This window comes from Herpetosiphon llansteffanensis (assembly GCF_003205875.1).
In the GTDB taxonomy this organism is placed as follows: domain Bacteria; phylum Chloroflexota; class Chloroflexia; order Chloroflexales; family Herpetosiphonaceae; genus Herpetosiphon; species Herpetosiphon llansteffanensis.
In genome coordinates this window covers 1-48,609 of sequence record NZ_PUBZ01000104.1, presented here as the reverse complement: position 1 = coordinate 48,609, position 48,609 = coordinate 1, and the positions used below count along the sequence as shown (strand labels likewise).

General features: G+C 49.7%; 36 protein-coding genes and 1 pseudogene. 20 read left to right on the top strand and 17 right to left on the bottom strand.

Annotated features, from left to right (window positions below; all coding sequences use genetic code 11):
• Positions 1-301: 301 nt before the first annotated feature.
• Both C5S61_RS15995 and C5S61_RS15990 read left to right on the top strand, forming a co-directional pair.
• Positions 302-1,276: a GlxA family transcriptional regulator gene (locus tag C5S61_RS15995; protein WP_110516369.1), complete on the top strand. Its 975-nt coding sequence runs from the start codon at positions 302-304 to the stop codon at positions 1,274-1,276.
• Entirely contained in the window at positions 1,270-2,598 is a 1,329-nt protein-coding gene (locus C5S61_RS15990) for a DJ-1/PfpI family protein (RefSeq protein ID WP_110516368.1), read from the top strand. The genes C5S61_RS15995 and C5S61_RS15990 overlap by 7 nt, the downstream gene beginning before the upstream one ends.
• On the opposite strand, the gene C5S61_RS15985 is transcribed toward C5S61_RS15990, so the two are convergent.
• Positions 2,599-3,957: a GH1 family beta-glucosidase gene (locus C5S61_RS15985; RefSeq protein WP_054532658.1), complete on the bottom strand. Its 1,359-nt coding sequence runs from the start codon at positions 3,955-3,957 to the stop codon at positions 2,599-2,601.
• Positions 3,958-4,766: 809 nt separating this feature from the next.
• Positions 4,767-5,447: an endonuclease III domain-containing protein gene (locus C5S61_RS15980; protein ID WP_110516366.1), complete on the bottom strand. Its 681-nt coding sequence runs from the start codon at positions 5,445-5,447 to the stop codon at positions 4,767-4,769.
• Positions 5,448-5,720: 273 nt separating this feature from the next.
• Between C5S61_RS15980 and C5S61_RS15975 the strand changes: the two genes are divergently transcribed.
• Positions 5,721-6,323: an LOG family protein gene (locus C5S61_RS15975; protein ID WP_110516364.1), complete on the top strand. Its 603-nt coding sequence runs from the start codon at positions 5,721-5,723 to the stop codon at positions 6,321-6,323.
• A gap of 136 nt (positions 6,324-6,459) precedes the next feature.
• On the opposite strand, the gene C5S61_RS15970 is transcribed toward C5S61_RS15975, so the two are convergent.
• The gene (locus C5S61_RS15970; RefSeq protein WP_110516362.1) at positions 6,460-13,320 is read right to left on the bottom strand and encodes a PKD domain-containing protein; all 6,861 of its coding nucleotides are present in this window, start codon (positions 13,318-13,320) and stop codon (positions 6,460-6,462) included.
• 174 nt (positions 13,321-13,494) lie between these two features.
• Positions 13,495-14,640, bottom strand: a complete 1,146-nt coding sequence (locus tag C5S61_RS15965) for a DUF11 domain-containing protein (RefSeq protein ID WP_110516360.1) — start codon at positions 14,638-14,640, stop codon at positions 13,495-13,497.
• 298 nt (positions 14,641-14,938) lie between these two features.
• Here C5S61_RS15965 and C5S61_RS15960 point away from each other — a divergent pair, with 298 nt between their 5' ends.
• The 4 genes from C5S61_RS15960 (at position 14,939) to C5S61_RS26625 (ending at position 18,191) form a co-directional block, all read left to right on the top strand.
• The gene (locus tag C5S61_RS15960) at positions 14,939-15,763 is read left to right on the top strand and encodes a MerR family transcriptional regulator (protein ID WP_110516357.1); all 825 of its coding nucleotides are present in this window, start codon (positions 14,939-14,941) and stop codon (positions 15,761-15,763) included.
• A gap of 95 nt (positions 15,764-15,858) precedes the next feature.
• Positions 15,859-16,704 carry an NmrA family NAD(P)-binding protein gene (locus C5S61_RS15955; protein ID WP_110516355.1) on the top strand — a complete coding sequence of 282 codons (846 nt, stop codon included), beginning with the start codon at positions 15,859-15,861 and terminating at the stop codon, positions 16,702-16,704.
• A gap of 180 nt (positions 16,705-16,884) precedes the next feature.
• On the top strand, positions 16,885-17,409 hold the full coding sequence (locus tag C5S61_RS15950) for a flavodoxin domain-containing protein (protein WP_110516349.1): 525 nt from the start codon (positions 16,885-16,887) through the stop codon (positions 17,407-17,409).
• 467 nt (positions 17,410-17,876) lie between these two features.
• Positions 17,877-18,191 carry a hypothetical protein gene (locus tag C5S61_RS26625; protein WP_124033446.1) on the top strand — a complete coding sequence of 105 codons (315 nt, stop codon included), beginning with the start codon at positions 17,877-17,879 and terminating at the stop codon, positions 18,189-18,191.
• 397 nt (positions 18,192-18,588) lie between these two features.
• Here C5S61_RS26625 and C5S61_RS15935 read toward each other — a convergent pair whose 3' ends face one another.
• The gene (locus C5S61_RS15935) at positions 18,589-19,398 is read right to left on the bottom strand and encodes an alpha/beta fold hydrolase (protein WP_110516343.1); all 810 of its coding nucleotides are present in this window, start codon (positions 19,396-19,398) and stop codon (positions 18,589-18,591) included.
• Positions 19,399-19,603: 205 nt separating this feature from the next.
• Here C5S61_RS15935 and C5S61_RS15930 point away from each other — a divergent pair, with 205 nt between their 5' ends.
• From C5S61_RS15930 to C5S61_RS15905, 6 genes are all read left to right on the top strand, one after another.
• Entirely contained in the window at positions 19,604-20,407 is an 804-nt protein-coding gene (locus C5S61_RS15930) for a TlyA family RNA methyltransferase (RefSeq protein WP_110516341.1), read from the top strand.
• The gene (locus C5S61_RS15925; protein WP_110516339.1) at positions 20,404-21,078 is read left to right on the top strand and encodes a protein-L-isoaspartate(D-aspartate) O-methyltransferase; all 675 of its coding nucleotides are present in this window, start codon (positions 20,404-20,406) and stop codon (positions 21,076-21,078) included. The genes C5S61_RS15930 and C5S61_RS15925 overlap by 4 nt, the downstream gene beginning before the upstream one ends.
• Positions 21,079-21,083: 5 nt before the next feature.
• A complete protein-coding gene (locus C5S61_RS15920; protein WP_110516337.1) occupies positions 21,084-21,725 on the top strand; it encodes a zinc metalloprotease in 642 nt (213 codons plus the stop codon).
• Positions 21,726-21,743: 18 nt separating this feature from the next.
• Positions 21,744-22,496, top strand: a complete 753-nt coding sequence (gene tpiA, locus C5S61_RS15915; RefSeq protein ID WP_110516334.1) for a triose-phosphate isomerase — start codon at positions 21,744-21,746, stop codon at positions 22,494-22,496.
• A 345-nt stretch (positions 22,497-22,841) separates the two neighbouring features.
• Positions 22,842-24,680, top strand: a complete 1,839-nt coding sequence (locus tag C5S61_RS15910) for a PPC domain-containing protein (RefSeq protein ID WP_110516332.1) — start codon at positions 22,842-22,844, stop codon at positions 24,678-24,680.
• A gap of 141 nt (positions 24,681-24,821) precedes the next feature.
• A complete protein-coding gene (locus C5S61_RS15905; protein ID WP_124033445.1) occupies positions 24,822-25,502 on the top strand; it encodes a DUF7919 family protein in 681 nt (226 codons plus the stop codon).
• Positions 25,503-25,550: 48 nt separating this feature from the next.
• Here the strand turns inward: C5S61_RS15905 and C5S61_RS15900 are convergent, their stop codons facing one another.
• Genes C5S61_RS15900 through C5S61_RS15890 form a run of 3 tightly spaced genes read right to left on the bottom strand, consistent with a single transcriptional unit; the run spans position 25,551 to position 27,597 of the window.
• A complete protein-coding gene (locus C5S61_RS15900; RefSeq protein ID WP_110516328.1) occupies positions 25,551-25,961 on the bottom strand; it encodes a hypothetical protein in 411 nt (136 codons plus the stop codon).
• Between the two features lie 26 nt (positions 25,962-25,987).
• Entirely contained in the window at positions 25,988-26,599 is a 612-nt protein-coding gene (locus C5S61_RS15895) for a hypothetical protein (protein WP_110516326.1), read from the bottom strand.
• A gap of 14 nt (positions 26,600-26,613) precedes the next feature.
• Complete coding sequence (locus tag C5S61_RS15890) at positions 26,614-27,597, bottom strand: SMI1/KNR4 family protein (RefSeq protein ID WP_110516324.1); 984 nt, start codon at positions 27,595-27,597, stop codon at positions 26,614-26,616.
• Positions 27,598-27,734: 137 nt separating this feature from the next.
• Between C5S61_RS15890 and C5S61_RS15885 the strand changes: the two genes are divergently transcribed.
• Positions 27,735-28,205, top strand: coding sequence for a hypothetical protein (locus C5S61_RS15885; protein ID WP_124033444.1), 471 nt, complete (start codon positions 27,735-27,737; stop codon positions 28,203-28,205).
• A gap of 287 nt (positions 28,206-28,492) precedes the next feature.
• Here the strand turns inward: C5S61_RS15885 and C5S61_RS15880 are convergent, their stop codons facing one another.
• Positions 28,493-29,596 carry a glycoside hydrolase family 19 protein gene (locus C5S61_RS15880; RefSeq protein ID WP_110516321.1) on the bottom strand — a complete coding sequence of 368 codons (1,104 nt, stop codon included), beginning with the start codon at positions 29,594-29,596 and terminating at the stop codon, positions 28,493-28,495.
• On the opposite strand from C5S61_RS15880, the gene C5S61_RS27445 reads away from it, so the two are divergent.
• Positions 29,589-29,720, top strand: coding sequence for a hypothetical protein (locus C5S61_RS27445; protein WP_276309111.1), 132 nt, complete (start codon positions 29,589-29,591; stop codon positions 29,718-29,720). The two genes, C5S61_RS15880 and C5S61_RS27445, sit on opposite strands and share 8 nt — an antisense overlap.
• Positions 29,721-29,919: 199 nt before the next feature.
• Here C5S61_RS27445 and C5S61_RS15875 read toward each other — a convergent pair whose 3' ends face one another.
• The 6 genes from C5S61_RS15875 to C5S61_RS15850 form a co-directional block, all read right to left on the bottom strand.
• The gene (locus C5S61_RS15875; RefSeq protein WP_110516319.1) at positions 29,920-30,429 is read right to left on the bottom strand and encodes a hypothetical protein; all 510 of its coding nucleotides are present in this window, start codon (positions 30,427-30,429) and stop codon (positions 29,920-29,922) included.
• Between the two features lie 200 nt (positions 30,430-30,629).
• Entirely contained in the window at positions 30,630-32,651 is a 2,022-nt protein-coding gene (locus C5S61_RS15870; RefSeq protein ID WP_110516316.1) for a cellulase family glycosylhydrolase, read from the bottom strand.
• Positions 32,652-32,876: 225 nt separating this feature from the next.
• Positions 32,877-33,473 (bottom strand): hypothetical protein, encoded by a 597-nt coding sequence (locus C5S61_RS27110; protein ID WP_205701414.1) that lies wholly within the window; start codon positions 33,471-33,473, stop codon positions 32,877-32,879.
• Complete coding sequence (locus C5S61_RS15860) at positions 33,470-35,782, bottom strand: DUF8740 domain-containing protein (RefSeq protein WP_110516314.1); 2,313 nt, start codon at positions 35,780-35,782, stop codon at positions 33,470-33,472. Before C5S61_RS15860 ends, C5S61_RS27110 begins: the two co-directional genes overlap by 4 nt.
• 201 nt (positions 35,783-35,983) lie before the next feature.
• A complete protein-coding gene (locus tag C5S61_RS15855; RefSeq protein WP_110516312.1) occupies positions 35,984-37,777 on the bottom strand; it encodes a choice-of-anchor Q domain-containing protein in 1,794 nt (597 codons plus the stop codon).
• Positions 37,778-38,175: 398 nt separating this feature from the next.
• Positions 38,176-39,969 carry a CSLREA domain-containing protein gene (locus tag C5S61_RS15850; protein WP_110516310.1) on the bottom strand — a complete coding sequence of 598 codons (1,794 nt, stop codon included), beginning with the start codon at positions 39,967-39,969 and terminating at the stop codon, positions 38,176-38,178.
• A 485-nt stretch (positions 39,970-40,454) separates the two neighbouring features.
• On the opposite strand from C5S61_RS15850, the gene C5S61_RS15845 reads away from it, so the two are divergent.
• Complete coding sequence (locus C5S61_RS15845; RefSeq protein ID WP_110516308.1) at positions 40,455-40,973, top strand: DUF6438 domain-containing protein; 519 nt, start codon at positions 40,455-40,457, stop codon at positions 40,971-40,973.
• Positions 40,974-41,355: 382 nt separating this feature from the next.
• Here C5S61_RS15845 and hisD read toward each other — a convergent pair whose 3' ends face one another.
• Complete coding sequence (gene hisD, locus C5S61_RS15840; RefSeq protein WP_110516306.1) at positions 41,356-42,690, bottom strand: histidinol dehydrogenase; 1,335 nt, start codon at positions 42,688-42,690, stop codon at positions 41,356-41,358.
• Positions 42,691-42,755: 65 nt separating this feature from the next.
• Between hisD and C5S61_RS15835 the strand changes: the two genes are divergently transcribed.
• The 4 genes from C5S61_RS15835 to C5S61_RS15820 all read left to right on the top strand — a co-directional run bounded on the left by C5S61_RS15835 (position 42,756) and on the right by C5S61_RS15820 (position 48,473).
• Complete coding sequence (locus C5S61_RS15835; RefSeq protein WP_110516304.1) at positions 42,756-45,416, top strand: winged helix-turn-helix domain-containing protein; 2,661 nt, start codon at positions 42,756-42,758, stop codon at positions 45,414-45,416.
• 126 nt (positions 45,417-45,542) lie between these two features.
• A complete protein-coding gene (locus C5S61_RS15830) occupies positions 45,543-46,514 on the top strand; it encodes a DUF4386 domain-containing protein (protein WP_205701413.1) in 972 nt (323 codons plus the stop codon).
• 453 nt (positions 46,515-46,967) lie between these two features.
• Entirely contained in the window at positions 46,968-48,002 is a 1,035-nt protein-coding gene (locus C5S61_RS15825) for an STAS domain-containing protein (protein ID WP_164689544.1), read from the top strand.
• 45 nt (positions 48,003-48,047) lie between these two features.
• Entirely contained in the window at positions 48,048-48,473 is a 426-nt protein-coding gene (locus C5S61_RS15820; RefSeq protein WP_110516300.1) for an SET domain-containing protein, read from the top strand.
• A gap of 23 nt (positions 48,474-48,496) precedes the next feature.
• Here the strand turns inward: C5S61_RS15820 and C5S61_RS27700 are convergent.
• Positions 48,497-48,609: pseudogene (locus C5S61_RS27700) on the bottom strand (IS982 family transposase); the annotation flags it as partial.

Here is a 48,609-nt window from a genome sequence, read left to right as displayed (position 1 = left end):
GGATTGGGGATTGGGGATCGGGGATTAGTCTCTAGGCTTTGGGCTATTGGAAAATAAATCTGAGCTAATCTGTGGAATCTGTGGCTAAAAATACGTATTCGTGCCCTTCGTGTCCTTCGCGGTTTCATTCTTCGTGAATTAATTGTTTGGCCAATATGCTCTATGTTCTATGCTCTTTGCTCTATGTTCTCCATTTGGCCAAATCAGTCCGCTGATTGGCGCGATTGAGGCTTGTAGCAGCGATTTTTGCCAGCTATGCTTATGGCCAGATCGTTGCGACAAACCAGTTTGAGGATTCAGTATGACTGAGATTATCAGGCCAATCTATGTGTTGCTATTGCCAGCAGTGCAATTACTCGATTGCGCTGGGCCAAGCCAAGTATTTTACGAAGCAAGTTTGCAAGGCGCAGGCTACCAATTACATTTTTGTGGTATAGATTCAAGCGTCGTTAGTGCTCAAGGTTTAGTGCTGCAAACCCAATCGGGTTTAGTTGAATTACAGCCTGAAGCAACAATTTTAATTCCAGGGGTTCAGCTTGATGCTTATGCCAACCAAGCCCAGCCAATCGACCCTACGATCATTAGTTGGCTGCAAACTGCGGCCACGCTTGGCTGCCGAATCGCGGCAATTTGTAGCGGCGCATTTGTGTTGGGCGAGGCAGGATTGCTCGATCAACGCGCATGCACCACCCATTGGTCAGCAATTGAATTATTACAACAGCGCTACCCCAAAGCCCATGTTCGCGCTAATGTGTTATACATTCAAGCTGAACAAATTATCACCAGTGCAGGCATTAGCACGGGGATTGATCTGGCGCTGGCGCTGGTTGAGCAAGATTATGGCTCATTAATCGTCGCCAAAATTGCCCGTCAATTAGTGCTTTATTTGCGGCGCAGTGGTCAACAAGCCCAACACAGCATCTATTTGCAATATCGCAATCATCTGCATCTCGGGGTGCATCGTGCCCAAGATTATTTGGCTGAGCACATGAGCGAAAGCATTAGCCTCGAACAATTGGCTGACATTGCCAAACTCAGCGTACGTTCCCTGAATCGAGCGTTTCGCGCAACAATTGGCCTAACCCCAATTAGCTATCAGCAACAACTGCGGCTCGAACTTGCTGCGACCTTACTCAATAATCCAGCGTGGAGCATTGAGCAGGTTGCGCAACAAGTAGGTTTTAGCGATGCGCGCCATTTTCGGCGGCTTTGGCAGCGCAACTTTGGCACAACTCCCAAGCAACATCGGCCTAATCAGGAGCTAGTTTCATGTTAAAACGTCTTTTTCGCCGCTTGAGCTACCTGCTGCTCGCATGCCTGCCGTTGGTGCTTGCCGCCAGCATTGGCAGCTATTACTCAATGCAAATTGCTATGAGTATGCGCAATAATAATCCCAACATTCAAATACAACTAAAACACCATAATGCCCAAAAACCCACTGCGGTAATTGTACTGGGCAATACAGTCAGCGAAATTACTGATGTGCTAGCCCCATATGCGTTATTAGCCAAAACTGGACTGTACAATCTCTATATCGTCGCTGAAACGACGAGTGTGCGTAGTTTGAGCGGTGGGCTGGATGTGCTGCCAGATCACTCGTTTGCTAGCTTAGCAGCGCTGCTTACCCAACCACCAGCGCTGATCATCGTGCCAGCAATCACTGAGATTCAGGCTAGTGAAAATCAGCCAGTTTTGGCATGGCTGCGCCAACAACGCCAGCCAGCCAGCCTTTTAATGGCATGGTGCACTGGAGCCGAAGTTCTGGCAGAAAGCGGCTTGCTTAATGGTTTGCCCGCCACAGCACATTGGGCCGATCTTGGTAGTTTGGCGCAGCGTTATCCACAGGTACAATGGCAAAATAATCAACGTTATGTCGATACAAATCAGCAGATCATCACCACTGCTGGGCTAACCTCAGGGATTGATGCAACCCTCTATTTCTTGCAAAAAACTCACGGTTTAGCAGTGAGCCAACAACTTGCTCAAACCATTAATTATTCCGATCAGCGGTATCTTGCAAGCGCTACCATGCAAGCCTATAGCATTGCACCAAGCGATAGCGTGTATCTGCTGAATGCAGCATTCTATTGGCCGAAACAGACCATGGGCATTTGGCTTGAGCAGGGAATTGACGAGTTGGCGTTGGCAGCATTTTTTGATGTCTATACTGGCTCGTGGGTCTATGATTTTCGCACAATTGCTGCTGAGCCAAGCGTTCGTTCAGCGCATGGATTACAACTTGTTCCACGCTTTCAGGCTGAAGCAGCACCGCCAATCGATAGGTTGCTAGGCTTTGGGGATAATAAACAAGCTCAACCATGGGCACAACAGCATAACATTGGCTATGAAAGCATCGATCTGGCTCAACATAGCAATTATTTTGGCTTGGCACTTGAGCGATTTGCACGTGATCAAGATCAAGCGAGTGCGCAATTTGCAGCAAAACGCATGGAGTATCGCCAGCCATTAGCCTTACAAGGTTCAGTTTGGCCGTGGCGAACCCTAAGCTGGCTAGGATTGTGGCTTGGGGTTGGCTTGGGAGCGTGCTACGGACGATGGCGGATCAGCAAGCGCAAATCCGCCACCACGACAACTTAATTAGGCTAAAACTTCCAATGGTTGGACTGCATTGGCCTTGACCACGCGGCTATACCAGTGGGCGCTGGCCTTGGGAATCCGTTCTTGGGTTTCATAATTGACCCAAACCACGCCGAAGCGTTGGCTATAGCCCTTGGCCCATTCAAAGTTATCCATCAACGACCACACGAAATAGCCAGCCAAGGGCACGCCTGCGGCGATTGCATCAGAGCAAACGCTCAGGTGATCGTGCAGATATTGAGTGCGGCGAGTGTCGTTGACTTCGCCATTGGCATCGGGGCCGTCGTTGTAGCTAGCACCATTTTCAGTCACATAGATTTTGCCTGGGTTGTAGGCAAATGCCAAGCGCTTGAGCAAATCGCCCAAGCCTTGCGGATACACTTCCCAGCCAATATCGGTGTATTCCGAATCAAGTTTAGGCGCGGTGCCAGTTTTGGGATCGTGAAGCACAGCGCGGCTGTAGTAGTTTACGCCCAAGAAATCGGTGGTTGCAGCCATCGCCTTGTAATCGCCATCTTGGACGAAATCGAGGCCATTGGGCAAATAGCCAAGCTCAGTGTAATCGCGCACCATATCGGCAGGATACTCGCGGCCATACACTGGGTCGAGGAACCAACGATTGAAGAAGCCATCGAAGTGCCGTGTGGCATTCAGATCTTCGGTGCTGCGCGAAGCAGGCATGGCTGGCGTAAAGTTGAGGGTAATCCCAACGCTTGCTTGGGGAACGTTGCGCCGAATCACATCGACAGCCCAGCCGTGCGAGAGCAACAAGTGGTGGCTGGCCTTGAGGCCGTCATTCCAATTTTTGCGGCCTGGAGCGTGCTCGCCGTTTTGGTAGCCAAGCAAGCCAGCACACCATGGCTCGTTGTGGGTAATCCAATCTTTGACCGTATCGCCCAAAGCGCGGCTAACCGCATCGGCATATTCGACAAAAGCTTCGGCTGTGGCACGCACCGGCCAGCCGCCTTGATCTTCGAGAATTTGGGGCAAATCCCAGTGATAGAGCGTTACAAATGGCCGAATATTGTGTTGCAAAAGTTCATCAACCAAACGCCGATAGAAATCCAAGCCTGCCTGATTGACCGCACCGCGGCCATTTGGCAAAACGCGTGGCCAAGCCACCGAAAAACGATAGGCTTGCAAGCCCAAACGCGCCATCAAAGCCACGTCATCACGATAGCGATTGTAATGATCGCAGGCAATATCACCGTTTGATTGATCAATAATAGCGCCAGGTTGTTTGCAAAAACGATCCCAGATTGATTCGCTACGGCCATCGGCAAACGCAGCGCCCTCAATTTGATACGACGATGTAGCGGAACCCCAGAGGAAATCGGAAGGAAAAGCACGCTGAGTCATGCCGGAGTACTCCTTGCAGACATGCAGTGTCTGCATACTCTAGCCGCATTGCCCCACGCCCGCTATTGTACGGTAGGTTGCGACGCTTGGCAATGGGCTTTTTGCTTGATTTCGCTTAAAACCACGTTTGGAACCGGTTTCAGAGCGTATCTTAGCAGATTCAGCCTATTTTCACAACAATCGCATGAGTAAGATGATTAAATCATGCTAGCACGTAGCCGAATATGTTTTATTGGCGAACAAACTGTTTGGAGCACAGCGTTTGTGTTGAGCGCAATCGTTTTTGTTGCTCAGGTTTAGGGATCAGGCTATTGGCTTTGGGCTATTGGCTATTGGACTAGCACGAACGACCAACCTCCAGACTCCGACAACATTTAACGCAGAGGCTATTGGCTTTGGGCTATTGGCTTTGAGAATTGCACGAGCGACTAATCCCCAGCCTCTGACCCCTAGCCCCCAACCCTCGATAACCAATCCCTCGGCGAATCGTGCTTCGAGAGAAAATAAGGCGCTCGGCTTTTGGCTATTGGGTAATTATTGACATACCTATAAATCATTCCCATACCTTCTGATCTCCAGCCCCAACAACCAACAACCAACAACCAATCCCTCGGCCATTAGCTATAGTTTTTAGACACGAATTCCACGAATGATGTTCCGCTAGCCCATAGCCTACAGCACATAGTCATCGATTCTCTGCGCCTCTGCGTTAAGCATTTGATCCACGAATTGCTTTTAGCCACAGATTGCACAGATTCGCTAGATTCTGTTCCCCATAGCCCATAGCCCATAGCCTTTCATGCTCTGTTCTATGCTCTCTGTTCTATGCTCTCTACTCTCTGATAAAAATCGCATATCTCGGTTAATGGACAGCGCTCGCAGGCTGGGCGTTGGGCATGGCAAATTTGGCGGCCATGCAGCAAGACACTGACATGAAACTGATACATCTGATCAACAGGCACAACTACTTCCAACAAATCGTGCGCTGAATCTGCCGAAACTTTGGGGCCGATCATGCCAATACGTTTGGCCACCCGATGAATATGCGTATCGACAATCATTGCTGGCTGATTGCAGGCAAAACAGAGCACACAGCCAGCAGTTTTGGGGCCAATGCCAGGCAAGGCTGTCAGCCAGGCGCGTGCCTCGTGCAGACTTAAATCGCGCAAAAAATCGAGGCTAAATTCGCCGCGTTGTTCTAAAATGACAGCCAAGGTATTTTGAATTCGGGCCGCTTTGATTTTGGCCAAGCCGCCAACCCGAATCGTTGCTTCAAGCTCGCTTGATTCGGCGTTAAGCACTGCGGCCCAGCTTGGATAGCGTCCTTTGAGTTCGCGAAAGGCCCGCCCGCTGTTACGATCAGAGGTATTTTGCGAAAGAATCGTCAAAACCAATTCATCAAGTGGATCGCGTTGGGTGTGCAAAACCCGTGGCCCAAAGCGTTCGCGCAAAATCTGCAAGGTTTGGAGCACTTTCTCAGGGTTAACCATTTCTAATCCTTTTTTGTAGCAATTGGCCGCAAAGCCTAGCGTAGCATCAGCATTTAATAACTATGTATCAGCATGTAGCTCAGTAATTATATATTGTTTGTATAGCAAACTAAACTGCAAAAATATCATAAATAGCGGAGAAAGCTCGATCATGGGCCACTTACATGCAGCAAAAAGCATCGATCCTTTTTTAAATCTTGCTTAGTTCATTGCAAGCGGTTCCATGCTATGATGAAGTGTGCCGCAGGGAACAACACAAGGAGCAGAATTGGCATGACAAGCAAACGACCAGGATTTAGTGTGTGTGTGTTCTGTGGTTCGCGCAATGGAGCGCAACCCGATTATAGCAATGCTGCTAGGGAACTTGGAATCGCTACCGCGCAACGCGGTTTCGGTTTAGTCTATGGTGGTTCTTCCAATGGCTTGATGGGCATTTTGGCTAATAGCGCGCTGGAAGCTGGCGGCTATGTCGAGGGCATTATTCCCGATGGCCTGTTTTTAAAAGAAGTTGCCCACCCCCGTTTATCGCAACGCTTTGTTGTGCGCAGTATGCACGAACGCAAAGCAATGATGGCCGAACGCTCAAACGCCTTTATCGCGCTTCCCGGTGGTTTAGGCACGTTCGAAGAGTTATTTGAGATTTTAACCTGGGCCCAGCTTGGCATTCACGCCAAACCCATTGTGGTCTGGAATGTCAAAGGCTATTATGACCCGCTGCTGACCTTTATCGAAGCGGCGGTCAGCCAAGGCTTTGTGGCTCCCGAACATCGACGCTTTATCTCAATTCGCAGCACGCTTGATGAAGTGTTACACGATGTGACCAATTTCAAAGCACCAACCAGCATTGCCAAATGGCTCGAACGCGATGAATTGTAAACCCACCACGCAATTACCGCGCTAAATCTGCTTAAAAATGCAACCAGGGGCCGGAATAAGCAAGCATTCCAGCCCCCAGTCAGGTCTTTTTATACTGATGCTCTCGCCCGCAAACGAACAAGAGCAATCAGGGCAACTAGCGATTAACCATAATCACCGGCGCATAGATCGTCGTGTTAATCGCCCACTTGTAGACACTCCCCGAACAGAAATCGGTCGATTTTGTGCCAGTGCCGTTATCGTCGGTGGCAACCCGCAGCGTTGCACTCAATGGGGCATTGGCCCATGTATAGTTGAGTGTGCGCGAAGCACCTACCGCCAACGGTTGATCGAGCACAAAGCTTTGCAAAACAGTATTGCCGTGATACAGGGTCAATGGCATGCCCGCAGGAATTGCCACGTTCCCACTCGCATTCTCCAAAATGATGCTAATCTGGGTGTTTTGCTGTACGACGCGCACTAAGAGTCCATTATCGCGACACATGGCATACAACACCACTTCATCACAACCTTGGCCTTGGTTATCGTCAGTCACACAAACCTTCGTAGCATATTTACCAATCGCAGCATAGGTATGGTCAGCGCTTGCAGCTGTCACTTGGGCAGCCAGCGGCAGCGTATCAATCACCCCATCGCCCCAATCAATCCTGGCGGTCTTGGTATCGTTGGCAAATGGATCGCTCAAGGCCAAATCAAGCGTAAATTGCTCGTTGTAGATTTGGAATTGATCAGGGCCAGCAGCAACCATTGGCGCAACATTGCGCACAATCACTGTACCATTCAGAATCGTTTCGCCACCATCATCGTCGAGAATTTTGACCGCAACTGGGCGGGTCGTAGTTCCATCAATCGAGCGGGCATCAAAGCGCGTAATTGCCGTGTTTGAATCGTCGAACGCCCCATCGTTATCCAAATCCCACGCGACGCTCAATGGATCGTAGCTCGTTCCAGCATCATCGATCATCACTGCGAGCACGCCAAATTCGCCTTCGTTGACAACCATGGTGTTGGTAAACAGCCCAGTTGGAGCCAGATTCACCACGCTAAGATTGGCACTCGTGGCAGTTACGGCGCTCGCTTCATCGGCCAAAGCGGTTGCTTGAATGCTGATTGACGTACCAGCGTCGTCCTCAGGGTAGAGAATGCCAATTGTTGCGGTCAAACTTGCCCCAGGTGCAAGCATCAATTGCTCAGGAATCTCCAATACATTGCCAATCCGTAGATCAACAATATCGGCTTCGGCAGGCAAATCAAGTTCGATTTGCAGATTATTGGCGGTGGCTGAGCCTTGATTGACGATCGTTACCAGATACTCAACTACTTCGCCTTCGTTGATTGCGCTCCGATTTGGCACAATCGTAACTGCTAAATCAGCTGCAGCCGTAACCTCAGCGAAGGTATAAACCGCGTTATTGTTCAAATCCTCATCATACGAATCGCTATCAACGGCGACCAAGGTTTCGAGGTATTCCCGTTGATCAGGATTAATCTTGAGCGTTACCGCAACCGTTGCTACCTGACCAAGGGCCAAACTTCCCAACTGACAGCTAACTAATTCAGCTTCTTGAATACAGCCAACGCTGGCATTATGTAGACTCGTGCCTGCTGGAAGATAGAATTCCAAGACCGTTTCTGCTGCAACCGAAGGCCCAGCATTGGTGATCGTCGCGGTCAGCGTGGTCAATTCGCCAGCATTCACCACGTCTGCATAATCAACCGTCACATCAAGATCCGATACGCGTTCGACCGTAAAGGCCACTTCGCCACGATTATCAATGACTGAGGTTTCGCTAATTGCCGTATCGTTGACCAGCAACTCGCTGGTATGCGAGATCAACGTACCTTCAGCAACATCGGGCTTGACCTGCCATGTCAGCGTTTTGGCGCTATTTTGGCTGCCAGCGGCAATATCGCCAAGGCTACAGGTCACGGTTGTTGTTGCCAGATTCGTCGCCACGCCACAGCCATCAGCATCAGCAAGCGTCACCAACCGATTATCCAGCATGCGGTCGATCACGATAACATCACGTGCTGGATTAAGGCTGATATTCTTCGGTGCAAGGATGTAGCGGTAGCTTTCGCCGGCAACCACATAGCCTTCGGCCAAGCCCTCGTAGCCCATCGCCACGTCGGTAGCCATTGCATGCGATTGCACCGTGATATACAACGGAATAGTTTGGGTATAGCCAGCGCTCGCTGCATGCACCAACACTTCGTAGCTACCAGGCGCAGTATCAATCAATGCGCTTAGTTGCAGATTGACCAATTGCCCAACCTCAGCCGTCGCACTCGACAAACTAGCAAAGAACAATGGCTGATCGGCGTTCTCTTCAATCCTGAGTTCAATTGGCTGATTCCAATCATTGCCATCGATCGTCAAGACATAGGGAGCGCCAATTTCGTGTGCTCGAGCCGCTTGATCCTCAACTGCTTCGACATAGAAGCCGGTTACTGCAAGATTGAGGGTTTTGGTGTAGGCATGTTCATTATCAAAAGCCAACAACGTAATTGGGTAATCGCCATACTCAAGATCAAGTGTATCGGTCAGAATCAAGCGCGTTTTTTCGCCTGGCATAAAGCTTGAGCGCGTGAATGACCAATCTACACCAACAGGCATATCTACGACATCAACGAAAATCTCATCATGTTCGCTAAATTGATAGGTTGCATCAATCTCAACGCTGGTGCTGTTGAAATTCGTCAGGGTCAGGTTATCGACGCTGGTGCGTAGGCTAAAGTTTGGTTCGTTCACCAGCACCGGAATGCTGAGATAGCGCTCGCTGCCATTCGACAAGGCCACCAAGGTCACGGTGTAGGTTCCGCCGAGCAAACTGGCGGCTGGCGTTAGCACCACGCTCGATTGCACGCCGGCCAAGGTTGGGGTAAGCACTGGCGTGTTAATCTGGGCCGCAAAGCCTTCAGGCAATTCGGCTATTTCAACAAATACCTGTTCTGGATAGGGATTGACACTTGAAGCAATGGTCAGATTGCTTGTGCCTGCCACGCCAGCATCTAAGGTTAATGCACTTGGATTGGCACTCATGCTGAATGGCGCAGCCAATGGTGTTGCCGAGGCAAAGCTCGACTCCGACGTTCGACCCGTCCCTGAATCGTAGCCAACAATCTTCACATCGTAGGCATCACCAGCAGCTAAGCCCGTCACGATTTGCGAACGAGCATCGCCAACATCAATGATTGAAAGATCCTCATCAAATTGGTCGTTTTGGCTGCGCACATGAATTTCATAGCCATCAACATCAGGATTTGGATGCGGCTCCCAAGCAATAGCCAAGCTGCCATAGCCTGGCGTAATCACCGTGGTGCTCGTCCATGTTGGCGGCAATTCGTGCAACACGCTTACCGTATTGGGGAAGTATTGGCGGCTTGGTGGATTTTGGCCGTCGTTGACTTCGAGCCACAGATTGTAAACGCCACTCTTGAGCGAGGAAAGATCTAGCGTTTCGCTGGCGTTTTGAACACCTTCTGCATAATCGAAGCTGGCCAATGGATAGCCACCAAACTTCGTTACCGTCCCAACATCAACCGTAATCGTCTCGGTGGCCATGATGCCATCGGCGCGCAAGAAGTTGTTGGTTTTGGTATAGCTCGCCGTATCGGTGATCGTATCTTGGCTGGCGTAAATCGTCGCGGTTGCGGTGTACGGCGTGCTTTGCATCCAAGCCAAATCAACAACATTATTATTGTCGTTCTGGTTGGTAACTGCCAACTTTTCAATTGGCGGGCCATAAACGGTGCCACTGACATTGATAATAAAATCGAAGGCTGGCGCACGTTGCAAGACTAATTTCCACTGGCCAAGATCTGCATTGGTCACATTCAGGCTGGTTTGGATCATTGGCGGTGACGTGAGGTCTGGTGCTTGGGTGATTGGGTCGCGAATATCGCGTGGATCAACAAACACTTCATTAAAGGTCACGTTGCCAGAAGGATTGCTGCCGGTAATGCGCAAGCCATCGGGCCGCACCAAACTGACCTGCAAATCGCTATCGCTGACTGAGCGCAACATACTCAACATCAAGTCGCCAGGCCGAGTCATTTCAACCGTGCTAATGATAATTTCTTGATTGTTGAAGCTGTAGTCGTTGAACAAGGCTGCATCTTCAGCACTCAGGCTCGCCCGATTAAGTTGCTGTTTGGCGTTCAAATCGTGCAAATAGCGAGCGCGACGCAGTGATGGAGCATCGATCAAACGATAATCATCGACATTGCCCACACTAAATCGGCCATTGGTATCAACATAAATTCCATAGTTGGCTCCGGCAATATTGACGCTAGCTTTGAAGCCCCACGTATCGCCATTGCCTCGCTTGAACTTGCCAAACTCCATGCCAGCGCCAATAAAGAAATCGTCGCTGGGGATACGCAAACAGACTTCGCGCGTGCGGAATGGCAACCATACCCGCCAACAGCTATCGACCAAGGCACCACGTTTAACCCCAACCTCGCCATAGATGCGCCCAACCAAATTGAATGCGCCATCTTTCGTCCAGGCAGTCAGTTTCATATTGCCACGGGCAATTACGGCGTTAATATTCATTTCGGCGGTAAATAAGAAGGGCACTGCGCCATCGGTAAAGCGCATTTTGGCACTGGCGCGCGCAGCTTCAAACATCGAGAAAATCTTCATCGATGCGCCGATGCCAATCTCGAATTTATAGGGGTTTTTGACATATTCCATATACATATTGCCATCGGCAGTCACAGCACGGAAGCTGCCAATCCCCATTTTGCTTTCGATTGTGGCCTTCATTTCGATTTTGGTCACGTTGCTCGTCAGGGTTACCGTACCCTCAATCCGCGTCAGATCAAAACCGCTTGCACCCAAGGGAATCGTACACTTGAGCACCACGCCAACTTTGCGCAATTGGAAGGCATTAATCGCATCAGCTGAAGCAGGCACAATCCGCATTGCGACCGTTTGATTGCTGCCGGCAAAAATTTCGACACTCACACCGAGACCGCTACAGCCAGCGCCACTCGCATTGGGCAACTTCAGCTCACCGCCAGCGGCGATGATCCAGCCATTGCCTTCCTTTTTGAGCGTGCCTTCGAGGCTTAGCGACATATCGCCAACTTTAATCTCTGGCAATTTGAACGAACCGCCACCAATCGAAAAGCCTTCTTTGGAAATCTCGATATTGTAGACCGAGACTGATAAACCGCCCCATTCTTTGGGTATGGCGAATGTGGCTTCGCGAGCTTTAACCGTGCCGTTTTCGATACTCGCTTCTTTGATCGCCAGCTTCATGCCCGCAATCGTCAACTCGAAACTATCGACGCTGCCAGTCACTTTGCCAGTCTTATCGATCTGGACCATCCCTTCGGCTTCGGCAGTTTGCGAGGCGAGGGTGATGGAAACTTTGCCAGCAAAGACAAAGCTATATGATTTATCTTGCTTGAAATCAAGCCCAAGTGTGCCCGAAATCGTGACTGAATTGGTTGGGCTTGGTTCGCCATTTTCTTTACCGATTGTAAATTTGACCGGAATTTTGACCGCAGCATCGCCAAACGAAAGTCCATTCTCATCAATTACCACTTTGGTGAGAATGATTTTGGTGTTGCCGAGAAACGCTGGCAAGGTCAGGCTCGCTGAGTTGGTCGAAAAGCGTTGGGTATTGAATTCAACATTTTTCAATTCGAGCTTCGAACTTGCCACGGTTAGGGTCAGTTCCTTGAGTTTGCCAGAGAATTTGCCCTTTTTATCCCATTTCGCGCTAAATTTAGTTTCCATTTCGCTGCTCTTGATCAGCACTTTAAGCGTGCCTTCAAGCTCAAGTTCCATGGCTGGGTCGGTAATGGGGTTGGTTACAATAAACTTAACTTTATTTTTGGTAAAGCGAATGCTCTCGCCAAGCCCAAAATCGGGCAAATCGCTGGCAATAGCACCTTCGCCAATGGCAAAGCCGTTTTTGGTAATTGAAACCTTCTTGACCGTGATGGTCAATTTCTTATCTTCTTTTTTCTTGTCGCCCTCTTTGGGTGCGCCCGCAGGCGCTTTTGGTTCTTGCTTCTTCTCCGATGGGAAGGTAATGGTAAAGCTGGCTTCATCGACCTTCAAGCCCGAATTACTAATCACCACATCTTTCATTTCGAGATCATGGCCGGCAATTTTAAGCTCAAGTTTTTTGATTGTGCCTTTGACGTTGCCTTGCCAATCAATTTTGAGTTCAACCGGAATTTTGCGATCGTTACTGGCTACGTGTAAATCAAGCGTACTATCAATCTGGAGGCTAAAGCCATCCTTGCTATCGTACATGATCGTGGCGGAGTTTTTGATGAAGGCAATTGCTGGCGTGTAGGCAGCGGTTTGGCTCAGCGCAGCTGTTTGGGCCAAAAGGCTGGTTGAACTCAGTGGGTTCGTGCCAGTTGTCGGTTTGCCTAAAGGGTAAATATTGGGCAAGGGAATTTTCACCCCAACCCCACCAAAGCTAATTGATTTTGCGGTTACTTCGATCTGCGCAACAATCCCAGTTAGCTCACCAAGCTGCTTGGGCATGGTCAACAGGGCTTGCTTAACTTTAATTTTATCGCCGCTGAAGGTTGCATCTTTAACTTTGACCTTCAAACCAGCAAAGAACATTTCAAACTCGTCGATTTTGGCTTCGCCCTTACCACCTGGCTTAATCACCCCAGTTACGCGCAAGGTATTCTGCTTCACAGTTCCCGAAACAGGGTTTGTGCCGGTAAGAATGCTGCTGGTAGTAATTTTGGTGGTTGGGGTTAATTTCGATGTTGTGCTAATGCCAGGCAATGAGACCTTGAGTTCGGTCATAAAGCCCGCTTCACCAGATAAAATCGCCACATCGCTAATCACAGCGCTGCCTAAAAGTTGGAAGCCAGCCAAATGCTTAATCGTTGGCGTAATTGTCGGGCTTGGCGTGATAAATGGCTTGTCTTTGCTGACATCAATCTCAAAATCGCCCTTGAACAAGGGGAAATTCTCTTCAATTTGCGCGACACTGCCATAGGTTGTCACAATCGTTGGCGTACCAACTGCATCCCATTTAATTTTATCGTCTGGCCCAAGGCGTAGGTGATAGGTATATTTGCCATCTTTTTTAAAGCCAATTTCGACCGCGCCCGAAGCCTCGGTCTCACCAAAAAACGTTGTAAATTCTTCAGCAGCAACGACAATCTTGCCAACCTCTTGTTAGGTTCGCTTGGTTGAAGTAACGGTGGTAGTGACTTTAATCGAGGCTGGTTTGGTATCAGGGTTAACAATTAATGAATCTTTGATCGTCAGGGTGCTAGTTAGAATGCCATTGCCCTGCATTTTCACCGGGATTTCATAGCTTTTGCTTTGATTAACATTTAAATTGCCAACCGTACAGATCACCTGATCAATATCTTTGAGCAGACAACCATTGACTGGCGCTTGAAAAATACCGTTTGCTGGCAAACGCTGGGTCATTTCAACAGCCGAGGCAGCTTGACCACCAGTATTGCTAATTGTCACCGTGTAGGTGATCAACTCATCAAAACTAGTTTCTAAAGGAGCAGTTGCGGTAATTGCCAACTTGGCGTATGGCGTTTGCACTGGATTATTGAGCGCCACTTGGGGCTGAATCTGCAACTGGCTAAAATCGGCTTCTGCCTGTTGGCTAGGCAAAGTCGCCAAAAATTGGTGGATTGCAGGGATACTTGGTGTAACCGAGCGGGCTTGTGGGCGAACCGAGCTGCTTGGCAAGGCTGGCACAAATACTGTTTCCGCTGGGTCAAGCGCTGGCTCGGCAACTTCAGGCGGTGTAGTTTCAATGCGCGGCGAGCTTGCAGCAACGACTGGTAGCTGCGCAGTAGCGAGAGCATCGAATTCTTGGGCAAATGCCTGTGGGTCAGTATCAGGGCGAGCAGTCATCTGCCAAGTTGCGCCAATCGCCGCTTGATTGTTTTCCCACAAATAGGCATCAGCTTGGAGCGCTGAACTGACTGCTGGGTCATTAACGCTTGGTTGCATTGGCAAGCCCAACGCCACCCGATTAAGATAATAGCTAATTTGCTCCTCAATCGCTTTATCGCCAGCGACTTCGGGCAACGTGCCATTAAATACATCTTGAACTGCTAATAAGGCGGCTTCTTGAAACAAATCAGGGTCGGCAGCAGCAATGCGTTGCAAATAGGGATCGAGGGCTTCAGTTTGACCACGAATCAAGCCGGTTGCTTGCGGCTGAATGGGCGAGGCAGTGGCAAGATTGGGAGCTGCAGACGATGTTTGGGGATAAACCACCAATTGAAATCCCAACAACAGGATTAAGCTCAGGCGAACGACCCTAGCAAACTGACTGGTTTCGCGAATCATAGCGGCTCCCTTATTAATACCACCAAGCCTACATGTGAACCCACACAACGCCCTGAAAAAAGGCGCACTGAAATAGCCAGCAGGCGTACGAGCTTGTGCCGAGAAAACAATTAAACGAAGCTGTTGCGATGAGATAGCGACAACAATACGCCTAATGCCAACGACTGCCTATAGGCTATTCGTCCTGTCGAAAAACTTATCCCCCATAGCACCAACAAGCACTATAATGAAGCATGGACTAATGAGGCATAGCTCGCTCCTACGATTGTTAATCTGAGCCACAAATGAGGTATTGCGCATGTTTACGGTTGGTGAATTCGCCCGCATTGCCCAAGTTTCTAAGCGTTTTTTACGCTACTACGACGAATTAGGTCTGTTTCCGCCAGCAACGATTGATCATGGCAATGGGCGGCGTTATTACAGTGCTGAACAATTACCAGCATTAAATCGTATTTTGGTGCTCAAAGATTTGGGCTTTTCGCTGGAACAGATTCGCGATTTGACCAACGATCAGATTTCTGCCGACCACATGCAAAGCCTCTTACGCCAAAAAAAAGCTGAAATCGAGGCCCATCTGCGCGAAGAAATGCAACGCATTCACCGTATAGAATCGCGCCTGAATGCCTTTAACGATTTCGATAAGCCGTTAAATGTTGTGCTCAAGCCAATGCCCAGCCAAGCGGTGCTCAGCACGCGCATCGTCGCCGAAAATTTCGAATCTGGCTTGCAGGCAATTCAACAAATTCGCCAACATTTGCCAACCAGCAAACGCTATGGCATGTGTTTTTGCATTTGCCAAACCCACAACGATTCGCTATTTGATATGGATCTCGAAATTGGCTGTTTTATTGAGCAAACGAGCCATGCTCCGGTCAAAATTTCGCAGCAGCTTCAATTAAATTTCGATCAGCACCCAGCAAGCGAACTCATGGCTGCAAGCGTGGTGCAAGGCCCGATCGAAAAAATCCTGACCAGTTACGAGCAAATTGGGCGCTGGGCCGAACTCAATGGCTATCGCCCCACCGCGCTACCGCGTGAAATTTCGCTACGTTTGCCCGAAAACCCCGATGGCAGCGATTTGCTGACCGAAGTGCAATTTCCAATTGAGCCAATTCAAAAATGAATATCTGATGAGTAGCCCAACATAGAGCTTGCAGTTAACGTTACGTGAAGATTTAGACTGCTCATGGATTTGATTTTCTCGTGAGGAAAACACCCATGACAGCAAACAAGCGTATTTTGGTAACTGGCGGCACGGGCAAAACTGGCAAGCGCATTGTTGAGCGGTTGCAAGCTCAAGGCCATACTGTGCGCGTTGGCTCACGCTCAGCCAGCCCCAGCTTCGATTGGGATGATCAGCAGACGTGGCCCGCAGCCTTGGCCGATGTCCAAAGCGTCTACATCAGCTACCAACCAGATCTAGCCGTTCCCAGCGCCATTGAGACGATTCGCGCATTCAGCCAATTGGCCGTCGCCAGCGGAGTCAAACATTTGGTGCTCTTATCTGGTCGCGGCGAAGCAGCTGCCCAAGCCTGCGAACAAGTCATTCAAACGGCAGGGGTTGCTTGGACAATTGTACGGGCTGGCTGGTTTATGCAAAATTTCAGCGAATCGTTTTTTCACGAACCCTTGCTCAATGGCCAAATCTTCCTGCCAGCCAGCGAGGTCAAAGAGCCGTTTATCGATGCAGATGATATTGCCGATGTTGCAGTTGCAGCCTTGACCAATGTTCAAGCCCATAATGGCCAGCTCTATGAAGTCACTGGGCCGCGCTTAATGACCTTTGGCGAAGCAATCAGCGAAATCGCCCAAGCCAATGGTAGCCCAATCGATTATCAGCCAATTCCAATCGAAGCCTATATTGGCGCGCTCCACGAGCAACAATGGCCTGCCGACATGATTTGGTTAGTCGAATTTTTGTTTCGCGACGTGCTCGATGGTCGCAATGCCTACCTCAGCGATGGAGTTGAACGCGCTTTGGGTCGTCAGCCCAACGATTTCAGCAACTTCGCCAGTGAAGCAGCAGCCCGTGCCGTTTGGCAACGTTCTAGCGTAAGTCGCTAGGTGTAATGGATCAGGTTAACTACGGCATGATCCCCTCACCCCCTCGCCCCCTCTCCCACTCAACGCGGGCGAGGGGGAACACTCGTACATTCCTTTAAAACCACAGCGCGAAGTCACACTCCTACTCAAGGCGGGCGTGGGATTGGGGTGAGGGGATCGTAATTTTGGAAGGAGTTTGCTATGACAAACCCAACAATCCTCGTAACCTATGCGAGTCGCGGCGGCTCAACAATTGGCGTAGCAGAAACGATTGCCAAGGTGCTAACAACCCAAGGCTTGCAAGTTGAGCTTGTGCCAATGCACCAAGTGCGCAATCTGAGTGGCTATCAAGCGGTTGTGGCTGGCAGCGCAATTCATAAAAATCGTTGGCTGCCAGAGGCCTTGGCCTTCGTCAAGCAGCATCAAACTGCATTGCAAACCAAGCCCTTTGCTGCATTTTTGACTTGTTTGGCCTTGGCTATGACCAAGCAACCAGCCAAAACCAGCGCCGAAGTCGCCGAATGGCTGCAACCAGTACGCAATTTGGTGCAGCCACAGAGCGAAGGGCTATTTGCTGGCGTGCTCGATCTCAGCAAAATTAGCCTGGGCTATCGAATATTGTTTCGTGGGGCAATGCTCGTGCGGCGCTGGCGCGAAGGCGATTATCGCAATTGGCCAGCAATTGAGGCTTGGGCCGCTGGGTTGCCAAAACAACTTGCGATCTAAAAGGGGAAGAGAATTTATTTTTAACCATGAAGAGCACGAAGGAACAAGAAGGGGCCGAAATCACGAAGAGCACGAAGGACACGAAGGCTAGGTTTTTGCCACGAAGTGCATCAATGATGTTCCGATAGCCCATAGCCTGACCCCTGGCCCCTTCATCCCTCATCCTTTCTCTGACCCCTAAACCCTGACCTTACAAGGGTAGGTAGTGAACCGATGCGCTGCACAAACGGCATCCAATCCGCGGATACTGAACGTGTCAGCACCCAGCTATCTGCGGAATTCTCTGCCGTTCTATCCAAGTTTAACCGCCTGGGAAAGCCCTTTTCTAGACGCACTTGCCGCAGATCCCCCGCTGCTATGGGCGCATCATTGCCTGGGCCAGTTTTGCCATGGTCATGACCCACTCGTGTGGTCGCACCAGCCTGAGTGTCTTCCTCGCCACCCTTGGGGATTCCTCCGCCAATACCATGCGCCAACGCCGACGCGAATTCCCCCGTGCCGTTGCTGCCAAACGGGCGACGCATCGCACGACCCTTGATGTCGTCACCGTGTTGACCATCAGTATCGTCTATCGCAGTTGCGCGATTCCCGTTGCTTGGCACGGCGTTGGCGCAACCACCCCGGGTGCGTGGCGACCGCATTGGGAACCGTTGATCACCATCCTTCAGCAGGCAATCCCGCCCGCATGGACGGCCATCGTCGCGGCGGATCGCGGCTTCTATGGCCACTGGCTCTTTCAATGGATGACCTCCGCAAGCCAAAAAAGGGGACGGTCGTTATGATAGCGGATCGGTCGCCGATGATGAGAGTGATCCGGGTGATGATGTATCTGATCAGTACAGATCTCGAAGGTTGCAATGGTGGTCGGTGGCGTGCTAGGATAGGTCATGTGATCCTCCCCAAGGGTCATGGACAAATCACTGCGACAATGGGGGTGAACAAATCCATTGTCGCATGCATGATTGCATGATTTGTTTATACCAGGGGATTAAAAATTTCTCTGCGTTGCATGGCTGATCTGCCTGTGACGGTGCATTCGAATAACTTAAATCCTCACATGAGGATGATTATGACAAGTACTAATAGCTATTGAAATTAAAAAATGGACGGATTTTCGAGCATTGCTTGAAGATCCGTCCATTTTGTCGTTAAGGGCTGTGGGGCAAAGCCACATTGAGGCTAGACACTGGGGGAGCCAACTGCGGCAGCAGTAGTGAGGTAGCGCCTAAACAGCGGCAACAAGTGTTTCGTGCTCACCATATGGCCTTGGCCTGCAAGTTGATCGTAGCTGGCATTGGGAATTTGGGCCGCTAAGGCTTGAGATAGGCTGCGAATCCCAGCTGGGCTTTTTGCTCCGGCCATAACATGCACAGGGATTCTGCATTGGCGGGCACGCTCAAATGGTGGTAGCTCGGCGGTTAAACTCAGATCGTAGGCTAAAGTTGGGGCCAGTGCGACCATGGTTTTCCAGCCTGGCATCAATCGCATCATCCAACCAACAATTTTGGGCATGCCGATGCCTTGTAAAAAGCTGGTGATTGCACGGGCATGCTGGCCATGAGCAAGCATGGTTTCGATCTTGGCGCGCAAACTTGCATACTCGGCTTTTTCTGCTGCATCGTGCACATAGGCTGGATCATAGAGGAAAACGTGGTTGAGCTTTTCGGGATAGTGCAATGCTGCTTCTAGCGCCAAAACTGCGCCCGAGGAATGGCCATACACATGGGCTTTGCCACCAGCAACTTCGATCAGCGCCAGCAAATCTTCAAGCTCGCGCTCGAGGCTATAGGGCAAGGTATCTGTGCTATCGCCACGCCCGCGTCGATCGTAGTTGTAGACGGTAAAGGCGTTGGCCAAGGCTTTGGCATCGCTAACAATTGGCGGAAACGAACGAAAACAGGTTGCTCCGCTTATATAAATCAGCGGCGGGCCACTCCCATACACATCATAGGCCAAACGTGTTCCATCTTGTGAGCTGATGGTCTGCATTGCTGCTCCAATCGTATCAAAGCGGTAACTTCGGCAGTATACCACAAATAAGAACATATGATCTATTTTTCAAACATATAATTGGGCAAATGGCTGTTGTTTCTGCTGGCAATCATTGCTACACTCGTGGTCAGGCGCTTGGTGGCTTTTGGTATTTAAGCGTTTCAGTTAAAATGATAGCCAGTCTACACAAAGGATTAGTCGCATGACCAAGGTTAAAAAGCAACGTTTAGATGTCTTATTAGTTGAATTACAACTCGCGCCAACTCGCGCCAAAGCCCAAGCATTAATTATGGCAGGCGATGTGATCGTCAATCAGCAAGCTGAAACCAAAGCTGGCACGCTGGTCGATCCTGCTGCGCAAATCACGCTTAAATCGAGCTTGCCCTATGTTGGGCGTGGTGGGCTAAAACTTGCCCATGCGCTCGATAGCTTTAATCTTGACCCGCAGGGCTGTATTGGCTTAGATGTAGGGGCTTGCACTGGCGGGTTTAGCGATGTGCTGTTGCAGCGCGATGCAGCCCATATCTATGCAATTGATGTTGGCTATGGCCAGCTCGATTGGAAAATTCGCCAAGATCCGCGGGTGACGGTGCTCGAACGCACCAATATTCGCTATTTGGAGCACTTGCCTGCGAGCGAAGGGCAGATAGCAGCGCTGGCAACCTGTGGTGTCGTCGATGTTTCGTTTATCTCGCTGGGCTTGGTGCTGCCTGCAATGCTGCGCTTGCTAACTGCCGATGCCTGGATTGTGTGTTTGATCAAGCCGCAATTCGAGGCAGGCCCTGAGCATGTTGGCAAAGGCGGCATCGTGCGCGATTCAGCAGTGCATCGCCAAGTGATTGAACGGGTGGTGCAGCAGGCAGCTGATTTAGGCTTAGGCTTGGCTGGATTAACCCGCTCGCCAATTACCGGAGCAGAAGGTAATGTTGAATTTTTAGGCTATTTTCAACGGGGCGCTGCTGCAACAATTGATTTGTTGCAGGCGTTAAGTGGCGTAGGTGTATGAGTGATGTTTGGCAACAACAACGACAGCGCATGGTCGACGAACAATTAATCACGCGCGGCATTCATGATCAACGGGTTTTGGCAGCGATGGCGCATGTGCCACGCCATTTGTTCGTGCCAGAAGCCGCTCAAGCCCAAGCCTATAGCGACCAAGCCTTGCCCTTGACGCTAGGCCAGACCATCTCGCAGCCCTATATTGTGGCCTTGATGGCCCAGGAATTGTTGCTGAATCCTCATGAACAGCTACTTGAAATTGGCGCTGGTTCAGGCTATGCTGCCGCAGTATTTGCCGAACTTGTGACCAAGGTTGTGACGATCGAGCGCCATCAAGCCCTCGCCAAGCAGACATATGCGCTGCTCCACGACTTAGGCTATCGCAATATCGAACTCATCTGGGGTGATGGCTCGTTGGGCTATCCGGCAGCAGCACCCTATCATGCGATTAGCATTCCGGCGGCCACGCCGCAACTTGCCCAAACCTTGCTCAGCCAGTTGCACGATGGCGGGCGCTTGGTTGCTCCCGTTGGTGAGGCTCACGATCAACGCTTAATTCGGCTGCAACGCCAAGGCCAAGATTGGCAAAAAACTAGTATTAGCAACGTTCGCTTTGTGCCGCTGATTGGCGCTGGTGGCTGGGAGCAAGCACCAGAAACCACAGCGGAAGGAGAGTAGGCTCAATGTTTAATCCACAGGCTGGCTACCCATTTCGCTCAGATAACAAACCGCGCAATGAGCTGTTTGAATTTGCCAAGGCATGGCTTGGAACGACCCTTGCCTTTGCGTTGGTTTATCGCGGTTTAGGGCTGCTGAATGCAGTGATCATTATGGGCATCGCCGCTGGCCTCGGCATTGTCATCCACGAATTAGCTCATCGGGTGGTAGCGCGGCGCTTTGGCAGCCAAGCCCATTTTTTTGCCAACGATGCTATGTTGGTGATTTCGGTGTTGCTGGCATTAACCGGCTTTATCTTTGCAGCCCCTGGGGCGGTGCATCATCGTGGCTATCTGACCAAAAAACAAGTTGGTTTGGTCGCGGCGGCTGGGCCAGCCAGCAATATGGTTCTCGCGCTGCTTTCGTTAATTATCATCCAAATTGCCAAGATCCTGAACATTGAGTTTCTGTTTGTCATTGCCTTCTATAGCTATGTGGTCAATTCGCTACTGGGGATTTTTAATATGATCCCTTATGGCCCCTTGGATGGCGCTAAAATTATGGACTGGGACATGCGGGCATTTATTGCCATGGCCTCCGTTGGTGGGCTGTTGTATGTTGTACAATACCTGCCGATCGCCAAAAACTTAATTGTCTTTGGCTTCTAAAGCTTTTTTGGAGGATATATGCGCCGACCATTGTTGGCTGGTAATTGGAAGATGCACTACGGGGTCAGTGAGGGTGTGGCCTTGGTTGAAGCACTCAGCGCTGATTTGACCGATTTGACCGACCGTGATGTGTTGGTTTGCCCACCATTCACCTTATTGGGCAGCCTAGCGCCCTTGCTCGATGGCACTGCCGTCGCTTTGGGTGCGCAAAATATGCACTACGAAACCAAAGGCGCGTTCACTGGCGAAATCGCCCCCAACATGCTCAAAGAATTGGGCTGTAGCTATGTGATTTTGGGCCATAGCGAACGGCGGCAATATTTCGGCGAAACCGATGAGTTGATTAATCGCAAAGCCCATGCCGCTTTGGCCAATGGCCTCAAGCCGATCGTTTGTGTTGGCGAAGTTAAGGCCGAACGCGATAGTGGTCAAGCAGAGAGCGTGGTTGTTGGGCAATTGCGCGGCAGTTTGGCTGGATTAAGCGCCGAGCAATTACGCAGCGTCGTGATTGCCTACGAACCAGTTTGGGCAATTGGCACTGGCGATACGGCAACTCCCGCCGATGCGCAAGCGATACACGCCCGCATTCGGGCCGAACTAGCAGCCCTGAGCGATCAAGCAACCGCTGACGCAATCATTATTCAGTACGGTGGCTCGGTCAAGCCCGATAACGTCGATGAATTGATGGCTCAGCCAGATATTGATGGCGCGTTGGTTGGCGGAGCCTCGCTCAAAGCCGCCGACTTTATTCGGATTGTACGCTTCAAGTAGGGTTCATTTCCTAGCTCCTTGCCTACGTTGAGTGGGCGAGGAGCTTTTTTGTTATGTGATTGCCTATCATTTCACATTATGCAAATAGAATGCAAACCAATTAAGCTATTCAATTGTATTGAGCCCTAAAGAAACTGCATTGGTACATTAATTTAAATTTGGTACACTCATCGAAAATATTGCTTATCAAAATATCGACAAATCCTCTTTATGGTTAGCAAATCTAGGTTTAGATTTCCTAACATGATATATCCACTAGATCACTAGAATAGCTTGTTTTGAAGTTAGGTGTGTGATATATATATAACACCGCAGCAAATATAGTTAAGCGTTAGGAGCTATTGTATGGCATATCTTCGTAGGATAGTCTTATTAAATTTCATTATTGGCAGCCTTCTTATCCCAACAAGTATTAATAGTCAAAAAAATATTAATCAATCCACCGAAGTAACATTAGGTCCTGCAACAATTGAGAACGAGGATTCACCGCAGACACCATTGGCTGAAGTAGAGCCAAATAATACCCTCGCAACTGCTAACAGCATCACGCTAGGGCACGCCGCTGGCCATGCAAATGCGACGATTGCTAATCCAAGCGATATAGATTACTTTAAATTTGTCGTTACTGCTAATCAAACGTTTGTGATCGAAACCTATAACGTTGTTGGCACAAGTAATGATGCAACTGGATTATGGCTGTACAACAGCAGTGGGACGCTCATCGCCAATGATCAAGGCGGCAATAATGGAACTGGCAATGTCAATGCACGGATTGTTTTTACCTTTGCCACCGCAGGTACTTACTTTATTAAAGTAGAATCAGATTATTTTACTGACTGGGTTGGTACCTATTCGCTGCGTGTATTGCCAAAATATGATCAAGCTGGTGCTGCATGGAATGCAACGAATGATTATGAGCCTAATGATGTTTTTGCGATTGCAAATGCAATTACTCCAGGCTATACAAATGCGGTTACCCGTCAAATTTTTGATAATAGCAATTATGTCTCAGCTGGTGGCGATCAAGATATTTATCGCTTTACGGTAGCAGCTAACCAAACATTTGTGATTGAAACCTTTGATATTACCGGCGATACCAGTGATGCAACCGGATTATGGCTGTATAACAGCAGTGGAACGCTCATCGCCAATGATCAAGGCGGCAATAATGGAACTGGCAATGTCAATGCACGAATTGTTTTTACCTTTGTAACCGCAGGTACTTACTTTATTAAAGTAGAATCAGATTATTTTACTGACTGGGTTGGTACCTATTCGCTGCGTGTATTACCAAAATATGATCAAGCTGGTGCTGCATGGAATGCAACGAATGATTATGAACCTAACGATGTTTTTGCGATTGCAAATGCAATTACTCCAGGCTATACAAATGCGGTTACTCGTCAAATTTTTGATAATAGCAATTATGTCTCAGCTGGTGGCGATCAAGATATTTATCGCTTTACGGTAGCAGCTAACCAAACATTTGTGATTGAAACCTTTGATATTACCGGCAATACCAGTGATGCAACCGGATTATGGTTGTATAACAGCAGTGGAACGCTCATCGCCAACGATCAAGGCGGCAATAATGGAACAGGCAATGTCAATGCACGAATTGTTTTTACCTTTGCCACCGCAGGCACCTATTTTATCCATGTAGAATCAGACTATTTTATCAACTGGGCTGGGACCTATTCACTACGTGTATTGCCAAAATATGATCAAACTGGCGCTGCCTGGGATGCAACGAACGATTATGAACCTAATGATGTTATACCAATAGCCAATAGTATTGATTTCGAAGCAAAGAATGCAGTTAATCGAAATCTATTTGATGTAACAAATTATGTTTCACGCTATGGAGATGAGGATTTTTATCGATTTACTGTAACAGCTAATCAAAAAGTAGTTATTGAAACCCTAAATGCCCAAAGTAGTTCTGGGCGTGCAACAGGATTATGGCTCTATAATAGCAGTGGTACATTAATTTCTAGTGACCCATATGGCACAAATTATACAGGTGGCATTGATGCACGCATTACATTTACGTTTGCAACAGCTGGTACCTATTTTGTAGCTGTCGCTAGTAATGAATCACTTTACTGGTATGGCCCATATACCTTGCGTATTTGTAAAGATAGCTGTTTTAAGCCGCTATATATGCCGTTTGTTCGGCGCTAATAGTGATCAATTATCCGTCCAAGCAAAATTTGTTGTTTGGACGGATAACTCAAGTTAGCATTGGTAATGAATCACACGCTAGGTAAGCCTAATTTTATAGGTCCTACCTCACCAACCTATTGCTAGCAGATCGAGTTGAAGATGAGCAGATATTTTCCGTGGATGCCCGATGGCTGGCCCTATGTTTCAACCATTCCCATGCTTGAACCGACGAGCCGCTGTATTGGCTGGCTCGATCCCGCTCAACCCTATGCCATGGGCCAGATTGAACCGCAGCTGCTTGCCAAGTTACCGGCTTATACGCCCTATTCAATCTATCAGTATCGCACAGTGCAGCCCAGCTATTGCCCATTATGTGGAAGCGAGCCAAAAAACCATGCAGGCCAGCCTGATCAGGCAGCAAGTGGCTTAGGCACAGCTGAATTACGAATTATCGGCGCTGATCAACACAGCTATGCAGTGCCGAATAATCTCGCGCACTTGATCCAGATTCATCACTATCAGCCGCCACAATATTTCTTAGCAGCAGTGGCGAGAGGCCTTACGCCCGATACAGTTGCCTATCAAAATCAACTGCAAGCAATTTTAGCCGAGCGTGAACGGGCAGCGCTCGAATGGTATCCGCAGGCCAAAGCATTAACCGCCGAAATTCAACATAGCATCAGCCAACTTGCCCAGGCCAAACAACCGTTTATTACAAGCTTGGCGCAGATTTCGCGCAAATATCACCGTGCTGGGGCGTTTGTTTTGGCCAATCTATTGCAACCGCCTTTGCGCCGCTGCTCATCGCCCTGTTGTATCAATGGCAAACGGACGATTTAACCGATTTGGCAGTGCTTCAATGGTTAAATCGCCGTGGTCTATTGCCGATTAATCGTCAGTTGCTGGCGAATCAGCTTTATTAATCATTTCTTCGACAATGTTGATAATTTCGCTGACTGAAATATTGAAAACTCCAGCTTTACCTTCGACAAAGGCTTCGCGCCACGAATCGTAGCCTTCCATGAAGCCCGGATTGCTGACGTTGGTATCGACCAACTCGGTCAGGCTTTGTTCAAGCGTGCTAGCAACCACCGGAAAGTGGTTCAGTTGGTTGATTGGCTCAGGCGAATGCGGATTTTTAACATCGACCCCAGCTATGCTGATGTGAAAAATTGCACCCAAGGCTGAATGATACTCAATCTTGTTGATTAACACTGCCGATTCCAGCTCGTGAGCACGGGTTTGATAGCGCCAAACTTGGCCTTCGCTGAAATAGTAGACATTTTTGGCTTCGCTCATAGCAAGTTCCTCTCATAAAATTGATTTTAGCCAATATACCAAACAATTGACTCGTTGGCAGCATAGGCTTGTTGCGCCATGAGCTGAAGACTCTCCAAACAACCAACTACTGCATTATAAACGCCTTGTTTCTCGCGCTCGGTTATATCGGTATATTCAACAAATTCGTCATCAAACCGTTGTTTAAGCTGCTCGTAAGGGAAATCTTGCAACATTGTCAATAGCGGTATAAGTTCATCATGCAGCAGAATATGAAGTCGGCTATGTCCCATCGAAAAATCGCCAATATACAATGAAAAATCTTCGGTAAGAGGCCAATACGGAATCACTTGATCGCGCACCAGTTGCTTGATTAATCGTTCTAATAACGACCAATAGCTATGCTCCACGGTAAATGAATAGCAGGCTTTTTCTGGGCTAAACTCATCCATTGGCACCATGGTATAGGTTTGCAGATGGCTACGTCGATGTGTAACTCGATAAATCGGATCAACACTGCACCAATACGCATGTTCAAGGGTTTCATCCTCTGGTATATTGTCAATCACTGCTCGGGAAATGTCGACTCTTTCTTCAATTTTTTCTAACTCAGCAAGATCTTCGGCGGTTATGCGCGTGAAATAATAAGCTATTCCCATCACAGGCTCCTCATCTATTGCGTTAATGTATAACTCACAACAAACCATTGCACGACTGAATCTTTGGTGTAATACTCAATATTAGGAATCTGCTGGTTGTAGCGAACTAGCCACAGGTGAGCATAGTTGCCACATTGAATTGTGCCAAAACCATAGGTTTGGGCAGCATATGCGCCAATTTTCTGGCGCTCACTCATGCCATCAATGTCAAAATCAAAGATCACAATATCGGAGCCATTCCCCATAATGCTGCGCATGCGCCCAGTTACCGCAATCTCTTGGTCGAAGGCTAGTGCTTGCAGTGCGGCGGGATCAATTGGGGCTGCTTGATAGGACTCAATCCGAATGTTGCGTAAATATTCGGGCATTAGCATTGGTTGCTTGTTCGCTGGCGCTTGTTCAATGTGCTCAAGCCCATATTCGCCTATTTGAATGTGGCCTTGTTCGAGGTGCGTGACGAACGTTTCGAGCCATTGCTCAAATGATGGCGCTAAAACAAGCCACGTACATCCTTCGGGATCGATCGAGATAACTTGGCCTTTAACCCCGCCAGGCGCTGGATCAAAATCTAAATAGAGATACCCACCACCATCGCTCGACATGAACGGAATGCGTAGTTCTGAATTAATGCCTAATTTGATTGGCCCTTCAATCCACACCCGTTCTTCTGCAACCAATTTATGCCACACTGGGCCATTCTCGCTCAAATCATTTTCGCGCGGGGTCGCATTGTCGCGGCTCCATTGCCACGATTCAACACACTCTGCCAACGATAACCATTGATACTCAGGATAGCAGCAGATCGGAATGCCACCGTGATGACTATTTAGCAGATAGGTTGTTGCAAACGCTGCAGGAAGCTCCAGCCCTATCATTGCTTCAGCAGCAGCAATTTGGGCCTGATCAACTGGTTCGTGGCGATATTGCAAGCATTCAGGATAGTTTAGGCTGAGCCAATCCAACATGCGGTGCCATAATTCAACAGCTCGTGCATCCATTTGCACATTAAACCTCTTTCACTATCACTCAGAAAATAGAACAAATGTTTCAATTCATATCCAGAGTATAGCATACCCTGCTCGCATTGTGAGCAGGATTTGCTATGTTAAGCAGCACTATTTCGCAGGAGCAAACGATGAAAAACTATCCATTGCCAGTTGCGCTGAACATTCCTAGCGGCTGGATTGTGCATTCGAATACGCTGTTTGAAGTTGAGCCAGTATTGCCCGATGGCTCGATCAATCGCGAGTTTAATACATCTGAGGACTTGATTTGGATTGAGCAGTTCAATTTTGGGCGCTTTATCGATTACATCACGCAGCTAGCAATCGCCAATCGCCCAGCACAAGCAGCTGCATTAACCACATTTGCCGAGGATTGGGCCAAACAACAAACAATTGCAGAAACCTTGAGCCTTGACGTTGGCTGGCATTACAATGGCGAAGGGAAAAAAGATGCCAGCAATGGCTATTATCGTTTGGTTCTATTGCGCGGCGGCTGGGAGCATGTGATCTATCGCTATGAAACTACCTCAACCAGCGCATTGATCGAAAAAATCAATCATTGCCTGAATTATCCCAATCACTACCTTAACCCTGAAGATTAACGATGGTGATCCCTAACCCCCCAACCTCCTCTCCCACTGGACGCGGGCGAGGGGGAGCCGACCGTTTTGTATCACGCATTGCGACAGAACCGCACAATTAAAGCCCCTCGCCCGCGCACGGGAGAGGGGTTGGGGTGAGGGGATCTGCCCTATGCAAAGCCAAAAAGTGCCTTTCCTGCACGCGGGCGAGCAACTGTGGTTCAATGAAAAATTGCGCATGAACCAGAGAATTAAAGCCCCTCGCCCGCGCACGGGAGAGGGGTTAGGGTGAGGGAATTAGGCAAAATCTAGCAGTACAAATTATTGCCTGGGCTTACACCAAGCCGATTCGTGATCGATTGGTATGAGCTGACCCGACTTTGAACTTGGCCGGGATTGCCACCATTGCACTCTACCGAGCCGTTGATGCTGCGAATCGTTTCGCCGAAGCCATTGCCATTGACCATCGCTTCGTGAGGAGTCATCGAGCCAGGGCCGCGTTGAGTCATCCAATACCAGAGCGCGGTTTTCCAAGCCACAGCAGAATCACGCGCTACCAAATCTGGGTCGTTGAGCAGATTCAAGCCCAATGCTTGGCCCGCCAAGCCATAATTGTAGTTCCAGCTCAGCTGAATTGGGCCACGACCAAAGTAGCGTTTGCCCGGGGCGCACGGCCATTGGGCGCTATTTTGGCAATATTCGCCTTGGGCAATTTCGGTAATATGCACAAAATTGCCAGTTTCGTGGGCAAAGTTGGCCAAAGCAGCAGCAGCTTCGCGCTTGCGAACTTCGGTCGAGCCTGTGCCAGCGAACGCTGGATAGAAGGCTGCTGCCTGAACTAAGCCCTCATAACTGTAGAAGGAATTGCGATTGGGGAACATTTGCTCGAATTGCGCCTTGCTGACGATTGAACCAAAGCCCGAGGTTGGTGGTGGATTGGTGCCGCCACAGGTGGTTGGTTCCCAGAACCAAGTGCTGATCGTTGGATCGTAGCCTGGGTTATCGTGCTCGGCCACGTAGAAACTGCCGTTGTAGCGCACGATGTTGCCTGTGTAATATTGACGGCCTGCGACCCAATCGGTGTAGCTACAGCTGCCGCCGCCACCGCCACCGCCGCCACAGCTGGTTGGCTCCCAGAACCAAGTGCTAATCGTTGGATCGTAGCCTGGGTTATCGTGCTCGGCCACGTAGAAACTGCCGTTGTAGCGCACAATATTGCCGGTGTAATATTGGCGACCTGCGACCCAATCGGTAAAATTGCAACTTTGCGCGAGGCTCGCTTCGGAAGGAGCAAATGATTCACGAGCCATCCCAGCCTGTGGATTGAGCAGACTGCCCCAAAATGCGCTGATCAAGAGTGGCGTAAGCAACAACTTGCTCAGTTTCGAGGGAGTTAGTTGAGGAATGTTCATACAACCTCCTAAATCGATGCTTCAATTGCCCATCGTCGTTGATAACGGGGCGGCTGAGCACGCTGCCAACCTTGGCAACCAGCCAAACCGCCAGCATGCACCAAAAATGAGCCATGCCAATTGAACGAATCTAGTCTTCCACCTTTATTATTCCAGTGGAATTATAAATAACTTAACATTCCAACTGCGCAATGTCAAGCCTTTTCCTTAATAAAAGGTTTAAATTAGTATAAATATGATTAAAAATAACTAGATTACAGCAGGGGATGCCATTTAACCACCAAGAACACGAAGCATCACAAAGCTGAATAGCAATTTATGCTTTACTTCGCGAGGTCAATGATTGCGGTATAGGTTTGTTGTTGGGTACAATCAGCGTCGAGGAAATAGGTTACGTCAATTTTGACCAACTGATTCGGATAGACCGTGCGATAGGCTGGCAGCATTTCGATACCACCCGTCAGATCGGACAAATGTTTGCGCTCGCCAACATACTCGTAGAGCGGTAAATTAACCGCCAATGGATGTGCGTGATCGATCTTGTCGCAACCAACTAAATCGCACATTCCTATAAAAAAATTGAATTTATCATCAAGATAATGCGGCTGCATAACAAAATCTTCAAGCGGCTGCCAACCGGTATCATTCTGAATCGACAAGATCGGATCAGTAAAGCAGGTTAATTCATAACCAGGCACAACAATCGCGATGTAATTGGAAAATACGGTTACGCTCTCACCCGATTCGGTAATTATTGGCTGCTGGCTATTTTCTGAGTTCACACTGCATCCAACCATCATCAACAATACAATCATCCAGCCAAATCGATGCATCACTTGCTCCTTGCGCTAGGGTTAGCTTTTGGTGCTAACGAATAGGCGCAGGGGTTTGTTCCAACAGGTTAAATCGGGAGTTACGCTCAATATCACACAGCGCTTGGTCGTCGTTATGGCCATCAGCGGATCACGGGGCATAGCAATGAAAAGCCCCTCTTCTGTTGCCCAGAAGAGGGGTTGGGGTAAACGAATAAGGCTTAGGGAGCAGTCGCAACGAAGGTGAAGGCTTCCCATGCGCCGCCGATTACATCACGATTGGCAATCAGCACTGGCGAGCCACTATTCAAATCCGTGGTCACATATTTGTTATTGGCCATTGCTTGTAAGCCAAACGTACCATTGCCAAGCTCAACACGGCGGAATTTCTCCCAGCCCAAAACCCCGCGTGATTGAGCAACCAGCCGCCCGCCTTGGTTCAAATCGGCAACTACATATTTGTTGTTGGCCATTGCCATGAACGAAACCGAGCCATCAGGATTGGTGATCATGCGGAATTTTTCCCAGCCTTGGATGGTGGGTCGATTGGCAACGAGTGGATTATTGCCATAATTATCGGCACTTACATAATTGCTGTTGGCACCAGCTTGCAACGCAACCCATGAACCTTCAGGCGCATAAGCTCGCACCGTATTTTGAAATTGGGTGTTTGGCTGGAAGTAATTGGTGCTGAAACGGCTCCATTTATCGGCAATTGTCGGCGCACTATCATTCAAAAGGTCGGGTATAGCTTGGGTGTTGTTTTGATAAAAGCCCCAGTTGCCAGCACCATTCACCTTGTACGTCCAGTTCGTCCATGAAACGTTCAGGGCGTTGAGGCCAGACATAAATTTTTCATACAAATCGTAGTGGGTCGAGAACCAATATTCACCAGCGAAACCGGGGACGTTCCAATCATTGATGAAGGTCGCGTATTTATCTAAGGCACTTTGGATGAAATTGTTGGTCACATTCCAATCATTGACCGTATCAAAGTTATAGTGATGCAATTGATACATCACATTTGTCCAGCCATAGGTTGCTGGCGATAACGCTTGATACCAATCGTAGAAGGCAGCCATAACAATCATATGGTCAGGGTCTTTAGCTCGTACTGCATCATATAAACGATCAAAGAAATCAAATTTTTGGCGAATTTGTTGGGCAGTTTCGGCTTCGCCATTGCTCAATAATGGCTCGTTGAGCAAGTCGTAGGCGGCTACGGTTGGGTTGCCGCGATAGCGCGTCGCCAACCGCTCCCAAATTTGCACTGTCCAATTTTGATAGGTAGCGTTTGTCCAGAGTTGATTTGTGCCGGTTTGGCCGCACGAGTGCCATGGGCAAGCAGCGCCAGGCGCGCCATGCAAATCGAGCATCACATATAAATTGCGCTTGCTGCTTTCGCTAATCAGCCAATCAAGCTTGCGAAAGGCCTCAGCATCCGATTTCATCGTGCCGTTAGGATTCATCAGCACCAGCCAGTGAATCGGCACGCGCACCATATTCAGGCCCATCGCCTTGATGGTATCGAGGTCGCTGGCTTGAATCCACGTATCTTGATAGCCTGCGATCAAACTATCGGCGGTGCTGCTACCAAAACGGCTGGTCAAGGCTTGGCGCAAATTAAATTCATCAGCAATCTGGGCATTAAATTCGTGAATTGACCACCAACTGCCGCTTGAGCCAGTTTGCAAGACCCGAATTAAACGAGTTACTTGAGTGCTATTAAATTGCACCGTCACAACTTGGCTCGTGCCACTGCCGCTACCAACGGTTAACCAAGCATTATTAACAAAGGCTTGAACCTGGTATTGGCGGGGATAATCGCCAGTAGAGGTCCCAGCGTCGATCGTGACTCGTTCAACTGCTTGATTGGCCCCAAGATCAACTTGGAACCACTGACCATTAGCTTGGGGAGCATTGCTTGTCCAGCGAGTAGCAGGATTGCCATCGATAGCGGCACTGGCTCCAGCAGCCGATCCGCTAGCAGTCCAGTTGCTACGCGGCAGGGCGGGATAGCCCAAGGGCGACATCCAGCCTTCTTGCAGCAACCAACCGCCAAGATTGGTGCCTTTGAGGGTTACGATTGCACCATTGCCGGAATTATTGCGCACAGTTGGGCCGTTGGCTTTAAGAAAATCGCCAGCGCCAAATGCAGCTTGGGCAGCAGGTGCTGCTGAGTATTGGGCAACAATTGTGCTAATAAGAGCCAGTAAAACCATCAGCCTAGGCAGCTTGTGCATCCTGTTCCTCCTTGAACGATGGACTGTCTGTCGAATAGCATCGGTTGAGAAACTTGAAAAGCGCGAACATTCTGGTATCGTTTCCGGAAACGATACCGATACGATAAATATTAACACAATTTAATAATGTGTCAAGTCATTCGTGTTAAAACCAGTTGGCAGCGCTTGATGAGGATTGAAGCTTGATCAAACATATTTATTCTGTTTGATCAAGCTCTTTGCATGCTAGCGCTTGCTGTGGCGTAGCGCCGTTTCAGCCCGCATTGTTTGAGGTAAATACACGCGATATGCCGCAGTAGGATTCGTTGCCGTCGCCGTCACCGTCGGCGTATTGGTCGCTGTGGCTGTTGGCGTATTGGTCGGCGTGATACTCACCGTGACTGTTGGTGTATTCGTTGGTGTATTCGTTGGTGTATTCGTTGGTGTATTCGTTGGTGTATTCGTTGGTGTATTCGTTGGTGTTTGAGTCGCAGTTGCGGTTGGTGTGTTGGTTGGTGTATTCGTTGGTGTATTCGTTGGTGTATTCGTTGGCGTTTCAGTCGCCGTTGCGGTTGGCGTATTGGTTGGTGTTGGGGTCAATGTTGGCACGCCATACCAAAAGCCGCCTTCAAGGCTAAAATCGCCTCCAGTGCTGGCAGCATTTGCATCAGACTGACCAATTGAGCCGTGGATGTCAAAATCACCGCCGCTGCTATTGCCGCCGCCGCTATCGATTGTCGTCCACTCAAGACTAAAGATTCCGCTAGTTTGAGCTTGGGCCAACTGAATCGCAAGCATGATCATTACCAATGGAAGGATCGACCACATTAAGCGCTGTTTCATACATGTCGGCCCTTCGCGTTCCGCCGCCCAAGCATCCAACCCAAGCCAAGTGCCAACCCGCACATGGGTAGCAGCCAAACCCATGAAAATCCGTTGGATGCTGGTTGACCACGCTCCAAAGCAGCAAGCCGAGCATCAAAGGCCGCCAATTGATCAGCCTGTTGATCGATAGTTTTGGCTTGTTGAGTAGCTAAAGTATGCAAACCTTGAATTGCTGCCAGCGCCACACCATCAGCATCAACCGTAGCAATATGGCGATCGTCGCTGCCTAAACCAAAAGCTGCGTAAAAATCTTGGGCCGTTGGGCCAATATGGCGCACTGTTGAGCCTTCACTGGTATAGTTCCACGCTTGAACGGGAATCGCAGCCAGCTGATCAAGCAGCAACTGGGGATCAATCGCTGCAAAATTCGATTTGAGATTTTTATCTGATGAATTGGACCATGTGCCACCTTTACTCAGAAAAGCGCCACTTTCGGTCGCCAAAATCGCGCCATCGGGGATAACAACCTTGGTGCTGCTACCAAACCAAGCGCCACCAGGAGCACGCACAATAAACTGGCCTGGTGCAGTCGTCGAAACTGTATCTTTTTTATTGTTTTGTTGGCCAGCCCACACAAAACTACCAGCATGAGCCGCAACTGCATTCTCGCCAGCAGCAACGGTATAATCGGCCAAGGTTGTATTGCCGCTACCGCCAAGAATTGCCGAGAGCGTGCTATTGGCGTTGTTGTTCTGGCCGCCACCGACAAAGGTACCAGCGCCAGCAGCTTGGTTGTTGAGGCCACCAACGACTGAAGCATAGGTATTGGTTGCGTCGTTATTAACGCCACCAGCCACAACCGAATATTGGCCCGTAGCTGTGTTGGTCTGGCCGCCACCGATAGAAGCCCCAGTGTTGGTAGCCTGATTCGATTGACCACCACCAATCGTCGTAATCAGCGAAGAAGCAGTATTGCCACGACCGCCAGCAATCACCGCGTAATTACCACTAGCTGCATTGAGTTGACCGCCGCCGATGCTGCTGGTATCGGCACTGGCGTTATTGCTTGTGCCACCAGCAACCGTGCTGTAATTAGCACTGGCAATATTGCCGCTACCGCCGCCAACGGTTGCAGCATCTTCGCTCGCAGTGTTGCTGACACCACCGCCAACCGTGGCATATTGCTGACTTGTCGTATCGCCAGTTACCCCAGCGACATTATTGCTACCACCGCCGATTGTGCCATAATTGTCGTAAACTCGGTTGGCTTGGCTGCTTGTAGCGCTACCACCACCGCTGATCGTGGCAAATTGAGCCACAATACTATTGTTGTAGCCACCAGCAATGGTCGAATAGTCGTCGCTCACGCTGTTGCTTCGGCCACCACCAACAAGCGTATAATTATCGCTGGCAACATTGGCGCGACCGCCACCAACAGTTGCATACATTTGGCTGACTGCATCGCCTGTGAGACCAGCACTATTTTCGCTGCCACCAGCAATCGTGCCATAATCGTCGTAAATTGTATTGCCGGTTGTGCCGCCGCCACCAGCAATCACACTATAACGACTGCTGATCATATTATTAATCCCGCCGCCAACCGTTGACCAAGCACCGCTCACATTGTTGGTTTGCCCACCGCCAATCACCACATATTCTTGGCTAGCGATATTGTTGATGCCACCGCCAATCGTGGAATAGCCATCATTGCTCGGTGCGCCATCATCGCTACCAGCACGGTTACCAGCGCCGCCGCCAATTGCGCTATAGCTATCATAGGCACTATTCACACTATCAACGTTGCCACCGCCGTTAATCGTGCTGCCAATGCTATTGCTTGTGACCGTATTCCCTTCGTAACCGCCAATCAGGTTGGGGCTAAATATGTTTTGGCGTGTCCAGAAGCCAGGCAAGGCCAAGGCCAAGGGCGCAGCTGTCACCTGCTGACGTGGCGTAAGAATCGTATAACTCGTGCTGGCATCGGCCTTAACCGCTAGCTCAATCCAACGGCTTTCACCATTAAAGAAATCTTCGCCAAAGCTAAGCTGGGTTGTAAATAAACCATTATTCACATTCAGATCGGCTTGGGTTATGCTTGCCAGAGCCGTGCCACCTGTTGCTGTCGCATACAAGCCAAATTGAAAATCAAAGACTCCATTTGCGACGCTGCCACTTTCTCTTAACATGCCTTGGTACGTAATTGTTTCGCCGGAAGGGGCTAAAACTGCCGCTGGTTGCTGGTTGGTTTGATCCTGAGCGGCAACAGGCAGAAGCCATGTGCTGGCGAAAACCAAGCCGATCAGCATGAGATAGCGTTTACGAATCATGATTGCTGCTCCTATATAAATAACTGGCAACCAAACCCCTCGTTGCTCTCAGGCAGGCCTTTGCATCGCTTGGCCATGCGCGAGCCTACCACCGTTATAGCATTCAGGGCAAGGGTGATTGGTTGAGAATGAGCATGCAAGCAATAAAAAATGCCAGCTGGATGCCCAATCCAGCTGGCACGCGTGCAAAGCACAATTTTTCTATTTAATTGTCATCGGAATATAGAACGTATATTGGATTGCTGCCGAACCAAACTCGAAGGCCCCAATATCACACCGCGCTTGGTCGTCGTCATCGCCATCGACAGGCCGTGGGAAATAGCGTTGATCGGTTGCGCCACAAGTGCTGGGGCCTGCATCAACAGCTGGGCTAGCGGGATCAAGGCTAAAACTGCGGGTTGCGCCACCATGAAAATCAAAGCTCCCCAACAGAGGCTGCACCCCAATTAAATCGCCCGTGGCTTGGGTCAGATTACAAACTGCATCGGCATGCTCGATTAGCACATGGCCTTGGCTGCTGAACAAGCCTGAGCAATCGCGGGCTACATTGCTAGCACTGTTGCGGTTACCTGCCACAATCGTGTTGCTCAGCTGCACGGTCGAACTATAGAGCGCGGTAATCCCCGGCCCATCATTCTCGACAATGGAGCCAGAGTCAGGTGTCAATAATGTGTTGGTATTCGAAACAATCGTTGAGTTGGTGATGATCAACGGATTGGGGTTGTTGCTGTGAACAATCCCTGCGGCGAAACCATCGGCGCGATTATAGGCAATGGTGCTTGAATCAAGCCGTACTTTGCCACCATTGCCTGTGCTCATCGCCCCGCCATCGCCAAGGCACTCAGCACGGCCTGTTGTGGTTCGGTAAGTAGAGTTGCCACTAAATTCGCTATGATCGATAGTTGCGGTGCCAGTCACAACTCCAATCGCCCCAGCATTGTTAGCCCAATTATTAATAAAACGTGAATTACTGACCGTCAATGTGCCAGAACTGCTAATTGCCCCGCCATTTGAACAATAGAACGAGCCATTGCCACCATTGCCATTAAAAAGACTGTTTTTGACCGTTGCGGAGCCGCGACCCACCCACATCGCACCTGGTTTATTCAAACTAAAAATACTGGCATTGACCACAGTCTGACCAGAGTTTGTAACCAGCGCTGCCGCATAATCATTGATGCCCGTATGGCGATCAATGGTTGAATTATTAAGCGTTAAATGGCCTGCATCATTGTAGATAGCCGAGCCAGCTCCACCAGTTGATTGGCTAAAGCGTGAATTCGTGATGCTGACCGTACTCTCATCGATATACAGCCCTGCCCCAATCCCACCACTCTCCATATAGACATACGGGCCATAATTTTTTTCGATCAAGCTATTGGTAATCGTCAAATAGCCGCTAAGCGAAGCAATGCCACCACCAGACATATCGGAAGCAAGGCTGTTTCGGTTAGGGCTCATCCCATTGGTGGTCAGCGTGCTATTGTCGATGGTTAACGAGCCTGCTCGATGCAAAATGCCTTGGCCATAGACCATCGATTCTTCGACGCTTCCACCAAGAAAACCTTCGCGCACTTGCAAATTGCGTAAGCTCACATTGCCACCAGTAATTTCCAAGGCCCGATCAATGCCATTCGCATTGATAATACTGGTTGCTGAGGTCACACCAGTAAGCTGAATCGTCCCATTCAGATCAAGATCGCCAGTTTGTGGGCTTTCCGCACCAGTCAGGCTTAATGTATAGCTACCTGCCGCCAGTTGAATCGTATCGCTGGCCGAACCAGCAGGACAGGCATCAACCGCCAAATTCGTATTGGCGGCCTGAATCGCCTCACGCAACGAACATGTACCATTATTGGGTGTAAGATCATCAACGAATGTATTAACTGTAATCGTCGTGTGCAACGCCTGCGGTTGATTGATGCTCGCAGCTGCTGCTTGCCAACTAATTGCCAACCCCAAACTCCCAATGCCTATCCAGCGTAGAAAATGCATACCACTACCTCACCACACGGCGTACCACAAAACCTCAACTCCATGGCACGCCAAATTCAACAGCGATTAATTATGCTATGAGACCGGTCTCATGTCACAATTAGGGCCAAACCGTTGTAGACCTTTAACCAGAATTTGCTGCTTGGTTGAATTGAATCGATTCAATGAGCCAATCTATAGGTCTATGTATCTTAGTGCGCAATCTAAGCCCAACCCATAGTTCTTTTAGGCTAATTTGGCCTATATGTAACTATAGAACGCGCGCCCAACTCCTATGCTAGCATTGCACACGAAACTTGTGCGCACTATCTATCTGTCTATGGAACTGGCGGGCAACAAAAAATGCCAGCTGGATTGGGCATCCAACTGGCACGTGGGCAAAGCACAAATTTTTATTTTTATCTAATCGTCATCGGAATATAGATCGGATACTGAATTGCTGCCGAGCCAAACTCGAAGGCTCCAATATCACACCGCGCTTGGTCGTCGTTATCGCCATCGACAGGCCGTGGGAAATAGCGTTGATCGGTTGCGCCACAAGCGCTGGGGCCTGCATCAATGGTTGGGCTGGTGGGGTTCAGGCTAAAGCTGCGGGTCACGCCAGCATGGAAATCAAAGCTCCCCAGCTCAGGCTGCACCCCAATTAAATCGCCGGTGGCTTGGGTCAGATTACAAACTGCATCGGCATGCTCGATTAGCACATGGCCTTGGCTGCTGAACAAGCCTGAACAATCGCGGGCTACATTGCTGGCATCGTTACGGTTGCCCGCCAAAATGGTGTTGCTCAGTTGCACGGTCGAGTTATTAAGGGCACTAATGCCCGGCCCATCGAATTCGACAATGCTGCCGTCTTCGGGGTTTAATAAACTATTGGTATTCGAAACAATTGTTGAGTTGCTAATGATCAACGGATTGGGGTTGGTACTGTGAAAAATTCCTGCGGCGAAGCCATCGGCGTGATTATAAGCCAGCGTGCTGGAATCAAGTAATACTTGACCATGTTGGCCAGTGCTAATCGTGCCACCATCGCCAATACATATTTCGCGGCCTGCCGTGAATTCACGGGCATCATTGCCGCTAAATTCACTATGATCGATGCTTGCAGTTCCCGTCACAACCGCAATTGCGCCGCCTTCGTTGGCCCAATTATTAAGAAAGCGCGAATTGCTGACGCTCAATCTACCAGAGCTACTAATTGCCCCGCCTTGTGAACAATAGAACGAGCCATTGCCGCCATTCCCATTGAATACACTGTCAGTCACAGTCGCCGATCCGCTGGAAATCCACATTGCTCGAGGCTGGTTGTTGACAAATTGCGTATCATTTACAAGCGTCTGACCAGTATTAGTGGAGATCGATCCGGAAAATTCTCCATTATTAAAATGTCGCCCAATGGTTGAATTGACGATCGTTAATTGGCCAGCATCATTATAGATTGCAGCACCAGTTCCCGCTGATGAGTGACGGAAGCTTGAATTGCTGATCTGAACAGTACTTGCATCAATATAGAGTCCACCCCCAATGCCACTATTGCCCATAGCCTCAGCGCTAACATAATTGTTTTCGACCAAGCTATTGGTAATTGTTAAATAACCAGTGAGCGAAGCAATGCCGCCACCAAAAAAACTGGTCGCAACACCCGTTGAGCTGGTAATATAGCCATTGGTCGTAATCATGCTGCTATCGATGGTCAAGGAGCCTGCCTGATGCAAAATTCCATGGCCATAGGTATCGAACTCATTAGCTGGCCCAGTATGAAACCCATTGCGCACTTGCAGATTGCGTAAGCTCACGTTGCCACCAGTAATTTCCAAGGCCCGATCAATGTCATTGGCATTGATAATGCTGGTTGCTGAAGTTACGCCGGTAACCTGAATTGTGCCATTTAAATCAAGATCGCCTGTTTGCGGGCTTTCCGCACCAGTCAAACTTAATTGATAGCTGCCTGCCGCCAGTTGAATCGTATCGCTGGCCGAACCAGCAGGACAGGCATCAACTGCCAAATCCGTGTTGGCCGCTTGAATCGCCTCGCGCAACGAACAAGTGCCATTATTGGCGGTAAAATCATCAACCAAGGTATTAACCGTAATCGTCGTGTGCACGGCTTGCGGTTGATTGATGGTCGCGGATGCCGCTTGCCAACTAATTGCCAACCCCAAACTTGCAATGCCAATCCAACGAAAAAATCGCATATAACGACCCCCTCATACGGCGTACCCGCTAATCTCATTAGCCTTGTACGCCAACTTCAATAACCATTAGTTCTTCACGTCCTCGAGCTCGGTGCTTAAACAGCATGGATTTGCGTGTAGATAGCAGAAACCAATCCTCCCTTCTTGCAATCAATCCAACGAACCAAAGCTATGAACGTGTGGATGCTACGAGTAACGCATGGCATTTGATTCAATGTGGCAATCTTACGTGCGTTTTAACCTGTTCTCAAGCGCAAACTAGCCCAATTGTGCCCCTATGCTATAATTGGCACGATCAGGTCATAGCAAGAGAGTTGTTATGCCAAGGATCATCCCAACCAGCTATTTTAAGTAAATTTAATGCTCATGCTCAATCAGCAAACAGGCAATATTGTTGCTTGTCGATTCGGCATAAACGTGATGATCCTGAGGCGATGATCAAGCGATAGTTCGTTTTATCTTCAACGAGTAAAGGAGTTGGTTTCATGACCATACGTCGCAGTTTCGTAGTAGGTTGGCTTTTATTGGGATTAATCGGCTGTAGCGGCAGCCTATTTACCCAGCCAACCGCTGTACCAACCAAAATTCAGCAAGTGCCCGCTGATCTGAGAATATCGCTTGAACGCACCATGTGTTTTGGCGAATGTCCAATCTATCAGGTGACAATTGATGCTACAGGCAAGGTTACGTACCAAGGCAAAGATTTTGTAAAAACCGTTGGTCGGGCCGAGGCAAACATCAACAACGAACAACTGCTGACGCTGATCAATGCGTTTGTTGCGAGCAACTATTGGAATTATAAAGCTTCGTATGAATTTGCTGGACCTGAATGCAATGGCATGATGAGCGATATGCCTAACGTAGATACATCGATTACCATGAACGGCACAACCAAATCAGTCCGACATTATTATGGCTGTGAAGGCTTTGCTGGCGAAGCAGAATTAAAGGCCCTCGAAGACCTGATCGATACGACGGTCAATGTCAACCAATGGACTGACTAAATTTCAAGATTCCCTCACCCCAGCCCCCTCCTTCCAAGGGTAGGTTTTTAAGAATTGGTTGGCAATTATGTTCCCTCACCCCCCAGCCCCCTCTCCCACTGGACGCGGGCGAGGGGGAGCATCGGTTTTCACCAAGGAATTGGGGGTGAACCACGGCGTTAAAGCCCCGCGCACGGGAGCGGGGTTGGGGTGAGGGAATCTTCACACCGACCCGTGAAAGAACCCGCGCTCCCACTGCACGCGGGCGAGGGGGAGCACCCGTTTTGGATCACGCATTGCGACAAAACCCCAAGATTAAAGCCCCTCGCCCGCGTACGGGAGAGGGGTTGGGGTGAGGGGATATCAATCATAATGCTCTATGTTCTATGTTCTATGCTCTATGTTATTGCTCCAAACGGCGGCGCACCGCAGCAGCATGCGCGGTCAAGCCCTCGGCCTCGGCCAAACGTTGGGCAATTGGGCCTAGGCGTTGTAAGGCTTTTTCGTTCAAGCCAACCAACGAAATCACTTTGCGAAAATGATCAACATTGACGGGCGAGGCGTAGCGGGCAGTTCCGCCAGTTGGCATAATGTGCGATGGGCCAGCCACATAATCGCCCAAGACTTCAAATGAACGTTCGCCAATGAAAATGCCGCCAGCATTGCGCACCTTGCCAACATATTGCCAAGGATCATTCAGCAATAAACAAAGATGTTCAGGGCCATAAGCATTACTGATTTCAAACGCCACATCCAACGATGGCACAACCACAATCCCCGAACGATTAGCTAAGGCTTGGGCGGTGATCTCTGCTCGTTCTAGCTCCTCTAGTTGGCGGGCAACCGCAGCTTGCACTTTTTCAGCCAATGGCAACGATGGCGTGAGCAAAATCGCCGAGGCCAAAAGATCGTGCTCTGCTTGGGCCAACAAATCGGCAGCAACTAATTCTGGGTTGGCATCAGCATCGGCAATGACCATGGTTTCGGTCGGGCCGGGCAAGGCCTCAATATCAACCGTGCCATAGACCGCTTTTTTGGCCAGCACCACAAATAAATTGCCAGGCCCAATAATTTTATCAACATGCGGCACGCTGTCGGTGCCATAGGCCATCGCCGCAATCGCCTGCGCCCCACCCAAGCGAAAAATCCGATCTACCCCAGCAATATCGGCAGCAACCAGCACGAGCGGCGAAATCTCGCCAGTCGCGCGTTGTGGCGGCGAACAAACAATAATCTCGCGCACCCCAGCAACCTTGGCCGGAATCACACCCATCAACAGTGATGAAGGCAACGGTGCAGTGCCACCAGGCGCATAGGCCCCAATCCGATCAAGCGGCAAAACAATCTGGCCAAGTGCGCCTTCATCGCTCCAATCGACCCAACTTTGGCGGGTTTGCTTGCGGTGAAAACGCTCAATTTCGGCAGCAGAAACCCGCAATGCCTCAATCAATAATGGGTCAACCAAGGCATAGGCGGCTTCGATTGCCAAGCGATCAACCTCAAACTCATTGATCGCAACGCCTTCGATCGTGCGGCTCCAGTGTTGCAAGGCTGCATCGCCATCGCGGCGCACACTGGCCAAAATCTGGTCAACGGCGGCGGCTGGGGTTGTGCCAGCACCAAACATACTATCGAGGCTTTGTTGCAAACGCTCAGGAATTTCGACCGTATCGAAGGCCACTCGCGCTAACGGCCCTTGTTTGGCCAACGCAAGATCGGTATAAAGCTTAATTGGCATAACGGCTCCATCTATCCAAGGTCAAGGCACTAGCAGCATGCTACCAAATTCAGGCTTGAGCGCAAATGCACGATTCGGCCCACGCCTTGAGCCTTGCTAGTTTGGGCTATAATGCCACTATGGCAATTGCAATCTTGGCAACCAAACTGATGATTCCAAGCCTGCGCACAAGCGTCGTTAATCGCAGCCTGCTCTTGGCGCGGCTTCAACGTGGTCTCGATCGGCGCGTAACGGTGGTTGCTGCGCCAGCAGGCTTTGGCAAAACAACCTTGTTGAGCACATGGCTGCAACAAACCAGCCATGCCAAAGCATGGCTAACCCTCGATCAGCGCGATAATGATCCCTTGCGTTGGCTGAGCTATCTGGTTGCAGCCTTGCAAACCATCGAGCCAACGCTCGGCCAAAGCGTGCAGCAAGCACTGCAAGCAGCTCAGCCAGCCCCAAGCGAGCAACTAATCGTGAGTTTGATCAATGAGATTAATCAAATCAAGCAACCAATTATCGTGGTGCTCGATGATTATCATGTGATCGAAAATCAAGCAGTTGACGATATGCTCAATTTTTTGCTGGAGCATATGCCAACCACCATCCATCTTGTGTTGGCAACCCGCGAAGATCCCCAAATACCCTTGGCTCGTTTACGTGCTCGCGGCCAACTCAACGAATTGCGGGTCGCCGATTTACGCTTCAATTTGGCTGAAAGTAGCGAATTTCTGAATACAGTCATGGGTTTGCACTTGCCAGATCAGGCAATTGCCAAGCTCGAAACCCGTACCGAAGGCTGGGTTGCTGGGCTACAACTCGCGGCGCTCTCACTGCAAGGCCAGCATGATCCAAATAGCTTTATCGAAACATTTAGTGGCCAGCATCAATTTATTTTAGATTATTTGCTCAGCGAAGTGCTGCACCAGCAAACGCCTGCAATTCAAGCATTTTTGCTGCAAACATCGATTCTTGAGCGCATGACTGGGCCGTTGTGCGATGCAGTTTTGAACCAAACTAACAGCCAAGCCATCCTTGCCCAAATCGATCAGGCTCATTTATTTATTGTGGCGCTCGATCAGCAACGCGCTTGGTATCGCTATCATCAGCTATTTAGCGATTTACTGCGCCAGCGGTTGGCCCAACAGCTCACGCAGCAAGAGCTTGCAACCCTGCATCAACGGGCCAGCCACTGGTATCAACACCACGATTTAGTGCTCGAAGCCTTTCAACATGCCACGCTTGCCCACGATTACCAGCGCGCCGAAGAATTGATGATCCAAATGCCGCTGCATGCCAATGGCTTTGTCTCGGCAATGCTGAATTGGCTGGCGAGTTTACCCAATACAGTGCTTGATCAGCAGCCTTCGTTGTGGGTGCGCTATGCAGCAATTTTGCTGGTGATGGGTCAAACCAGCGGCGTTGAGCCAAAATTACAAGCTGCCGAACGTGGCTTGCAGCAACAGCCCGCTAATGAGCGCAATCGTGATTTACTCGGCCAAATTGCCGCCGCCCGCACAACCATCGCCTTAACGCAATATCAAATTGAGACGATTATTGCCCAAGCTCAACGCGCTTTTGGCTATTTGCATCCGCAGAATTTGCCTTTTCGAGCGACAACCAATTGGGCCTTGGCCTATGCCCATCAAGTGCGCGGCGAACGCCAGAACACGAACATTGCACTGACCCAAGCAATCGAATTGAGCCAACAAGCCAATGATACGTTTACCCTGATTTTGGCTTCAATCGGCATGGGCCAACTGCAAGAAAGCAACCTAGAGCTATATCGGGCCGCCGCAACCTATCGCCATGTGTTGCAATTGGCGGGCGAACAGCCACAGCAAATCATCTACGAGGCCCAACTTGGTTTGGCACGAATCTCCTATCAATGGAACGATTTGGCCACCGCTGAGCAGCATGCCCAGCAAAGCCTGCAACTTGCGCTGCAATACGAGCAAGGCATCGATCGCTTTATTTTGTGCGAATTGATGTTGGCCCAGATTAAGCTGGCCCACAACGATCTGGCGGGAGCAAAACGGCTGCTTGATCAAACTGAACAATTGGCGCGGCAGCACAATTTTACTCAACGCTTTGCTGAAATTGCCCATGTGCGGATTCAATTGCTGGTGCGCGAAGCCAAATTGAGCAACGCCAACCAACTTGCCAACAGCCAGCAACTTACGTTTTGCCAAGCGCAAATTGCCTTGGCCCAAGCCCAGCCAGCAGCAGCAATCGCTCTCCTTGAGCCGCTTCAGCAGCAAGCACACGCCAACAATTGGCCCGACCAGTGGTTACAAGCATGCTGCTTGTTGGCGCTAGCCTATGCAGCACAAAGCCAAAACGAACAGGCAATCGAATGGCTCAAGCAAGCACTACCATTAGCAGAAGCCAATCAATTAATCCGCAGCTTGCTTGATTATGGCCAACCAATGCAGCAACTTTTGCAGCTGGCCCAAGCTCATGGCCTACACGCAACCTTAATCGATCACGTACTGCCGCTGTTTACCAACCAATCCCAGATTAGACCCCAAGCCAACCAAGTTGAGCGGCTGAGCGAGCGCGAAATCGAGGTGCTGCAACAAATTGCAGCAGGCCACACCGACCGCGAAATTGGCGAATTGCTGTATCTTTCGATCTATACGGTCAAAGTGCATGCGCGGAATATTTATGCCAAACTTGAGGTCACGAATCGCACCCAAGCCGTGGCCCGTGCCCGCAACCTTGGTATCTTGCCGCAAACCTAAAACCCACAGCCACAATGAATATGCAGCATACCTCGCCGAATAACTCGTTTGAGGTATGACAGGCTGCTGCCCAAATTGTATCCTGCTCGCAGATCGCACACGACGCATAGTTCAAAGCAGGAAGTTATGTCAAATCAATTGACGCGCTACCAGATTCAAATCAAAGGCCAGCTTGATCGAGGTTGGGCCGAATGGTTCGATGATTTAGCCATCAGCCACACGCCCCAAGGCGATACGCTGCTCACAGGCCCAATCGTCGATCAAGCGGCCTTATATCGGGTTTTGCGCAAAATTCGTGATTCAGGCCTGAGCTTGATTGCAGTCGTGCCGCTTACCCAGCCAATCAGCATTTCACAAGGAGCAACCACCATGGTTAACCAACGCCGCCACGCCATTCTCATTGGGATCTTTTTTATCTTGGCAGCAGTCAGTTCGATTCTTGGCCTGCTCTGGTATGCGCCATTGCTAACCGAAAGCGATTATTTACGTGCAGGCGCAGCCAATGCCAACCAAATTGTTTTTGCTGCGCTAATGGAACTGGTTCTTGTTACGACCGCCGTTGGCACAGCCGTCACCATGTTTCCAATCTTACGTCAATATAGCGAACGCATTGCCCTAGCGCACCTGTGTTTTCGCTTTCTCGAAGCAGTGGTGATTATGATCGGGATTGTGGGCATGTTGGCGTTGCTCTCAATCAGCAACGAATTTAGCAACGCAACCGCAGCCGATGAGCAAAGCTACCGCGTCGTTGGCACAGCATTAATCGCCATCCACGATTGGACATTTATGCTTGGGCCAAATTTCATGCTCGGACTCAACACGATTATGTATAGCTATATTTTCTTTCAAACCCGCCAAATTCCACGGCCAATTGCCACGCTGGGCCTCGTTGGCTCAAGCCTGATTTTTATTGCAGCACTGTTGGAAATGTTTGGGATTATCGAGCAACTTTCGACTTGGGGCGCACTGTTGGCGATTCCGGTTGCACTTACCGAAATGAGTTTGGCGATTTGGTTGATTACCAAAGGCTTCAAACCCAGCTCGAATGCAGCGAAAACCAGTTCTAAGCAACAACTAGTAAATAGCAGCACAATCTAAGCATTCGGCAGAAACGGTACTAGCGTGTTCCCTCACCCCCCAGCCCCCTCTCCCACTGGACGCGGGCGAGAGGGAGCCGCCATTTTTACCACGAATTCCGCAAAAAACCATGGAATTAAAGCCCCGCGCCCGCGCACGGGAGAGGGGTTGGGGGTGAGGGGGTCTTCACAACCTACCCGTGTAAGCCAGCCCCCTCTCCCACTGGACGCGGGCGAGGGGGAGCCGCCATTTTTACCACGAATTCCGCAAAAAACCATGGAATTAAAGCCCCTCGCCCGTGTGGCGGGCGAGGGGCTGGGGTGAGGGGATCAGGCGGTGGTTAACCTGATGAACCACTACAATTTGATAGCAACGGTACTAGCGCACTACCCACTTAATCGCTCTTGCATACAGCAGCAAAACTCTGTATGCTTAGAGCGATTCTCCCCTTCCAACGGCAAAGGTAGGTGCGCAATGTCGCAACCCACAGAGCAAGAACTCGTTACCAAACGACTCAAAACTACGGTCTATTGGTTGCTCGGCGGCTCACTCATCTCCTTATTTCTGTATCTGTTTATGGGCGATTTGATTGCGGTTGCCAGCTTTAGCGTTACTAGCGGGTTGTTAGCCACGGCATTTTGGCTGATTCAACGCCAATACAATCAACCAGCAGTTGTATTAATGAACATGGCAGCCTTGAGCTTGGTGATTGTCGGCTCGTTTCGCTTTTTCACCTTGCTCTCAATCGCCACCGTGACGATTATTTCAATCGTGCTGGTGTTGCCGTTTGTTGATAGCAAGCGCTTGCTAGGAATTTGTGGTTTAGCTTGGGTTGTCAGCATCGTAAGCATCACTAATCGCCTGCGAATCGATCAAGTTGCTGGGTCTGAGATGCCAGTGCGCGTCATCCTCAACTCGCTCTCGATTTTGATCATTATGGGCTTGCTTTGGCAAATTCACCGCCAACTAACCACCAGCTTGCAAGCAAGCAACAGCGCCAACCAAGCCTTGCGCGCCAGCCAACAATCGCTTGAACAGCAAATTGAGCAACGAACCTCAGCCTTGCAACGAGCCTTGCGCGATGTGCAAGCCCAAGCAGATAGCCAAGCGGTGTTGGCCCAACAGCTGGCCGAACAACAAACCACCATTCGCAACCTTAGCGTGCCAATTTTGCCAATCACCCAACATAGTTTAGTCGTGCCCTTGGTTGGAGCCTTAGATGCAGAGCGCTTGAGCACCTTGGTTGAGCAAATTTTAACCAACCTCAAAACCCAACGCACCCGCAATTTGATTCTTGATATTACTGGCGTGCCAACCTTGGATCGTGATGCAGGCCGAACCTTGCTCAAAGTGAGCAATGCAGCCCGCTTGTTGGGAGCAAGCACAACCCTCATCGGTGTGCGGCCCGATGTGGCCGAAATGCTGGTGAGCATTGGGCTTGATTTGCGCTCAATTCGCAGCGAAAAAGATTTGCAAAGCGTCGTGTATAGCCTCGTTCAAACCTCGTAAATCTGCTATGATCAGGCCAATTCAGCCAGTTCACAAGGATTTTGTATGCTGCTCGTTGCTAGCTATCTTGCCCAAAGCACCATTCACGGCATCGGCGTGTTTGCAGCCAATTTTATTCCCGCCAACACGATTATTTGGGAGTTTAATTCAGCGGTCGATTGGCGCATGACTGCCGCTGAGGTTGCAGCCTTCCCCGAACCCTACCGCAGCGCCTTCACCGCCTATATTTATGTCGATGATGAAGGCTATTATGTGCTGTGTGGTGATAATGCCCGCTATTTCAATCATTCAGCAACACCCAATTGCGATGATGCTGGAGCCTATACCCGCACCGTACGCGATATTCAAGCAGGCGAAGAATTGACTTGCGATTATTTTGTGTTCGATGAAATTACCCGCCAACACGGGCTTGATGTCAGTAGCTTTGTGCTGGTTGATCCTACACTCCACCAGCTATCCAACAATCAATAAATCCATTCTACGCCTGATGTGAGTTAGGCATCGTTGATAACCGTAAAGGTGAGGACATCGATCCCAAATCGCGCCCGCAATACGGCTTTGACGACGAGATGCGTCACCTTGCTCGCAATGCGGGTCGCCAATCCTT

What these genes read in the sequence shown, in the direction of transcription:
- C5S61_RS15870 (WP_110516316.1), bottom strand. Translation starts at nt 32,651, where the DNA reads ATGCACAAGCTGCCTAGGCTGATGGTTTTACTGGCTCTTATTAGCACA.
- C5S61_RS15880 (WP_110516321.1), bottom strand. Translation starts at nt 29,596, where the DNA reads ATGAACATTCCTCAACTAACTCCCTCGAAACTGAGCAAGTTGTTGCTT.
- C5S61_RS15930 (WP_110516341.1), top strand. Translation starts at nt 19,604, where the DNA reads ATGACCAAGGTTAAAAAGCAACGTTTAGATGTCTTATTAGTTGAATTA.
- C5S61_RS15925 (WP_110516339.1), top strand. Translation starts at nt 20,404, where the DNA reads ATGAGTGATGTTTGGCAACAACAACGACAGCGCATGGTCGACGAACAA.
- C5S61_RS15885 (WP_124033444.1), top strand. Translation starts at nt 27,735, where the DNA reads ATGAAAAACTATCCATTGCCAGTTGCGCTGAACATTCCTAGCGGCTGG.
- C5S61_RS15935 (WP_110516343.1), bottom strand. Translation starts at nt 19,398, where the DNA reads ATGCAGACCATCAGCTCACAAGATGGAACACGTTTGGCCTATGATGTG.
- C5S61_RS15845 (WP_110516308.1), top strand. Translation starts at nt 40,455, where the DNA reads ATGACCATACGTCGCAGTTTCGTAGTAGGTTGGCTTTTATTGGGATTA.
- C5S61_RS15950 (WP_110516349.1), top strand. Translation starts at nt 16,885, where the DNA reads ATGACAAACCCAACAATCCTCGTAACCTATGCGAGTCGCGGCGGCTCA.
- C5S61_RS15965 (WP_110516360.1), bottom strand. Translation starts at nt 14,640, where the DNA reads ATGATTCGCGAAACCAGTCAGTTTGCTAGGGTCGTTCGCCTGAGCTTA.
- C5S61_RS15830 (WP_205701413.1), top strand. Translation starts at nt 45,543, where the DNA reads ATGTCAAATCAATTGACGCGCTACCAGATTCAAATCAAAGGCCAGCTT.
- C5S61_RS15835 (WP_110516304.1), top strand. Translation starts at nt 42,756, where the DNA reads ATGCACGATTCGGCCCACGCCTTGAGCCTTGCTAGTTTGGGCTATAAT.
- C5S61_RS15850 (WP_110516310.1), bottom strand. Translation starts at nt 39,969, where the DNA reads ATGCGATTTTTTCGTTGGATTGGCATTGCAAGTTTGGGGTTGGCAATT.
- C5S61_RS15990 (WP_110516368.1), top strand. Translation starts at nt 1,270, where the DNA reads ATGTTAAAACGTCTTTTTCGCCGCTTGAGCTACCTGCTGCTCGCATGC.
- C5S61_RS15975 (WP_110516364.1), top strand. Translation starts at nt 5,721, where the DNA reads ATGACAAGCAAACGACCAGGATTTAGTGTGTGTGTGTTCTGTGGTTCG.
- C5S61_RS15960 (WP_110516357.1), top strand. Translation starts at nt 14,939, where the DNA reads ATGTTTACGGTTGGTGAATTCGCCCGCATTGCCCAAGTTTCTAAGCGT.
- C5S61_RS15905 (WP_124033445.1), top strand. Translation starts at nt 24,822, where the DNA reads ATGAGCAGATATTTTCCGTGGATGCCCGATGGCTGGCCCTATGTTTCA.
- C5S61_RS27110 (WP_205701414.1), bottom strand. Translation starts at nt 33,473, where the DNA reads ATGAAACAGCGCTTAATGTGGTCGATCCTTCCATTGGTAATGATCATG.
- C5S61_RS15890 (WP_110516324.1), bottom strand. Translation starts at nt 27,597, where the DNA reads ATGGATGCACGAGCTGTTGAATTATGGCACCGCATGTTGGATTGGCTC.
- C5S61_RS15980 (WP_110516366.1), bottom strand. Translation starts at nt 5,447, where the DNA reads ATGGTTAACCCTGAGAAAGTGCTCCAAACCTTGCAGATTTTGCGCGAA.
- C5S61_RS27445 (WP_276309111.1), top strand. Translation starts at nt 29,589, where the DNA reads ATGTTCATACAACCTCCTAAATCGATGCTTCAATTGCCCATCGTCGTT.
- C5S61_RS15825 (WP_164689544.1), top strand. Translation starts at nt 46,968, where the DNA reads ATGTCGCAACCCACAGAGCAAGAACTCGTTACCAAACGACTCAAAACT.
- C5S61_RS15955 (WP_110516355.1), top strand. Translation starts at nt 15,859, where the DNA reads ATGACAGCAAACAAGCGTATTTTGGTAACTGGCGGCACGGGCAAAACT.
- C5S61_RS15910 (WP_110516332.1), top strand. Translation starts at nt 22,842, where the DNA reads ATGGCATATCTTCGTAGGATAGTCTTATTAAATTTCATTATTGGCAGC.
- hisD (WP_110516306.1), bottom strand. Translation starts at nt 42,690, where the DNA reads ATGCCAATTAAGCTTTATACCGATCTTGCGTTGGCCAAACAAGGGCCG.
- C5S61_RS15900 (WP_110516328.1), bottom strand. Translation starts at nt 25,961, where the DNA reads ATGAGCGAAGCCAAAAATGTCTACTATTTCAGCGAAGGCCAAGTTTGG.
- tpiA (WP_110516334.1), top strand. Translation starts at nt 21,744, where the DNA reads ATGCGCCGACCATTGTTGGCTGGTAATTGGAAGATGCACTACGGGGTC.
- C5S61_RS15855 (WP_110516312.1), bottom strand. Translation starts at nt 37,777, where the DNA reads ATGCATTTTCTACGCTGGATAGGCATTGGGAGTTTGGGGTTGGCAATT.
- C5S61_RS15920 (WP_110516337.1), top strand. Translation starts at nt 21,084, where the DNA reads ATGTTTAATCCACAGGCTGGCTACCCATTTCGCTCAGATAACAAACCG.
- C5S61_RS15985 (WP_054532658.1), bottom strand. Translation starts at nt 3,957, where the DNA reads ATGACTCAGCGTGCTTTTCCTTCCGATTTCCTCTGGGGTTCCGCTACA.
- C5S61_RS15875 (WP_110516319.1), bottom strand. Translation starts at nt 30,429, where the DNA reads ATGCATCGATTTGGCTGGATGATTGTATTGTTGATGATGGTTGGATGC.
- C5S61_RS15895 (WP_110516326.1), bottom strand. Translation starts at nt 26,599, where the DNA reads ATGGGAATAGCTTATTATTTCACGCGCATAACCGCCGAAGATCTTGCT.
- C5S61_RS15995 (WP_110516369.1), top strand. Translation starts at nt 302, where the DNA reads ATGACTGAGATTATCAGGCCAATCTATGTGTTGCTATTGCCAGCAGTG.
- C5S61_RS26625 (WP_124033446.1), top strand. Translation starts at nt 17,877, where the DNA reads ATGCGCCAACGCCGACGCGAATTCCCCCGTGCCGTTGCTGCCAAACGG.
- C5S61_RS15820 (WP_110516300.1), top strand. Translation starts at nt 48,048, where the DNA reads ATGCTGCTCGTTGCTAGCTATCTTGCCCAAAGCACCATTCACGGCATC.
- C5S61_RS15860 (WP_110516314.1), bottom strand. Translation starts at nt 35,782, where the DNA reads ATGATTCGTAAACGCTATCTCATGCTGATCGGCTTGGTTTTCGCCAGC.